This window comes from Massilia eburnea (assembly GCF_009720745.1).
In the GTDB taxonomy this organism is placed as follows: domain Bacteria; phylum Pseudomonadota; class Gammaproteobacteria; order Burkholderiales; family Burkholderiaceae_D; genus Rugamonas; species Rugamonas eburnea.
The window spans coordinates 1-57,671 of the sequence record NZ_WNKX01000023.1 but is presented as its reverse complement, the minus strand read 5'-3'; the positions used below and the strand labels follow the sequence as shown (position 1 = coordinate 57,671).

The following is a 57,671-nucleotide window of genomic DNA, read 5'->3' as shown; positions in this document are numbered from 1 at the left end:
GCAAGGACCTGACGCTGGCCAAGCGCGTGCCGCTGCCCAAGCTGCCGAGCCACGTGGCCTTTGATGCCAAGAGCACCACGGTCTTCGTCACCCAGCAGGGCAGCGACCAGGTCAGCGCGGTCGACCTGAAGACGCAGAACGTGCTGTGGACTATCCCGGTCGGCAAACTGCCGGCGGGGATCGCCATGACGCCCGACGATAAATACCTGCTGGTGGGGATCATGGGCAGCGATTACGTCGAGGTGATCGACTGGCGCACCCGCCAGACGGTCAAGCGCATCAAGGCCGGCGCCGGCACCCACAATTTCCGTGCGCTGGGCGATGGCCGCTACACCTATGTGTCGAACCGCGTGTCCAACACCATCAACATCATCGACCAGAAAACGCTCGAGAACGTCGGCACCATCGACGTGCCGGGCGGCCCCGATTGCATGGAAATCACCGCCGACAAGAAATACATGTGGGCGACGCTGCGCTGGATCAAGAAAGTGGCAGTGATCGACCTGCAGGCGCGCAAGGTGGTCCGGACCATTCCGGTCGGCCGTTCGCCGCACGGCGTGTTCTTCGCCAACTCCTCGGCGCGAATGTAATGAAAGCCGCAGCGCCTGCCCGCACCGCGCCGCTCGCTGCCCGCGTGCTGGCGCTGGCTGCACTATTGCCTTTCGCCGCAGCGCCGTTCGCCGGCGCCGCGGCCGGCGCATCCGCTCCGGCCGCCGGCCCGCAATGCCACGGCACGATCTACCTGACCTTCGACACAGGCAGCCAATCGCAGGCCGAGCTGATCGCGTCTGTGCTGGCACGGCAGAACGTCAAGGCCACCTTCTTCCTGGCCAACGAAAAGACCGTCAAGGGCGACTATTCGCTCGACCCGTCCTGGGCCGCCTACTGGCGCGCCCGCGTCGCCGAGGGCCATGCTTTTGGCACCCACACCTTCGACCACACTTATTTCGTGCACGATGCTGCAAACGGCAAGATCACGGTCAAGCCGCAATTCGGCGCCCACGCCGGCAAGGTGCAGGACTGGACGCCACAGCAGTATTGTGATGAGCTGCGCCGTGTCGACACCCGCTTCAAGGAGCTGACCGGCAAGCCGCTCGACCCGTTCTGGCGCGCGCCCGGCGGCAAGACCAGCCCGCGCACGCTGGCGGCCGGCAAGGCCTGCGGCTACCAGCATGCCGCCTGGGCCAAGCCAGCCGGCTTCTCGGGCGACGAACTGCCGGTGGAGCGCGCCTCCAATGCCGTGCTGCTGAAAGGCGCACTGGAAGGCCTGCGCGACGGCGACATCTTCATGGCCCATATGGGCATCTGGTCGCGCAAGGATCCCTGGGCGCCGGCCAACCTGGAACCACTGATTGAAGGCTTGAAGCAGAAAGGCTTCTGCTTCGCCACGTTGAGAGAACACCCGGACTACAGCAAATGATTCAGTTTTTCCTCGACCTGCTGGGCCAAGCCCAGGGCTGGCTATTTGAGAATGCCATCCAGCCGGTTATCTATTACACCGGCATGGGCGACATTACCGAAGAAGCTTTCGAAGGCACGGAATGGCTGCTGATCGGCATCGCCGAGCTGCTGCTGATCTTCCTGGTGCTGCGACCGCTGGAAGCGGCCATCCCGGTGCACAAGTTCACCGACAAGCGCGCCCGCTGGAACGATTTCACCTATACCGTGATCCAGCGCCTGGGCTTGATCCCGCTGGCACTGTTCTTCACGCTCGACCCGGTGATGGACGCTATCGCCGGCGCCTTGCGCATGGAAGGCGTGCGGCCCTTCAACCTGGAAAACCTGGTCACCGACATGCACCCGCTGGCCAGTTTCGCCATTTACCTCATGGTGCTGGATTTTGCCGATTACTGGTTCCATCGCGCCCAGCACAAGTTCAACTGGTGGTGGGGCTTGCATAGCCTGCACCACAGCCAGCAGAACATGAACCTGTGGAGCGACGACCGCAACCACCTGCTGGACGACCTGCTGCGCGATATCGTGATGGCCGTGCTGGCGCTGGCGATCGGCGTGCCGCCGGGGCAGTACGTCCTGCTGGTATCGCTGTCGCGCATCCTGCAAAGCCTGCAGCACGCCAATGTCCGTGTCCACTTCGGCCCCATTGGCGAGCGACTGCTCGTGTCGCCCCGCTACCACCGCATGCACCACGCCATCGGGGTTGGCCACGAATCGAAGGGGAAGGGCACGCTGGGTGGTTGCAATTTCGCCGTACTGTTCCCAATTTGGGACATACTCTTCCGCACCGCGAACTTCACGCCGCGCTTCGAAGCGACCGGCGTGCGCGACCAGCTCGAGGGCCGCGACTATGGCCGCGGTTTCTGGGCCCAGCAATGGCTTGGCCTGAAGCGGATGTTTGAATATATGAGAAAGAAACCGAGTTAATGCGCGCAGTTATCAATGCATACGGCAGGGCCCTGCTGTCCCAGTTCCACGGCAAGATCTTATTGCTGAGTATTGTTCCTTTCATCTTGTCAGTCGCTCTGTGGGCGCTGCTGCTCGGCCTTGGTTTCCAGCCGCTGCTGGACTGGCTGCACGGCCATTTCGTCGAATTCGAAATGTACCGCGTCACCACCGACTGGCTGGTGGCGCTTGGCCTGGGCGGCTTGCGCTCCGTCGTGGTGCCGCTGTTTGCGCTGCTCCTGCTGTTGCCGCTGATGATTGTCACTGCCATGATCTTCATCGGCGTGGCCGCCATGCCCTTCATCGTGCGCCACGTCGGCGAACGCCACTTCCCGCAGCTGGAAAAGAAGAAGGGCGGCTCCATTGTCGGCAGCGTGGTGAAGGCGCTGGGCGCGTTCGGCATCTTTGTCGTGGCCTGGCTGTTCATCCTGCCGCTGTATGTCTTCCCGCCGCTGGCCGGCCTGGCAACCGTGCTGCTGTGGGGCTGGCTGACCAGCCGCGTGATGAGCTATGACGCCCTGGCCGATTATGCCAGCGCCGAAGAACTGGAGAAGCTGCAGCGCGAACACCGCTGGCAGCTGATGGCGATCGGCATCGTCTCCGGCCTGGCGGGCTCGCTGCCGGCCGTGGTGTGGACGGTCGGCGCGGTAGCCGCCATCGCCTTCTTCCCGATGCTGTTGGCGGCCTCGATCTGGGTGTATGTCGTAATATTCATCTTCACCGGTTTGTGGTTTGAGTATTATTGCCTGCAAGCGCTGGCGCAACTGCGCCATGCCCCATTCGAGGAAAGCCTATGCCAATTGGATTGATCATCATCGGCGACGAAATCCTGTCCGGCAAACGCGTCGACCAGCATTTCCCCAAAGTGGTGCAATTGCTGGCGGCGCGCGGCCTGCAACTGGGCTGGGCTGAATTCCTCGGCGATGACCGTGAACGCATCACCGCCACATTGCAGCGCACCTTTGCCAGCGGCGATATCGTGTTCTCCTGCGGCGGCATCGGCGCCACGCCGGACGACCACACCCGCCAGGCCGCCGCCGCCGCACTGGGGCTGCCGCTGCTGATGCATGAAGGCGCCAAGGAAAGCATCCAGCAGCGTGTGCGCCAGATCGCCGCGGAAAAAGGCGAGGCGCCCGACCTCACTTCTGCCGAACATCTGCAGCGCCTGCAGATGGCCGAATTCCCGCAAGGCGCGGCGCTTATTCCTAATCCGTATAACGGCGTGGCCGGATTCGCATACGGCACGCATTACTTCGTGCCCGGCTTTCCGGTGATGGCCTGGCCAATGATCGAATGGGTGCTCGACACGCACTATGCCGACCTGTTCAATCGTGAGCCGCGCGCTGAGCAATCGGTGTTAGTGTACGAAGCAGCGGAAGCCGCACTGACGCCGCTGATGCTGGCGCTGGAAGCAGCCTGGCCGCGCATCAAGGTCTTCAGCCTTCCAAGCGTGGGCGATGCCAACACCAGGCGCCACATCGAGCTTGGCGTGAAAGGCGATCCGGCCCAATGCGAAGCCGCTTTCGCCCACATGTGCCGCGAACTCGATGCATTGAATGTGGAGTACGTGAAGCCCTGAATCCACAGTGTGAAAAGGGTGTTAACTGCTCTTGCAACGGCGCTCATATTCGGTATGATGCGCCGTTGTTTTTTTGCGAAACTGCTACGCGAAGTTTAAATATTTTGCGAGTTGCCCCGTGCACTGCACGCCGTTGTGGTGCAATGGTAATCATGCAGAAATACTCTGCGTGTATTGTCCGGTTTGAACACTATGTTAAGCAACCGTCGTTTTCGCCGGCCCCGAGTTGTCGTACGTGCGGTGCGCAAAATGCGCGCCGGCGCGGCAGCGATTGGATATGGTGGCAACAGGCGGCGTTTGCGCTCGGTACCTATGCCTTCCCAACAAGATCACGACTCAAGCTCTTTCGAACCTGCCGAGCCCGCACCACCACCGCCCTCGGAACCGAAGAAGGGTTCCCGTTCGCGCAACGCACTCATTGTGCTGATCCTGGTGCTGCTGACGGTAGCCGGTTTCTGGGGCTATCACGAGATCCGCACCTCGACGATGCAGGCGCGCGTCTTCACCGACCTGGTCGGCAAGCTGACCTACAAGGTGGAGCCGGGGCCGAGCAAGGCGATCCGCTTCCCGCACGACAGCCCGTATGACGAGCGCCTCGGCTACGCCAACCTGCCCGATTACCTGGACAAGCTGAAAGCGCGCGATTACGAGGTCACGTCGCAGGCGCGCTTCTCGCCCAAGATGGTGGAGTTGAGCGATATGGGCGTGTTCGCGACCTATCGCGAAAAGACCCGCACCGGCCTGTCGATTTTCGATTGCCGCCAGGAGCCGCTGTTCACCGCCAGTTATCCGGAGCGCATCTACAACGGGTTCGAACAGACGCCGCCGGCGCTGGTACAAAGCCTGCTGTTCATCGAGAACCGCGAGCTGCTCGATACCAAATACCCGAAACGCAATCCGGCGGTGGAGTGGGACCGCCTGTCGAAAGCGATTCTGGAAAAAACCGCGAGCGCTGTCGGCGCCGGCGGCCACCGCGCAGCTGGCGGCTCCACCCTGGCGACGCAGATCGAGAAATACCGCCACTCGCCGGAAGGCCGCACCGGTTCGATGAAGGACAAGCTGCGGCAGATGATTTCCGCTTCCCTGCGCGCTTACCAGCAAGGCGAAGACACCACCAAGGTGCGCCACCAGATCGTGGTCGACTACCTCAACACCGTGCCGCTGTCGGCCAAGCCCGGCTACGGCGAAGTGAACGGCATTGGCGACGGCATGTGGGTCTGGTACGGCCGCGAATTCGACGAAGTGGCGCGCCTGCTGGGCGGCAAGATGGACAAGCCGGGCAGCGCGCTGGCCTTCAAGGAAGCGCTGTCGCTGCTGATCGCGCAGCGCCGCCCGAGCTACTACCTCGGCGAAGGCGACCAGGACCTGGAAGTGCTGGCCAACAGCCACCTGCGCCTGCTGGCCAGCGCCGGCATCATCACCCCGCAATTCCGCGACGCCGCGCTGAAGGAAAAACTGCACCCAGCCAAGGGAAACGGCCTGCAAGCGGCGCCGCCGATGACTTTCGTGACCAAGAAAGCATCCAACGCGGTGCGCGTCCACCTGGCCAACCTGCTGGGCGATAACCGCATGTATAACCTGGACCGCCTGGATTTGTCGGTCAACACGACGCTCGACGCGGAAACCCAGAAAACGGTCACCGCCATGCTGCGCGAATTGCGCGAACCGGAAACCGCTGTCAAGGCTGGCCTGACCGGCAAGGGCATGCTGGGCAACGGCGACCCGGCCAACGTTGTGTACAGCTTCACGCTGCTGGAGCGCGGCGAGCACGCCAACTACCTGCGCGTACAAACCGATAACTATGACCAGCCGCTCGACATCAACGAAGGCGCCAAGCTGGACCTGGGTTCCACCGCCAAGCTGCGCACCCTGGTCACGTATATGGACATCGTCGACCAGCTGCACAAGAAGTACGCCGACATGGAGGTGGCGGAGCTGAAGAAAGTCAGCGTCGACCAGCGCGACCGCCTGACCGTCTGGGGCATCGAATACCTGATCGCCACGCCGAAGGACAAGCGCGACCTGCCGGCCATGCTGCAGGCGGCGATGGAACGCAAGTATTCGGCCAATCCGGGCGAAGGCTTCTTCACCGGCGGCGGCCTGCATTACTTCGGCAACTTCAGCAAGGACGACGACTTCAAGATCATGACGGTGCGCGAAGCGCTGCGCCGTTCCACCAACCTGGTGTTCGTGCGCCTGATGCGCGACGTGGTCAAGTACTACTCCTTCCAGATGCCGGGTTCCTCGCAGACCCTGCTGACCGACGCCGACGACCCGCGCCGCGCGGCCTACCTGGCGCGCTTCGCCGACAAGGAAGGCAAGGAATTCCTGTATCGCTTCTACGCCAAATACAAAGGCAAGAAGGCTTCGGAACTGGACGGCATCCTGCTCGACACGATCCGCCCGACGCCGGTGCGCCTGGCGAACATCCATCGCAGCGTGTACCCGAATGCGTCGCTGGCGGAATTCAGCAAATTCGTGAACGATAACCTGAAGGTGCAGAACGACGTGCCGGAAGACCGCCTGGCCAAGATGTACGAACAGTACGCCATCGATAAATGGAGCCTGGCCGACCGTGGCTACCTGGCCGCCGTGCATCCGCTGGAACTGTGGATGGTGGCCTACCTGCACCAGAACGAAGGAGCATCGCTGTCCGATGTGGTAGCCGCTTCCGAGAAGGAGCGCCAGGAAGTCTACCAATGGCTGTTCAAGACCCACCGCAAGCATGCGCAGGACAAGCGCATCGCCGGCCTGCTGGAGATGGAGGCCTTCATGGGCATTCACCGCCAGTGGAAGAAGATGGGCTATCCGTTCGATTCGCTGGTGCCTTCGTATGCGACCACGCTCGGTGCTTCGGCAGACCGTCCCGCCGCGCTGGCAGAAATGATGGGCATTATTATCAACGGCGGCGTACGCAAGACCACGCAGCGCATCGAATCGCTGCACTTTGCCGTTGGCACCCCTTACGAAACCACGGTGGCGCGCAACAAGTCGACCACCAATGAGCAGGTGCTGACGCCGGAAGTGGCGCGCGCAGTGGCCGATGCGATCCGCGAAGTGGTGTCGGACGGTACGGCGCGGCGCGTCAAGGCGGCTTTTGTTGGCGCTGACGGCAAGATCATTCCGGTGGGCGGCAAGACCGGCACCGGCGACCAGCGCTTCGACATCTTTGCTGCTGGCGGACGCCTGATTGAATCGCGTTACGTGAATCGTTCGGCGACGTTTGTGTTCAATATCGGCGAGCGCTTCTTTGGGTCGATGACGGCGTATGTGCATGGGCCGGAATCGAAGAACTACGACTTCACCTCGGCGTTGCCGGTGCAGCTGCTGACGGTGCTGGCGCCTTCGCTGATGCCGCTGATTGAACCGAACCAGCAGAAGGCCGCGCCGGTCGTCACGGCGATGGCTGCGGGCTCGCCGAGCGGCATCCAGCCCATCACCACGGCGGCGCTGGCGGCAGCTACTGCCGCTGCTGTTCCCGCCGCCCCGCTGCGCGCCTGCGGCATGCGCTAAACCCGGTAAATCTGGGTCCGACCCTTGGGTCGTACCCAGGTTTACCGGGTTAAAATGCCGCCATGAAGCTCATCAAGTTCACCCAATTCAGCCTGCGCGACCTGCTCGTCTCCGTCGCCCCCACAGTCCTGTTAATCGCCGGCGCTTGCGCGCTCGCTTACTGGATCATCGACCCAACCCCACCGCGCACGGTCAAGCTCTCCACCGGCCAGGAAAACAGCGCCTACGAAAACATCGGCAAGCGCTACGCGCAAGTGATGGCCAAATACGGCATCAAAGTCGTCCTGCAGCAAAGCCAGGGATCGCAAGACAACCTGCAGCGCCTGAACAAAGGCGAAACCGACTTCGCCTTCGTGCAAAGCGGTTCCACCAACGAAGCCGAAGCCGAACGCACAGGCCTGGTCTCGCTGGGCAGCCTGTTCACCGAACCGGTATGGCTCTTCATGCGGGAAAAGAAAGCGGTCACCAGCCTGACCCACCTGAAGGGCAAGAAAATCAACCTCGGTCCCGAAGGCAGCGGCGTGCCGCGCCTTTTCCGCCAGGTCCTGCAAATCAACGGCGTCGAACCGAAAGACATCACAGCGAGCGACCTGGAAAACACGCCCGCCACAGTCGAACTGCTGGAAGGGCGCATCGACGCCCTGGTCTTCGCCGCCGCCCCCGACGACCCCTTGATCCAGATGCTGCTGATGACGCCCGGGATCAAGCTGTTCAACTTCACCCAGGCCGAAGCCTACACGCGCCGCCTGCCATTCCTGACCCACGTCACGCTGCCGCGCGGGATCGTCGACCTGGGCCGTGATTTGCCGTCGCGCGACTACCACCTGATCGCCCCGACCGCGACCCTGGTAGCGCGCGACGACTTGCATCCCGCCCTCATGGAATTGTTTGTGCAGGCGGCCAGCAGCATCCACAGCGGGGCAGGGTGGTTCCAGCAGCAGGGCCAATTCCCGTCGCCGCGCTACACCGAGATCCCCGTCGCGCACGAAGCGGCCAAGTTCTACAAGGATGGGCCGCCTTTCCTGGAGCGCTACATGCCGTTCTGGCTGGCCAACCTGTTCGACCGCCTGTGGGTGGTGGTGCTGGCCTCCGGCGCGCTGATCTTGCCGCTGTCGAAGGTGGTACCGCCGATCTATGTCTGGCGCATCCGTTCGCGCGTCTACCGCTGGTACGGCCAGTTGCGCGCAGTGGAGCAGGGTGTCGACGAAGGCAAGCCGCGCGACGAACTGCTGCACCGTCTGGACCAGATCGAAGAGCGCGTGAACCGCCTCACGGTCCCGCTCTCGTTCGCCGACGAGTTCTACGGCCTGCGCAACCACATCGAGTTTGTGCGCAATAAACTACGTACAAACACGTAAAAGTGTTGCGTTCGCGAGAACTGCGATTGACAGTTGCTCACAGTTACCTCAAATATAAGCCAAGGGAGTGAAACTGGTTTAATCGATAAGGGGCAACTATGGCACCAAAGAAACAGGTTCTCGCAATCGCAGTCGCATCTCTTTTCACCAATGCCGCATGGGCGCAGGAGGCGCCGGCCGGCGAAACAGCCACCGTCGTCGTGACGGGTACGCGGGTTTCGAACCGCACCGTGCTCGACACCACCGCACCGGTGGACGTCATCAGCGCAGACACCATCAAGAACAGCGGCGTGCCGGAAATCACCCAGGCATTGTCGGTGGCGCTGCCTTCCCTGAACTTCCCGCGCCCCGGCCTGGCCGACGGCACGGACACCATCCGTCCGGCCACCTTGCGCGGCCTGGCGCCCGACCAGACCCTGGTGCTGGTCAATTCCAAGCGCCGCCATTCTTCCTCGCTGGTCAACCTGAACGGCACCATCGGCCGCGGTTCGGCGGCAGTGGACATGAACACCATCCCGTCCGGCATCGTGAAGAGCATTGAAGTACTGCGCGACGGCGCCTCAGCGCAATACGGTTCCGATGCGATCGCCGGCGTGATCAACGTGCGCCTGCGCAGCGACCGCACCGGCGGCGAAGCGACCGTCAGCTATGGCCGCCGCGATACCGAATACAGTTTCAATCCGGTGCCTGGCCCGGCGGGCGCCACCTGGAACACGGCCGTCGACTCGCGTAAGCGCACGGACGGCAATACCCTGACCCTCAGCCTGTGGAAGGGCATGGAGCTGGGCGCAGACGGCTTCCTGACGCTGGCTTTGGAGCGCAAGCGCCAGGACCACACCGAACGCGGCGGCTGGGACACGCGCCAGCAGTACCCCCTGGTGAACGGCGCCTTCGACCCGCGCGAAGCGACATTCAACCGCTTCGACGCCTGGTATGGCGAGCCGGAGATGACACAGAACACCTTCTTCGCCAATGCCGGCTATAACCTGGCGGGCGGGGTCAAGCTGTACGGCTGGACCAGCTACCAGGACCGCGATGCGCGTTCTGGCGGTTTCTTCCGCCGTCCGCTGCAAGACCAGAACGTGCTGGCGATTTATCCGGATGGCTTCCTGCCGATCATTGCGCCATCGGTCTCCGATTTCAGCGGCGCCTTCGGTGCGACCTGGACTGCCGGCGATTGGGATCTCGACGCTTCTGTCAGCTACGGTGAAAACCGGATGGATTACAGCATCCAGAACACGCTGAACCGATCGCTGGGCGCGGCGTCCAAGACGGTGTTCGATGCTGGCGGTTTCATGTACGACCAGCTCACCTTTAACCTGTCGGGCGTGAAGCAGTATGAAGTCGGCCTGGCGTCGCCGTTGAACGTGGCGGTCGGCGCCGAGGCGCGCCGCGAAGGTTATTCGCTGCACGCCGGCGAGCCCGATTCCTGGCGCAATGGCGGCGTCCTGCTGCCGAGTGGAGCGCCCACCGCTTCCGGCGCCCAGGTGTTCCCCGGCTTCCGTCCGAGCGATGAATCGGATACCAGCCGCAAGGCCTATTCGGTCTATGCCGACCTGGAAGCGAACCTGAGCCAGAACTTCCTCGGATCGGTTGCCGTGCGCGGCGAGCATTATTCCGACTTCGGCAACAACTGGTCGGGCAAGCTGGCTGGCCGCTACAACTTCACGCCGAACTTTGCCCTGCGCGGATCGGTGCAGAACGGCTTCCGCGCACCGTCGCCGCAACAGCAGAACTTCACCTCGACTGCGACCAACTTCATCAACGGCGTGCCGTTCGATATCACCACGTTCAAGCCAAGCGATCCGGCGGCCATTGCACTGGGCGCCAAGCCACTCGATGCGGAGAAGTCGACCAACTTCTCTCTGGGCGCGGTGGCCAAGGCTGGCAAGGCTTCCTTTACGGTGGACGGCTTCCAGATCAAGATCCGTGACCGCATCGTGCTGTCTGAGAACCTGACCCAAGCCAATGTGCGCAACTACCTGTCGTCGCTGGGCTTCATTGGCGTGGGCGGCGGACGCTTCTTCATCAATGGCGTGAACACCACCACGCGCGGGGTGGACGCGGTGGCCAGCTATCCGTGGAATACGCCGACGCTTGGCCGCTTCGACTTCACCCTGGCGGGCAACTACACCAAGACCGAAGTGACCAAGGTGCCGGTGACGGCACAGCTGGCGGCCCTGAACCCGGCGCCGCCGCTGTTTGACCGCATCAATGTGCTGACCTTCGAGCATGGCACGCCGAAAACCAAGTTCACGGCCAGCTTGAACCATACGCTGGGCGCCTGGAGCGGCACGCTGCGCGCGACGCGTTACGGCAAGGTGCTGCAGCCTGGCACCACGGCGGCCAATGACCATTGGATGACGCCGAAGACGCTGGTGGACATTGAGGGACGCTACAAGATCACCCAGCGCTTGACGGCGGCGCTTGGAGCGGAGAACTTGTTTGACCAGTATCCCGATCCGTTCCCGGCTGCGCTCAATTCGACGGGGAATGCGCCGTTTTCCAACTATTCGCCGTTCGGGCGGAGTGGGCGGTTTGTCTATGCGCGCCTGAATTACGCGCTTTAAACCCGGTAAAGCTGGGTCAGACCCAAGGGTCTGACCCAGTACGGTCTCGCGGCCGGGGGGCGGTTGTGCGACGTTGATCTTCGTCGAAAGTCAAAAACGACACCCGCCCGGTGTCAGGCGAGCAGACTGGGTCTGACCCTTGGGTCAGACCCAGGTTTACCGGTTCAGGCACCCGCCCACGGCAGGCCGGCCTTGCACCAGCCGCCAACGTTCTTGCGATGGCCGTTGGCATCCTTATCCCCCTCAAACCCCTCCAGGATGTCATAGCACTGGGTATAACCTGCCTCGGTGGCCGCCTTGGCCGCGTGGCGCGAGCGGACACCGGAACGGCACAGGAATACGATCACTGTATCCTTGCCCGGCACCGCCGCCGCCAGCTGCCCCAGGAAATCAGGATTCGGCGTCCCGCCCGGATACACATTCCACTGCGCCGCATGGTGCTGCTCAGACGCAATCGCAACGCGCCCCACCCAATCACGCTCGGCATTCGTGCGCACGTCCACCAGCCGCACGTGCGGATCGCCTTTGAGCAGCTCAAACGCCTCTTGCGGGGTCACCGCACCGGCGTAGGGCAGGGAAGTGTCGCGTTTGCGTGCACGGTCGAGGATTTCGGCATTGTTACCCATGGTATTTCCTTTATCATCACTGCACCACGACGATGCATAGGCATGCATTGGTGCAAATATGCACCATAACGGTGCGATAATTGGTAAACGCACCCGCATGGTGCGGCTTTTATGTGTTGCTACTGGTAATTTTGCTGGCATGATATCTGCTTAATGTACCATCAGCGTTCGCCGCACCCAAGAGGTCGCGGCAGTTTTTTCACTTAGGAGATATGTAATGGCACTGACCGCCGCAGACGTTCTGAAGATGGTACAAGAGCACGAAGTCAAATTCGTGGACTTCCGTTTCGCCGATACCCGTGGTAAGGAACAGCACGTAACCGTGCCTGTGTCCCATTTCGACATCGACAAATTCGAATCTGGCCACGCCTTCGACGGTTCCTCCATCGCTGGCTGGAAAGGTATTGAAGCTTCGGACATGATCCTGCTGCCGGATCCATCGACCGCCAATATCGACCCATTCTTCGAAGAAACCACCCTGTTCATGCAGTGCGACGTGATCGAACCGTCGGACGGCAAGGGCTACGACCGCGACCCACGCTCCATCGCCAAGCGCGCTGAAGCCTACCTGAAATCCTCCGGCCTGGGCGACACCGCCTACTTCGGCCCAGAGCCAGAATTCTTCATCTTCGACTCCGTGAAGTGGAAGATCGACATGTCCGGCGCCATGGTCAAGATCGACTCCGATGAAGCTTCCTGGTCGACCGACAAGGACATCGACGGCGGCAACTCCGGCCACCGTCCAACCGTGAAGGGCGGCTACTTCCCAGTGCCTCCAGTCGACTCCTTCCAGGACATGCGTTCCGAAATGTGCCTGATCCTGGAATCGATGGGCATCCCGGTCGAAGTGCACCACCACGAAGTGGCTGGCGCTGGCCAGAACGAAATCGGCACCAAGTTCTCGACCCTGGTTGAGCGCGCCGACTGGACCCAGAACCTGAAGTACATCGTCTGGAACGTGGCTCACTCCTACGGCAAGACCGCTACCTTCATGCCTAAGCCAGTCGTTGGCGACAACGGTTCCGGCATGCACGTGCACCAGTCGATCTGGAAAGACGGCAAGAACCTGTTCGCAGGCGACGGCTATGCCGGCCTGTCCGATTTCGCCCTGTACTACATCGGCGGCATCATCAAGCACGCCAAGGCACTGAACGCGATCACCAACCCAGGCACCAACTCGTACAAGCGTCTGGTTCCAGGCTACGAAGCGCCAGTGAAACTGGCTTACTCCGCACGTAACCGTTCGGCTTCGATCCGTATTCCACACGTGGCCAATCCAAAAGGCCGCCGTATCGAAACCCGCTTCCCGGACCCGCTGGCCAACCCATACCTGTGCTTCGCTGCACTGATGATGGCCGGCCTGGACGGCGTGCAGAACAAGATCCACCCAGGCGAAGCAGCGTCCAAAGACCTGTACCACCTGCCACCAGAAGAAGATGCACTGATCCCAACCGTCTGCGCATCGCTGGAAGAAGCCCTGGATCACCTGAACAAAGACCGTGAGTTCCTGACCCGCGGCGGTGTCTTCACCGATTCCATGATCGATGCCTACATCGAACTGAAGATGACCGAAGTGACCCGCATGCGCCAGACCACTCACCCGGTCGAGTTCGACATGTACTACTCCCTGTAATCAGGGACGATTGCCGGGATTAACTGGCAGTCAACAAAAGCGCGAGGTGGGCAGTTTGCTTTCCTCGCGTTTTTTTTCGGATGTTGTATAGTCGGGGCATGAACACTCGCACTCTCGTATTTCAAGGGCTGGCGCTGCTGGCCCTGAGTGGCGCAGCGCAGGCGCAGCAAATCTTTCTCTGCGTGGATGCCGAAGGCCGCAAGGAACTGACCGATTCCCGCAAGGGGAAGAATTGCAAGCCGCTGGACCTGCCAGGCGCCTCCATTCCCGCGCCGGGTACGCACCGCGGCGGCGGTACCCCCGCAGCACCTGCGGTGGCGCCCGCCAACTTCCCGCGCGTGGACAGTTCGGAGCAGAAGGCCCGCGATGCGGACCGCCGCGCCATCCTGACCGACGAGCTCAACACCGAAAGCCGTAAGCTGGCGGATTTACGCAAGGAATTCAACAACGGCGAGCCTGAACGCCGTGCCGACGAGCGCAACGCCGCCAAGTACCAGGAGCGCGTAGCTGGCCTGAAGGACAGCATCGCGCGTACGGAATCGAACGTGGAAGCGCTGAAGCGCGAGCTTGCCAATATAAAATGAACCCAGACAGCCCTGGCAGCATCCGGCCCGCTGAACTGGCAGGGCTGGACCTGCTGGCATCGGCCGTTGTCATCGTTGATGGCGGCGGCCATATCCTGTACGTCAACGCCGCCGGCGAGAACCTGCTGGAATCGTCGCTGAAAGCGCTGGCGCGCCAGCCGCTGGGCGGCCTGTTCGCGGCGCCGCTCGAGCTGGACAACATCATCGCGCAAGCGCGCGAACATAAATTCGCCGATGTGCGGCAAGAGCTGGTGCTGGAACGCGCCGGCCGCGAGGCGCTGCACGTACACATTATCGCCAGCGCGCTGGACGAGCCTGACGGCGCGGTGATGATCGAGCTGCGCGAAATTGTGCAGCAGATGAAGCAGGACCGCGAAGAGCGCCTGATGGACCAGAGCCAGGTCAACAAGGAGCTGATCCGCAACCTGGCGCACGAGATCAAGAATCCGCTGGGCGGCATCCGCGGCGCGGCACAGCTGCTGGAAATGGAGCTGCCGCCGCTGCACCTGACGCAGCTGCGCGAGTACACCCAGGTCATCATCAAGGAAGCGGACCGCCTGCAAACGCTGGTGGATCGCCTGCTGGCGCCGCACCGGCGGCCGCATATCGTGGGCGACGTCAACATCCACGAAGTGCTGGAGCGGGTGCGCAGCCTGATCCTGGCCGAATTCCCGGTCGGGCTGACCATCCGCCGCGATTACGACGCCTCCATCCCCGAATTCCGCGGCGACAAGGAGCAGTTGATCCAGACGGTGCTGAACATCGCCCACAATGCGGCGCAAGCGCTGGCGGCACGCATCGAATGCGGCGATGCCGAGATCATTTTCCGCACCCGCGTGGCGCGCCAGACCACGCTGGCGAAGGTGCGTTATCAGCTGGCATTAGATTTGCATATCATCGATAACGGACCGGGCATCCCGCCCCAGATCCGCGACCGTATCTTCTACCCGCTGGTGTCGGGCAGGGATGGCGGCAGCGGCCTGGGACTGACGCTGGCGCAAACTTTCGTGCAGCAGCATATGGGCGTGATCGAATGCGAAAGCAGGCCTGGTCAAACGGACTTCAGAATCTTATTGCCTTTGCCTTGATCGGAATACATGAAACCAATCTGGATTGTTGACGACGACGAATCGATCCGCTGGGTGCTCGAGAAAGCCCTGGCGCGCGAGAACCTCGCAACGCGCAGCTTTGCCAATGCGCGCGATGCCGTCGCCGCGTTGGAACATGAGACGCCGCAGGTGCTGGTGTCGGACATCCGCATGCCGGGCGACTCCGGCCTCGACTTGCTGCAGCTGGTGAAGCAGCGCCATCCCGGCCTGCCGGTGATCATCATTACCGCCTTCTCCGACCTGGACTCCGCCGTCGCGGCCTTCCAGGGCGGGGCCTTTGAATACCTGGCCAAGCCCTTCGATATCGACAAGGCGGTGGAGCTGATCCGCCGCGCGCTGGACGAGAGCCTGCGCGAATCGAGTATCGAATCGGGCCCGGCCGATACGCCGGAAATCCTGGGCCAGGCGCCGGCCATGCAGGAAGTATTCCGCGCCATCGGCCGCCTGTCGCAATCGAACGTGACGGTGCTGATCACCGGCGAATCGGGCACCGGCAAGGAGCTGGTGGCGCGCGCCCTGCACAAGCACAGCCCGCGCGCCGAGCAGCCCTTCATCGCCATCAATACCGCTGCGATTCCAAAGGACTTGCTGGAATCCGAACTGTTCGGCCATGAGCGCGGCGCCTTTACCGGCGCGCAGACCACGCGCCGCGGCCGTTTCGAGCAGGCAGAAGGCGGTACCCTGTTCATGGACGAAATCGGCGATATGCCGTTTGACCTGCAAACGCGCTTGCTGCGCGTGCTGTCGGATGGCCACTTCTATCGCGTCGGCGGCCACTCGCCGCTGAAGGCGAACGTGCGCGTGATCACGGCGACGCACCAGAACCTGGAGCAGCGCGTGCGCGATGGCTTGTTCCGCGAGGACTTGTACCACCGCCTGAACGTGATCCGCCTGCGGCTGCCCAGTTTGAGGGAGCGGCGCGAGGATATCCCCATCCTGGTGCGCCACTTCCTGGTGCAGAGTGCGCGACAGCTCGGTGTGGAGGCCAAGCGCATGAGCGATTCGACGCTGGCGTTTCTGCAGCAGCTTGAGTTGCCGGGTAATGTGCGCCAGCTGGAGAACCTGTGCAATTGGATTACGGTGATGGCGCCGGGGCAGACGGTCGAGGTGAAGGACTTGCCGCTGGAGTTGACGCAGGGGCAGGACGGCGCCACGCACGCCGCTGCGCCGGCGGCTGTTGTCGAAACGGCGATGCCGCAGCATCATGGCGTGGTGCAGCCGCTGGCGCCGCCGGCACTGGCTTCGTCGCCGGAGGGGTGGCTGAGCTTGCTGGAGCTGCAGGCGGCGGGCATGCTCAGCAGCGGGCAGCAGGATGTGATGGATGTGTTGGGCCGCCAGTTTGAATCGGCCCTGATTCGCACCGCCTTGAAATATACCCACGGGCGCAAGAACGACGCCGCCATCCGCCTGGGCATCGGCCGCAACACCATCACGCGCAAGATTGCCGAGCTGGGTATCGACGGCGCGAAGGACGACTAGCAGGAAGAAAAAAGGGGACGTAACACATTTTCGGCTGCGCCGAAAATGTGTTACGTCCCCTTTTTCTTCCTGCTATGCTGCGGGCTTGGAAATAAAGGAGCCTGCATGCTGATCAACTGCGTCGCCTACCAGGATGGGCGCAAGCTGGCTGATATCCCGGTGGCGGACATCAGCGAATACGTGGCACGGAAAGACGCCTTCGTCTGGGTCGCCCTGCGCGACGCCACGCGCGACGAGCTGCAAATCATGCAGCATGAATTCGGCCTGCACGAACTGGCCGTAGAAGACGCCGGCCGCGGCCAGCAGCGCCCGAAAATCGAAGAATACGGCGACTCCATCTTCGTTGTCGTCAAAATGCTCGAGCTGCGCGAGGAAGAAATGCACGTCGGCGAAGTCGACATCTTCGTCGGCCCCAATTACGTGCTGTCCAACCGCTCCAACTCCACCCAGGACTTCCTCGGCGTACGCGCCCGTGCCGAACGCGAACCGCACCTGCTGCAGCAAGGCTCCGGCTTCGTGCTGTATGCCCTGATGGACGCCGTGGTTGACCGCTATTTCCCCATCATCGATGCGCTGGAAGTCGAGCTGGAAAAAATCGAAGAACGCATCTTTATCCGCGGCTCGCAGCAGGACAATATCGAACGCCTGTATGAATTGAAGCGCAAGGTGATGACCATGCGCCACACTGTCGCCCCCTTGCTTGACGCAATCGGCAAGCTGCATGGCGGCCGCGTACCCGCGGTCTGCAGCAACACCCAGGAATATTTCCGCGACGTCCACGACCACCTGCTGCGCATCAATAGCGCCCTCGATACCATGCGCGACACGATCGGCACTGCGATCCAGGTCAACCTGTCGATGGTGGCGCTGGTGGAGGCCGAAGTGAGCAAGCGCCTGGCTTCCTGGGCGGCTATTTTTGCCGTGCCAACCGCCCTGGCCGGGATCTGGGGCATGAATTTCAAGCATATGCCTGAGCTGGACTGGCGTTTCGGCTATCCTGCCGCGCTGTCCCTGATGGCTGTTGTTTGCTTCTCGCTCTATCGACGCTTTAAGAGGGCAGGCTGGCTTTGACGGTATATAATTTACAATAAACAACCTCCAGTGGGGCTGGGCATGGTGGATGACGCAATGTTGTTCGACGATGATGAGACGCCAGCCCCTGCTGCGCTTCTCCCGCCCTGGGAGATCCTGGTCGTTGACGATGAGCAAGCAGTTCACCAGGTCACCGAACTGGTGATGGCGGACTTTGAGTTCGACGGCCGGCGCCTGCATTTCTCCCATTGCTATTCCGGCGCCGAAGCGCGCACCTTGCTGTCGCGCCCCGGGCAGTTCGCCCTGATCCTGCTCGACGTGGTGATGGAATCCGAGCACGCCGGCCTGGAACTGGTGCGCTATATCCGCGAACAATTGGGCGACCAGAATGTGCGCATCGTGCTTCGCACCGGCCAGCCGGGCCAGGCGCCGCAAGCGATGGTGCTGAAAACCTACGACATCAACGATTACCGCGAAAAGACGGAGCTGACGCACGCCAAGCTCAGTACCGTGTTTTATTCCGGCCTGCGTGCCTACCGCGATCTGATGCGGCTGGAGCGCGCCCGCCTTGGCTTGCGCCGTTCGATCGATGCCATTACCCACGTCTGCGATTCCGACAACCTGCGCCATTTCTGCTCGGCCGTATTGGAACACGCTTCCGCCTTGCTGGGACACGAAGCGGAAGGGGTCTGCGCCAGCCGCATGAACGCTTACGCCGCCGCGCGCCAGCCCGGGCGCCTGCAAGTACTGGCGGTGACAAACGGCTATGCCGGCCTGGCGCCGGAGGAGACCCTGGATCATTTGCCGGCACCGGTGCGCGATGCCTTCGTGCGCTGCATGGCGGAACAGGCCGACCATTTCGGCCCCTTGTACTACACCTGCTATTACCGCACACGCGACGGCAACGAGAGCCTGCTTTATATGTCCTTCAACGATCCGTTGCAGGACGAGGAGCGGGAACTGCTTGGCCTGTTTGCGGCCAATGTCGCGATCACCTACGAGAACCTGCTGGCGCGTGAAGAACTCGAAGCGACGCAGGACGCGATCATCCACATCCTGGGCGAGGCGCTGGAAAGACGTTCGGCGGCATCCGGCGGCCACGTTGAACGCGTCGGTGAAATCGCCGCCATGCTGGGCGCAGCGGTGGATATGCCGGCCGGCGCCGTGCGCCAGTTGCGCCAGGCGGCGCCGCTGCACGATATCGGGCACGCCGGCATTCCGGACGACATTCTCAACTTGCCTGGCCCGCTCGATGCACAACAGCGCGCGCGCATGCAAGGCCACAGCGATATCGGCTGGCACATGCTGTCGTCTTCCACCCAGCCCGTGCTGCGACTGGCGGCGCGCATCGCCCGCGAACATCACGAGCGCTGGGACGGCACGGGCTACCCGCAAGGTTTGCAGGGCGCAGAAATCAGCCTGGCCGCGCGCATAACGTCCCTGGCCGATTTTGTCGATGCGCTGGTGAGCCCGCGCAGCTACCGCCCGGCGCATACGCTGCAGTACGCGCTGGCCGAAGTGCGCGAAGGCAGCGGCAGCCGCTTCGATCCCGCTCTGGCCGACCTGCTGCTGCAGCATACGGACGACCTGCAAGCGTTATACGGGCGCCATCCACCTCATTAGGAGTCCGCCATGGAGTTATTCGACGCCAACGATGCGCGCACTCTCGCCGAGGCGGCATTACGCGCGATCACGGATTCCACCGCACGTGCGCGCGGCGAAGCATTCTTCCGCGTACTGGTGCGCGATTTGGCGGCGGCGCTGGACGTTACATATGTCATTGCCGGCCGGGTGATCCGGATGCCGGACGGGCAGGACGGCATACGCACGCTTGCGGTATGGGGCGGCGAAGAGTTCCTTCCGAATATGGAATACAGCCTTGAGCACACGCCTTGCCATAACGTGACCGACCAGACCATGTGCTTCCACGGCTGCGGCATTCAGCAGGATTATCCGCTCGATGCCCTGCTGGTGGACATGAAGGCGGAAAGCTATGTCGGCATGCCGATGGTCGACACCGAAGGGAAGACGCTCGGCATCCTGTCAGCCATCGACACCAAGCCGATCGACGAGAACAAGCGCTTGCTGGCGCTGTCGCTGCTGTCGATCTTCACGGCGCGCGCGGCGGCCGAGCTGCAGCACCAGGAGCGCGAACACCAGCTGGAAGAAAAAGTCGTGCGCCGCACGGAAGCCTTGCGCGCAGCCCAGGCCAATCTGGTGGAACAGGAAAAGCTGGCGGCGCTGGGCTCCCTGGTGGCGGGCGTGGCGCATGAGGTGAACACGCCGGTCGGCGTGGCGCTGACGGCGGCATCGGCCATGAGCAGCTATACCGCGCAGCTGGTGAAGGCGCTGGAAGCGCCCAAAGTGAGCCGCTCCGACCTGGTCAACCTGGCCTCGCGCCTGAACGACGCGGCCGCGCTGATCGAGCAGAACCTGCACCGCGCAGCGGGCTTGATCGGCAACTTCAAGCAACTGGCGGTGGACCAGGGTAGCGAGCATGTGAGCACGCTGGCGCTGAAAGACTATGTGCAAGGCGTGGTCTCGGCGCATAGCCCGGAATTGCGCAAGGCTGGCATCAAGGTGGAAGTGGAAATGGACCACCTGTTGCGTCCCCGCCTGCCGCCCGGAAAATTTTCGCAAGTGCTGTCCAACCTGCTGATGAATGCGGCGCGCCACGCCTATCCGGACGGGCGGGGCGGCACCGTGCTGGTGCGCGCCTGCGCCGCCGACGGCTGGCTGGATATGGACTTCATCGACCATGGCGTCGGCCTGGCGCCTGGCGTGCGCGAGCGCATTTACGAACCCTTCTTCACGACCAAGCGCGGGCAGGGCGGCTCGGGCCTGGGCATGCATATCGTCTACACCATCATGCAGCAGATGGGCGGCGCAGTGGAGGTGCACAGCACGCCCGGCGAGGGCTGCCGCTTCCATCTCCACATGCCGTTCGAGGTCAAATCTTCCCCGCCCCTCGCATAGCGCGTTGTTTTGCAGCTACATGGATTACGTAAGTGTTTCGCTTATTTGGCGACAATTGTCGGCAAGTTACGTGCCGTGTATCAACAGTTCAACAATGTAACACTAATGTACATTTGCTTAATTGACCATCGGTAATGCAGCGTGGTCCCATTGACAGATTCGGCGAAGGTTGGCGCAAGTTGGCCGACGTTGGATCGAGTTGTAGGGACTATTAAAAAATGCTGTATTTCTTTATGGAATTTGCAAATGAAAAAAACTGTACTCGCGCATGCGCTGACTGTTGCGTTTAGCGCTACGTTGGCGATCGGAGGCCATGCCTACGCGGCATCGAACTCCGCCGGCTCCGTGGGTGGCCGCGCTGCGATTGGCACCGTCATCACGCTGGAGAACAAGGAAATTGGCCTGAGCCGTACCATTACCGTGGACAAGGCGGGCACGTATTCGGTTCCCCAGCTGCCGCCAGGCCACTACACGCTGAAGGTCAAGCTGCCGAATGGCCAGACCGAAGAGCGTGCAGTCGAGGTGCAAGCCGGTGAAGGCTCGATCGCGCACTTCGAGGATTCTGCCCGTGTGGTGGTGACCGGCCGCGTGACCCGCATCGATACCAAATCGCCGGAATCGAGCATGGTGCTGAGCAAAGCAGCCATCGACCGCCTGCCGATTTCGCGCGACGTGACTGCCGTGGCCCTGCTGGCGCCCGGCGCAACCAAGGGCGATACCCGTATCGGCCAGACCGCACTGCGCGCCGGTAACGTGCCATCCCTGGGCGGCGCATCGCCGGCGGAGAACGTCTACTACATCAATGGCTTTAACGTCACCAACTCCCTGAACGGCGTGGCGTTCAACCAGGTACCGTTTGAAGGCATCGCGCAGCAGCAGGTCAAGACCGGTGGCTACGGCCCGGAATACGGCCGTTCCCTGGGCGGCGTGCTGTCGGTGACCACCAAGCGCGGTACCAATGAGTGGAAGGGCGGGGCCAACGTGATCTGGTCGCCGGAATCGCTGGAAGGTTCCTCGGTCTATGCCGAGAAGAGCCCGACCACCGGCAAGTGGAACCTGGTCAAGCGTCCGGGCGGCACCGACGACCTGCAGGCCAACCTCTGGGTCGGCGGTCCGCTGGTGGAAGACAAGCTGTACTTCTTCGGCCTGGTGCAGGGCGCCGACATCAAGCGCGAGACCTATGGCGTGAGCACCCAGGACACGATGAAATCCAGCACGCCGCGCTTCCTGACCAAGTTCGACTGGAACATCACCGACAAGAACCTGCTGGAATTCACGGCCTTCAGCGACAAGACCAAGGACAAGCAGTACAACTGGGATTCGCCGGTACCGTACGGTACCACCAAGGGCACGGACAAGGGCGTCGATGAATACACTACCGGCGGCGAAAACCTGATCGGCAAGTACACGACCTGGCTGACCGACGACCTGACCGTGTCGGGTCTGTACGGCGTCGGCAAGTACAACCGCAAATCGAACGTGGCTTCCGCTGCCTGCCCATACGTGCAGGACAACCGCCCAACCACGCCGGTGCCGATGGGCTGCGCTACCGCGACTTCGATTACCGACCCGAACGCGAACGACAAGCGTACCGCATGGCGCCTGGATGCCGAATGGAACTTGGGCAATCACGGCTTGCGCTTCGGTGCAGACAACGAGAAGTATGAAGTGGTCGATGGCACCGAATATCCAGGCGTTGTGCGCTATATCGTGCGTACCCTGGCGGACGGCGGCAGGCTGTCCAACGGCTACGTCAATACCAGCGGCGCGCCGATGGATTACATCGACGCGCGCACCTTCAAGAACGGCGGCCAGTTCACCACCAAGAACTCGGCTTACTACCTGGAAGACAACTGGCAGGTGCACAAGGACGTGATGCTGTCGCTTGGCCTGCGCAGCGAATCGTTCGAAAACCTGAATGCTGAAGGCAAGACCTTCATCAAGGTGAACAACACCATCGCTCCGCGCCTTGGCGTGGCATGGGACGTGGGCGGCAAGGCGCAGACCAAGGTCTTCGCCAACGCTGGCCGCTACTATATCCCGGTGATGTCGAACACCAATGTGCGCCTGTCGGGCGCGGAGCTGGACTACCGCGACTTCTATGCCTTCAACGGCAGCTTCGGCACTGACAAGTTCGAGTTGCCGGGGCAGGGCGCGCAGCTTGGTTCGCGCGTCACCACTTCCGACGGCAAGGCCGGCGATCCGCGCTCCGTGGTTGATCCGAACATCAAGCCGATGTACCAGGATGAATTCATCATCGGCATGGAGCAGGCGCTGAGCGACCGCTGGAAAGTGGGCATCAAGTACACCAACCGCAAGCTGAAAAAGGTGATGGACGATGTCTGCAACAACGAAGGCGCTTACAACTGGGCGATCGCCAACGGCTATAGCGATGCCAAGGCGAATGTCCTGGCAGGCGCAATCGGCCACTGCTTCCTGTACAACCCTGGCGGCGACCTGACTGCCAACGTCGATTTCGGCGACGGCAACGGCCTGACTTCCGTGACCATTCCTGCCAAGGACATGGGCTTCCCCGAGAAACCAAAGCGTACCTACAACGCGCTGGAGTTCAGCTTTGAGCGTGCGTGGGATGGCAAGTGGAGCCTGGGCGGTTCCTACGTGCTGGCCTACAGCCGCGGCAACACCGAAGGCTACGTCAAGTCCGACATCGGCCAGGACGACGCCGGCATTTCGCAGGACTGGGACTACCCGGGCCTGATGGAGGGCGCCAACGGCTTCCTGCCTAACGACCGCCGCCACACCTTCAAGGCCTTTGGTTCCTACCAGGTGGCGGATGAATGGCGCGTGGGCGCAAACCTGCTGGTGCAGTCGGGCCGTCCGGTCAACTGCCTGGGCTACTACGACGGTAACCTCGATGGCGTGTCGATCGAGTACGGTTCGGCGTCGTTCTGGTGCAATGGCAAGCTGAATCCGCGCGGCACCCTGGGCCGCCTGGCATGGACCAAGGACGTGAGCGCGCAGCTGAACTACTCGCCGAAGTGGCAGAAGGGCCTGAGCTTCCAGGCTGAGGTGCTGAACATCTTCAACGAGCGCACTGTGCAGGCGATTGAAGAAGCGGGTGAAACCGGTGTAGGTTCGCCTTCGCCGTCGTACATGCAGCCTGTGGGCCTGCAGAACGCGCGCCGCTTCCGCTTCACTGCGAAGTATGAGTTTTAAGTGCCAGGAACCTAAGAGGGTGTAACTTTGACGGGTCCGGCCTCGCGGCCAGGCCCGTTTTTTTTCAGGCCTTGTCCGCGGCCTGCATGGACAGCGCAACGGCTTCCGCTACCTTGATGCCATCCACACCTGCGGACAGGATGCCGCCGGCATAACCCGCGCCCTCGCCAGCCGGGAACAGCCCGCGCGTATTCAGGCTTTGCAAATCATCGTTATTGCGCTTGATGCGGATTGGCGACGAGGTACGGGTTTCCAGGCCGGTCAATACAGCGTCGTGCTTGAAGTAGCCCTTGACCTGCTTGTCAAAGGCAGGGAAAGCTTCGCGCAGCGCCACCACTGCGTATTCCGGCAGGATGGTTGCCAGGTCGGTCCAGGTGATGCCCGGCTTAAACGAAGGTTGCACAGCGCCCACATCGCTCGACGCGCGGCCTGCCACGAAGTCGCCCATCAGCTGGCCTGGGGCGTTGTAGTTCGAGCCGCCCAGCACATACGCCTTCTCCTCCAGGCGGCGCTGCAGCTCGATACCCGCCAGCGGATGTCCAGGGTAATCGACTTCCGGGCTGATCGACACCACGATGGCGCTATTGGCATTGCGTTCGGCGCGCGAATACTGGGACATGCCGTTGGTGACCACGCGGCCTGGTTCCGACGCCGCCGCCACCACGGTGCCCCCCGGGCACATGCAGAAGCTGTACACCGCGCGGCCATTGCTTGCATGGTGCACCAGCTTGTAGTCGGCCGCACCCAGGATAGGGTGGCCGGCGTTCGGGCCAAAGCGGCACTGGTCGATCAGCGATTGCGGGTGCTCCACGCGGAAGCCAATGGAGAACGGCTTGGCTTCCACGTACACGCCACGGTCGTACAGGGTCTGGAAGGTGTCGCGCGAGCTGTGGCCGATGGCCAGCACCACATGGTTGGTTTCGATGTACTCGCCGCTGGCCAGGTGCAGGCCGCGCATCTGGCGCACGCCATTTTCCTCGCGGATGTCGAAATCGGTGACGCGCTGCTCGAAGCGGATTTCGCCGCCCAGGGCCACGATTTCCTCGCGCATGTTCTCCACCATTTTTACCAGGCGGAAAGTGCCGATGTGCGGCTTGCTCACGTAGATGATTTCTTCCGGCGCACCGGATTTCACAAACTCGGTCAGCACCTTGCGGCCGTAGTGTTTTGGATCGCTGATCTGGCTGTACAGCTTGCCATCCGAGAAGGTTCCCGCGCCGCCTTCGCCGAACTGCACGTTCGATTCCGGGTTCAGCACCCGCTTGCGCCAGAAGCCGAAAGTGTCCTTGGTCCGTTCGCGCACGGTCTTGCCGCGCTCCAGGATGATGGGTTTCAAGCCCATCTGTGCCAGGATCAGGCCGGCGAACAGGCCGCAAGGGCCCATGCCGATGACGACCGGGCGCGGCTGCTTGCCCTCGGCGTTGACGCCGTGGGCGACGAATTTGTAGGCCATGTCAGGCGCCGGCATCAGGTGCTTGTCATCCGCGCGGCGCGCCAGGATGCCGGCGTCGTCCGTGGTTTCCACGTCGATCGAGTAAATTAGGGAGATGTTGCTCTTTTTTCGCGCATCATAGCTGCGCTTATAGACGGTAAAGCCCAGCATCTGCTCTGCAGAAATCTTCAGGCGGGCCAGGATGGCCTGGGCCAGTTCCGGTTCCTCGTGGTTGAGAGGGAGCTTGATTTCGTTTAGTCGCAACATGGTGGTCTTTCTCAGCAAGATGGGGCACGCAACGGGCCCAAAGGCGACATTCTACCTGCTTTCGATGGTTGTAATCACGCAACGACGTAGTGCCAAAATACAAACGTTTACTGTACTTCGCAAGCGAACGGTGCAATAGTTGAAGTGTTGGATAGCTTGCTTAGGCGCAAGTTTCATTATCTTCAGCAATAATTTCAATTGCCCGCCGATTAATTCGCCGGGTTCCTCTGATTATCGCCGGACCCATTGGCGTTAATGTCAAAATATTAATTTACGCGCATTTTCACTTAATCGCAAAAAAGCGATTTTCTAATCGTAAATCTCTCTCTACTGCTGGCAAGTCCCGCGTTTTCAGGTCAACTTTACCTAACTACGTAGTCCTACCTGGTAATGCTTTGGCACTGTTGTTTTTTGTCATATTAGTGGCGCTTTTATTGACATAGACAACTTGATCATGGTCTCATCCTACGCTGAAATCAATTGGTTAAATTGACTTCGGTATCGCCCAAAAGGTGACCTTGTTTTTTTGGTTTAGTCGGGACAAACAAATATTTTTAGGAACCAAAATGTTGAAAAAGACGATTCTTGTTCGTTCGCTGTCCGTGGCCTTCGGCGGCGCAGCCGTTCTGGCCGCTATGCCAGCTATGGCGCAGCAGCAAGCTGGCGAAAATGTCCAGCGCGTTGTCGTGACCGGCTCCCTGATCAGCCGTACTGACACCGAAACCGCAGCTCCGGTGCAAGTGCTGACCGCCCAGGACATCCAGCGTAGTGGCAAGACTTCGGTCGCCGAACTGCTGACCGACCTGGCCGCCAACGGCGCAGGTACCCTGGGTACCGGCTTCTCCGGCGCGTTCGCCAACGGCGCAACCGGTATCTCCCTGCGCGGCCTGACCGTCGGCGCAACCCTGGTGCTGGTTGACGGCCACCGCGTCGCTCCTTACCCGCTGTCGGATGACTCCCAGCGTTCCTTCGTCGACGTTTCGTCGATCCCATTTGACGCTATCGACCACATCGACGTCCTGAAGAGCGGCGCATCGGCAACCTACGGTTCCGACGCTATCGCAGGCGTGGTGAACATCGTCCTGAAAAAGAACATGACCGGTGGCCGCGTCAATGTTGAAGGCGGCGGCACCCAGCACGGCGGCGGTCAAACCTACCGTGCGTCGATCGGCACCGGCTACGGCGACCTGGACAGCGACGGCTACAACGCCTTCATCACTGCCGAGTTCCGTCGCCAGGACGCGATCAAAACAGAGGATCGCGACAGCTACGACTGGGACAACCGCGACTGGCGCGCTCGCGGCGGTAACAACATCAACCTGGGCGCACCTGTGCAGCGCCTGGACGCAAATGGCAAGCCAGTTAGCACCGTTGGCTTCCTGACCCATGCCAGCAGCCCGTTCCTGTACAACCCGACTGGCGCTAAAGTCAACGGCTCGGCAGCCCTGAACCCAGCGAACTATCAGTTCCTGGACTCGAACTGCAACTTCAACAAGTACATGGCCGATGACTGCATCGTGCGTGATACCAAAGGCTTCATCCAGCCAAAAACCCAGAACTTCAACGTTCTGGCTGGCTTCACCAAGAAGCTCGGCAACGACTGGGAACTGGGCCTGAAAGCTTCCCTGTTCCGTCGCGACAGCCTGAACAATCGCGGCATGGGCGCGGTCTACTCCCCAGCCTCGTTCGGTGGTAACACCACCCTGGTCAATGGCGTGCTGACCCCTGGCGTCAACCGTATTGCTAGCACCCTGTTCGCAGCCGGTGCACCAGTTGGCGGTGGCGGCATTGTCAACAACCTGGGCTCCCCAGCCCGCCTGTACGGCTACATCCCTGGCGTTGACGGGACTAACACCCTGGACAACAGCTCCAAGACGACCCGTTTTGCTGCCGACATCAAAGGTACGGCTGCAGGCTGGGATATCAACGGCGGCGTGGGCATGACCGAAGTCAAGTCCGACATCAACTACAGCGGCTACATCGACCGTCCTGCACTGTACTCGGCGCTGAACAACGGTTCCTTCAATGTACTGGGCGCCAACGATCCAGCGATTCTGAACATGGTTTCGCCGCACTTCAGCAATGAATTGACCTCCAAGCTGAACTACCTCGACCTGATCGGTTCCCGCGAACTGATGCAACTGGGTGAAGGTCCTCTGGCTCTGGCGGTTGGTACCCACTGGCACAAGCGTAAGCAGAATTCGCCGCCAGCTGACCGCACCCTGACCGGTCAGGTAGCCAGCACCAGCGCCTTCGTGATTGGCGACGAGACCAACACCGCGGTCTTCGCGGAACTGCAAGCCAACCCGCTGAAGAGCCTGGAAGCTCACGTGTCGGCTCGTTATGACCACTACAGCAGCTACGGCCACTCGTTCACCCCGGCAGCCAACTTCAAGTGGACCCCGACCAAGCAGATCGGCTTCCGTGGTGGCATCGCCAAAGGCTTCCGTGCACCTAACCCGGCTGAAGTCGGTAATGCAGGTTCGTTCTTCACCTTCAACGCGATTCCTGACCCGATCCTGTGCCCGGACGGCAAGACCACGACCGCAGGTAACCAGATCAACGCTTGCGCGATCGCCCCTCCGTACGTCCAGATCACCAACAAAGACCTGGCGCCTGAGAAGTCGACCTCGTACAACCTGGGTATGATCCTGGAGCCGGTCAAGGACCTGAACGCGACCCTGGATTACTACCACATTGAAGTGAAGAACCAGATCGTGACCGCGGCCGGCAACCTGCCAGGCTTCGTACCGAACTTCGTGCGTAATGCACCAGCGCCAACCGAGTTCTCGGACGGCAATGGCGGCACCTACGTCGCTACCGCCGCAGTTGGCCTGCCAGCCTACGCACAGTCGCCGTATGTTAACACTGGTTCGACCAAGACCAGCGGCATTGAAGCTGACATCGGCTACAAGTGGCGCATGGGCGAGATGGGTACCCTGCGCGCCAACCTGAGCGCAGCGCACACCATTTCCTACAAGCAGATCGCTGCTGACGGTACCGTATGGTCGATGGCCGGCACCCAAGGCCCATCCGTGGTTGGCGGCGCGACCGGTAACCCGAAAGACCGTGCACAGTTCACCCTGGGCTATATCCGTGGTCCGCTGGATGTAAGCGCAACGATGAACTACACCAGCTCGTTCTCGACGCTGGATCCATCGGTGGGCGGCACTTCCTGCGATTCGAGCGCTGCTGACGTTGGTGGCCGTCTCTACTTCCAGGGCGTAACCCAGCCTGCGAACTACTGCCGCGTGTCGTCGTTCACCACCACCAACCTGAACGTGGTGTACAAGCTGACCAAGGATCTGTCCCTGCGTGGCGCGATCCTGAACGTGTTCGACCGTCAGCCTCCGATCGACGTTGGTACTTACGGCAATGCTAGTGCGCAGACCGCGTACAACGCTTCGTTGCACCAGGCTGGCGCTGTTGGCCGCTTCTTCTCGATGGGCCTGACCTACCAGTTCTAATAAGAACTAGTTAGCAAGCGTCCCAAAAACGGATACCTTCGGGTATCCGTTTTTTTTTGGGGTCTTGCGTGCTCGACGCGAAGGGGACTTGTCAGATTCCGCCCCAGGCGGCGGAAAGAATAGAGACCGCTGCCAGCGCGGCCGTTTCCGTGCGCAGTACGCGCGGCCCGATCGACAGGGGCAGGGCGCCCCGCTTCAAAGCTTCCGCTTCCTCCTCATCGGAGAAGCCACCCTCCGGTCCCACCATGATGCTCAAGGCCTGCGCCGGCTGGTGCCGCGCCCAATCGGCCAGCGATTCGGTGGCGCGCGGCGTCAGGATCACCCGCTTGTGCAGATCCTGCTGCGCAATCCAGTCCTTGAAATCGAGCGGCGCCGCGACCGAGGCGAGCCGGTTGCGGCCGCACTGCTCGGAAGCCGAGACCACGATGCCATTCCAGTGTTCCAGCTTTTTTTCGGCCCGTTCCGCCGACAGCCGCACCACGCAGCGCCGCGCCGCGAGCGGCTGGATTCCGGCCACGCCCAGTTCGATTGCCTTCTCGATAATCCAGTCCATCTTGGTGCCCTCAGGCAGGGCCTGGGCCAGGGTTACGGCAAAGGGCAGCTCCGCCTCGCGCGGGTCGAAGACTTTCACTTCCGCCCAGGCTTTTTTCTTTTGCACTTCCGTCAACACCGCCGTATACTCGCCGCCATCGCCGTTGAACAGGGTCAGCGCGTCGCCCGGCACCATGCGCACCACATTGATATGGTGGGCGACATCGGCGGGCAGTTCCAGTTGCTGGCCTGCGGCAAGGGCTTGGGGCACGTGAAAACGTGGCATATTGTTAATTCAGAAGGTTGAAATGCACCAATTTTAAGCGTTGCTGTCACGCTCTGGTAAAATATCGGGTTCCGAAAGCGGCGTCTGCCGCAGTGCACCAAATACTCAACCTTCCTCGATATACGATGAATACTTCGCTCCCCTTCACCAAAATGGCCAACGCAATCCGTGCGCTGGCAATGGACGCTGTGCAGAAGGCCAATTCCGGCCACCCAGGCATGCCAATGGGCATGGCTGAGATTGCCGTAGCACTGTGGAGCGGTCATCACCGCCACAACCCGACCAACCCAGCCTGGGTCAACCGCGACCGCTTCCTGCTGTCCAACGGCCATGGCTCGATGCTGCACTACGCGCTGCTGCACCTGTCGGGTTACGACTTGCCGATGGAAGAGATCAAGAATTTCCGCCAGCTGCACTCCAAGACCCCGGGCCACCCGGAAGTCGGCTACACCCCAGGCGTGGAAACCACCACCGGCCCGCTGGGCCAGGGCATCGCCAATGCAGTCGGCATGGCGCTGGCTGAGTGGCTGCTGGCTTCTGAGTTCAACAAGCCAGGCTTCGAAGTTGTTGACCATTACACCTACGCCTTCCTGGGCGACGGCTGCCTGATGGAAGGCATCTCGCATGAAGTATGCTCGCTGGCCGGCACCCTGGGCCTGAAGAAGCTGATCGCCCTGTACGACGACAACGGCATCTCCATCGACGGCAAGGTTGAAGGCTGGTTCACCGACGACACCCCTAAACGTTTCGAAGCCTACGGCTGGAACGTGATCCGCAGCGTGGACGGCCACGACGTGGCAGCACTGTCGGTCGCTATCGAACAAGCCAAGAAGTCCGACAAGCCAACCCTGATCTGCTGCAAGACCATCATCGGCAAGGGTTCGCCAAACCTGCAAGGCGGCGACAAGGTGCACGGCGCACCGCTGGGCGACAAGGAAATCGCCGCAGTGCGCGAGTACATTTCCTGGGGTGCCGAGCCGTTCGATATCCCGGCCGACGTCAAGGAAGCCTGGGACTTCAAGAAGCAGGGCGCCGCGTTCGAAGCGGAATGGAATGCGATGTTCGACAAGTACGCCGCTGCCTACCCGCGCGAAGCCGCAGAACTGACCCGCCGCATGAAGGGCGAGCTGCCAGGCAACTTCCAGGCGACCCTGGACGCCGCCATCGCCGCCTGCGTTGAAAAGAAAGAGACCATCGCTACCCGCAAGGCATCGCAGAACGCGATCCAGGCGCTGGCGCCAGTGCTGCCGGAATTCCTGGGCGGCTCGGCCGACCTGACCGGCTCCAACCTGACCAACTGGAAGGAATGCATCGCCGTTCGTTCCGGCGTACCAGGCAACCACATCAACTACGGCGTGCGCGAGTTCGGCATGTCCGCCATCATGAACGGCGTCGCCCTGCACGGCGGCTACATCCCGTTCGGCGCGACCTTCCTGACCTTCGCCGACTACAGCCGCAACGCCCTGCGCATGGCTGCGCTGATGAAGCAGCGCTCCCTGTTCGTGTTCACCCACGACTCGATCGGCCTGGGCGAAGACGGCCCGACCCACCAGTCCGTCGAGCACGTGTCCTCGCTGCGCCTGATCCCTAACCTGGATAACTGGCGTCCAGCCGACACCGTCGAATCGATGGTGGCATGGGGCGAGTCCATCAAGCGCAAGGACGGCCCGTCGACCCTGATCTTCTCGCGCCAGAACCTGCCGTTCATCGAGCGTTCGGCCGACAAGATCGCCAACATCGCCAAGGGCGGCTACGTGCTGACCAACGAAGCCGATGCCAAGGCCATCCTGATCGCCACCGGTTCCGAAGTGGAACTGGCCATGAAAGCCGCTGCTGAACTGAAGGCAGCCGGCACCCCGGTACGCGTGGTTTCCATGCCGTCGACCGACGTGTTCGACCGCCAGGATGCAGCCTACAAGGCATCCGTGCTGACCAAGGGCCTGCCACGTGTGGCGATTGAAGCAGGCGTCACCGCTTTCTGGTACAAGTATGTGGGCCTGGAAGGCGCCGTGGTCGGCATCGACACCTTCGGCGAGTCCGCACCGGCTGGCGTGCTGTTCAAGCACTTCGGCTTCACCGTCGACAATGTCGTGGCAAAAGTCAAAGCAGTCATCTAATTTCTATCATCAGGAGTAAACAGCATGACGATCAAAGTAGCAATCAACGGTTATGGCCGTATCGGCCGCAATGTCCTGCGCGCTTTCTACGAAGGCGGCAAAAAGCAGGACATCCAGATCGTGGCGATTAACGACCTGGGCAACGCCGAGTCCAACGCCCACCTGACCCGCTACGACACCGCCCACGGCAAGTTCCCAGGCACCGTGACGGTGGAAGGCGACAACATGATCGTGAACGGCGACAAGATCCGCGTGTTCGCGCAGCGCAACCCGGCTGAAATCCCATGGGGCGAGCTGGGCGTTGACGTGGTGCTGGAGTGCACCGGCTTCTTCACCACCAAGGAAAAAGCTTCGGCCCACCTGAAAGGCGGCGCCAAGAAAGTGATCATCTCCGCTCCGGGCGGCAAGGACGTTGACGCGACCGTCGTGTACGGCGTTAACCACGGCGTGCTGAAGGCTTCGGACACCGTGATCTCGAACGCATCCTGCACCACCAACTGCCTGGCCCCGCTGGTCAAGCCGCTGAACGACGCCATCGGCCTGGAAACCGGCTTGATGACCACCGTGCACGCCTACACCAACGACCAGGTGCTGACCGACGTGATGCACGAAGACCTGCGCCGCGCACGTTCCGCTACCCAGTCCATGATCCCGACCAAGACCGGCGCTGCTGCCGCTGTTGGCCTGGTGCTGCCTGAACTGAACGGCAAGCTGGACGGCTACGCCATCCGCGTTCCGACCATCAACGTGTCGATCGTTGACCTGTCCTTCATCGCCAAGCGCGACACCACCGTTGAAGAAATCAACAAGATCATGAAGGAAGCTTCGGAAGGCGCACTGAAAGGCGTGCTGACCTACCAGACCGAGCCTCTGGTCTCCGTCGACTTCAACCACAACCCGGCATCGTCGAACTTCGACGCCACCCTGACCAAGGTGTCGGGCCGCCTGGTGAAGGTATCGTCGTGGTACGACAACGAGTGGGGCTTCAGCAACCGCATGCTGGATACCACTGTGGCGCTGATGACCGCCAAGTAATCCCTGGCACTCGCCGCAAAAAGCGCCCTCCGGGGCGCTTTTTTTTCGAAGGCCGTTTGGGTTCGCAACATCCGAAGCGAAAGACATTGTTTGTTGAGTCTTTCGTAACTTGTATTTCTGTAGTTAAATCACAACGAACTAATGCAATCTTTCTATTAATATAAACAATATCTTTTACAAATATTAACAACCCGTGACAGACTCCTCCCAGCCGTTCCAAAAGGATGGCGTAACTAAACCAAAAAAGGGAGAACCTGTTGAACAAGCAATTCGTATTAAAGCGCAGCGTTATCGCCGTTGCGCTGGCCTTGACCGCACCATCGGTAGTATTTGCGCAAACTGACGCAGCTCCTCAGCAAGTCGTCCAGAAGGTGCTCGTTACCGGTTCCAACATCAAGCGTGGCATCGACGAGCAGACGGCCTCGCCAGTGCAGGTTCTGGGCCGCGATGAAATCAAAGCGATCGGCGCTTCCACCGTCAAGGATGTGGTCGATACCCTGACTTCGAACACTGGCGCGCTGACCGACCTGGGCAGCGGCAACTCCTTCGCGTCCGGCGCCACCGGCCTGGCACTGCGCAACCTGGGCAAGAACTCGACCCTGGTGCTGCTGAACTTCCGTCGCGTCTCCAACTTTGGTACCGCGGACGGTGGTCAGGAAACCTTCGTCAACATTGACTCGATCCCTGCGGACGTGATCGACCACGTAGAAATCCTGCTGGACGGCGCATCGGCCATTTACGGTTCCGATGCTGTCGCAGGCGTGGTCAACATTATTACGAAAAAAGAATTCAACGGCGTGACCCTGCGCGCGGGCGCGCGCCAGTCGCTGGCCAAGCATCAACTGAACCGCGACCAGACCGCATCCATCACCGGCGGCGTCGGCGACTTCAACGCCGACGGCTGGAATGCGTTTGCTCACCTGGAGCTGTACCACCGCAATCCATACGACGACCGCTCCATCGTGCCGCAAGTGCCGGAATGGTACACCACGTACGTGAGCCCGACCTTCGGCGTGCGTTCGACCTATTCGACCCCGGGCAACTACTTCGGCCGCTATCCGAAGAACTATGCTGACCCAACGCTGGCTGGCAAATCGTTCTCGACCCCCGCACCTGGTTGCGCACCGGAAAACCTGGAAGGCGGCCTGTGCCGCTTCGACCAGTGGGCCCGCGTTGGTATCCACGCCGCAGCTGACCGTGCCAACTTCATGACTTCCGGCCGCCTGAAGATCAACAACGACACGACTGCCTTCGCCGAAGTCACCCTGTCGGACACCAAGACCACCTTCTACAATGCGCCGGCAATCATGCAGTACACCGGGACCCCGATCACCTGGTATAACGCCGGCGCGCAGCGTCAGGAAAGCTTTACCGAGCCAATGCTTCCGGTGGGCCATCCGTACAACCCGTACAGCTTCCCGGTCCAGCTACGCTACCGCTACGCTGACGATATGGAAATGTACAAGTCGAAGGCGCACGCCAGGCAGTACCGTGTCATGGCCGGCCTGGAAGGCAACAGCATGGGTTGGGACTGGAATACTGCCATCGGCACCATGGCCAGCCGTTCCGACACCAACCAGCGCGGCAGCAAGAGCGCAGCGGGTTACCTCGATGCGGTCCTGAGCGGCGACTACAAGTTCGGCCAGAAGAATGATCCGGCCCTGCTGCTGAAGATGTTCCCGTACTTCGGTTTCCTCGGCGAATCCAAGCAGAGCTTCGTCGACTTCCGCGCCAGCCACGAGCTGATGCAATTGCCGGGCGGCGCCATGTCATTGGCAGTCGGTGGTGAGTACCGCCGAGACAGCTTCGAATCCTGGGTAACCGACAATATCGCCAAGGCGGAAATCGTCGGCTATGGCTCGATCAACGTAACCGGTTCGCGCAATATTTATGCCGCCTACGCCGAATTGGCTGCGCCAGTCATCAAGGACCTCGAACTGAGCGGTGCAGTGCGTTTTGACAAAGTCGGCAAGACCGATGCGAACTTCGTGCCGAAGTTCAGCATTCTCTACAAGGTACATCCAACCCTGATGGTGCGTGCAACCGCCTCGGAAGGTTTCCGCGCTCCGAACAATGCCGAAACTGGCAATGTGCAGCTGTCCGCCTTCCAGAATGGGATTCAGGATCCGAAGCGTTGCGCTATTGCGACCCAGCTGTATAACGAGCTGAAGAAGGGCAATGCCGTTGACGTCGCCGACGCGACCCGTGCCCGCGATGCAGGTTGCTCGGAAAGCGCTGCCGTCAACATCACTGGCAACCCGGACCTCAAGCCAGAAAAGTCGCGCACCTTCAATGCAGGCATCGTATGGCAGCCTACTCAGGATCTGTCGATGAGCCTGGACTACTACCACATCGTGCGCCGCGACGAAATCGGCAACTTGCCTGTGGATCAGATTCTGGCACTCGAAGACAAGAATCCAGGTTCGGTCGGTCGCCTCCCGGTTACCCAGGACGACCTGAACATGTCGCAGCGCGTGTTTGAACTGTCTGGCAAGAATATCGTGCAGACCACCGGCCCGATTTCTTCGATTGCACAGTCGTACATGAACCTGAACCGCACCAAAGTTGCCGGCCTGGACTTTGAATTGAACAACCGCATCAATCTCGGTTCTTACGGCAAGATCAGCAACACCCTGCGCGCCAACTATCAGCTGGACTACCGCGGCTGGGATACGGTGGAAGATACTTATAGCGAGAACCTGGCCGGCAATTATGCCAACTACCGCTATAACGTGCGCGCTTCCACTCAGTGGACCCAGGGCCCATGGCATGCTGGCGCAACCGTGACCTACCTGCCTGGCACCAAGCTGATCACCAACAAGTACGACGATAACAATTCGCCGGAAGGTTGCGAGGCACGTGAGATCCCGGCTGATTACTGCCGTCTCAAGCGCGATGTGCTGGTTAATGTCAACGGTTCTTACACCCTGTGGACGAACACCACGTTCTATGCCAACGTGGACAACCTGTTCAACCGCCAGCCGGTGGTTGACATGCGTGCCGGCAACCCGCCTCTGCGCGGCCGTACTCTGCGCGTATCGCTGGAACACAAGTTCTAAGCTGGCAGAAGCTAGCCTGATGAATCCCCGCTTTCGAGCGGGGATTTTTTTATTCAAGAAAGACTGAAATCATGTTGCAACGATTAATCACGGGCGGCCTGGCTGCGCTAGCCCTCGGCAAGCACATCGGCAAAGCCGAGTAATTCAGCTGGCCAGGCGCGCCAGCCGCTGCGCTTCCAGGCGCACGGCGGCGCGCAATTCTTCCGGGCCTTCGATGGTGAAATCGAAATTCAAAGAGGCCAGCATGCGCGCGAACCAGGTATAGCTGGTGGTGCTGGTGGCCAGGCGCACGCCGTCTTCGGCCTCGGCCAGCGGACCGATATATTTACCGACTTCGCGCTCGGCGCTGGCACGGTCGGTATGCAGCAGCACCTGCACCGGCAAGGGACGGGGCAGGGTGGCCATCGCATGCTGCAGCTGGGCCGCTGCATCAAAACTGTCGGGCTTATCGAATACCTCTCCCGTTTCCACCACATTGGCAATGCGGTCCAGGCGGAAAGAACGGATTGCCATGCGCAGGCGGCACATGCCCACCGCATACCAGCGGGTGTGGCTGAACACCAGGCCGTAAGGATCGAAGGAGCGCTGCATCGGCGTGCCATCCTGCGGCGTGTAGCGGAACAGCACGCGGTGCTGGCATTGGGCCGCAAGGGCCAGCGCAGTCAGCTCCCCGGTGAGTGAAGGGCGCGCCGCTTGCGACATGGTCCAGCGCTGGCCAGGCGTTTCCAGCGTCGCCGTTTCGCGCAGGGCCTGCGTACTCGCTTGCAGCGCCGGCGGCATCACGCGTTCCAGCTTGGCCTGGGCGCTGGCCACCGCGGGGGCGGTATCGGCCAGCTGCAGCGAGCGCACGGCAAGCAGGCCCAGTGCAACGGCCGACGCTTCCTCATTGGTAAACATCAGCGGGGGCAGCTTGAAACCGGGCACCAGCATATAGCCGCCATGGCGCCCGCGTTCGGCGGCAATTGGAATGCCCAACTCTTCCAGCATGGCGATATAGCGCCGCAAGGTGCGGCGGTCGACGCCGATGCGCTCGGCCATGTCCGCGCCGGAGATCTGGCGCTGGCTTTGCAGCATTTCGAGGATGGTCAGGGCTTTGATGGCAGGTTTTGACATCTGGACATTTTCGCACTAAAACAGGGCTAATAGTGTCCTATTTAGGCCGCACAATGCCTTCATTCTCCCAACCAATAAGAAGAGGCAAACATGGAACCCATCCTGCATCACGGCGCCCCCCAAGGCTGCGCCTTCGGTACGATCGTCGCCCTGGAATGGCTGTGCCGGCCATACCGCCTGCTGCGTCAGGAATTCACCGCCCAGTCAGGGCCGATGCTGCAAGTTGGCGGCAAATTACTGCAGGACTGCCGCGTGATCCTGCGCTACCTCGCTACCCGCCGCCGCCACTTGCTCGGCTATCGCGCCGGTACGGCCGAAGCGGAACAGCTGGAAAAGCTGCTCGACTACCTGCACGAGGAATTCCAGTCCGGCGAAGCGCGCATGGTGCTCGCTTGCGCCCGCCTCGACAAGTTGCTGGCGGAAAGCGAATGGCTGGATGGGCGCAAGCGCACGGTAGCCGACGCAAGCCTGGTGGCCATCATCCGCTGGGCCGTGGCGCAGGCAGGGCTGCAGCTCGCGCCATTCCCCCACCTCGAACGGCATGTGCGCACCCTGCAAGGCGACCCCGCCGTTTTCTTTGCCGACGCGATCGAAACGCAGCGCCCCGCCGTGAGCAGCGGCCGCTTCCGAGGCCACCTCAGCGCCGATGCACTGCCGCTAGCTGCATAAAAGGATTATTTGTAGATGCCGGAACCGACCAGCATGTCGTCCACCTTTTCGACGTAGCTGGACTTGGCTTCGATGGCCTTGGTGACCGGGTTCGGCCATTTGTAATCGACCCAGCCCTTGCCCTTGGTCTTGGCGACGTCGACCATCTGGCGGATCAGTGGCTTGCCTTCCTGGTCCTTCAGTTCGAGCAGGTTCTTGCCGACCATCTTGGGATTGTTGCCGTGCGCGAGATTGACGCCGTTCAAGTCATATACGAATACGTACAGGTCGCGGTCGTGGAAATCCTTGTTGCCGGCATCGGCGAAAGCGGCAAATGCTTTCTCCTTGCCCTCGGCCTTGATCATGGCCGCGGCTTTTTTCACCATCGCTACTGCCTCGTCGGCGCTGCCTTTGTCGGCGGCCCAGGCCGGCATGGACAGCAGGCTGAAACCCATTGCAACGCTTGCCAGGAATCCTTTCATCTCACTCTCCTTCAAAGATGGTTTGCCATAATTGTTTTACCTTGGCGGCCAGGGCGGCCACCTTGGCCGGTTCGAGGCGTGCCTGCTCCAGGCCTTGCAGGCGCAATTGGTGTTGCCATTTGCGCATATCGCGGTAGGCATCGGCCACCGCAGCGGCAAGCTCCGCGTTCACCAGGCCAAGCTTACCGGCTAAATGCAGCAAGGCAATGTTGCCGATATTGCCGGTCAGCTCAGGGTATCGCGAAGCGTGCTGGAGCACCAGATATTGCACGATGAATTCGATGTCGATCATGCCGCCTTCATCCTGCTTGAGGTCGAATAGCTCGCTGCGGTTCGGGCGTGCGTCGCGCATCTTTTGCCGCATGGCCAGCACTTCCTGCTTCAGCGCGGCCGCGTCGGGGCGTTCCTTGCGCAGCACCTGGCAGCGGATTTGTTCGAAGCGTTGGCCAATCGCGGCGTCGCCGGCGCAGAAACGGGCGCGTGTCAGCGCCTGGTGTTCCCACAGCCAGGCGGAGGTGTGCTGGTATTTTTCAAACGAGCCGACGCTGGAGACCAGCATGCCGCTGGCCCCGTCCGGCCGCAGCGCAATGTCAATGTCGAACAGGATGCCGGCCGAGGTGTGCGAGGTCATCCAGGTGATGAAACGCTGCGCCAGCTTGGCATACAGGCCGGGTGCGTCCTGGTCTTCATCGTCGAACAGGAAGATGACGTCGAGGTCGGAGACGTAGCCCAGTTCCTTGCCGCCCAGCTTGCCGTAGGCGATTACGGCAAACTTCGGTACTTCCACATGGCGCTTGGCCACGGTCTGCCAGGCAGCCTTGATGACAGCGGCGACGATCACGTCGGCCAGCGCGCTCAAATGGTCGGCCAGTTTTTCCACCGTCAGCGAACCGGCCAGGTCTTGCGCCAGCAGGTGGAACAACTGGGCGTGGTGCACTTCGCGCAGGATGTCGAGCTGGCGTTCGGTGTCGTCCGGCGCGGTGGCCAGCTGGCGTTCCAGTTCGGCTGCGGCGGCGGCCGGGTCGAACACGGCGCTGAGGATGCGGTCGTCCAGCAGTTCGTCAAGCAGGATCGGGTGCTGGGTCAGGAATTTGGCGGCCCAGCCGCTGGCGTGCATCATGGTGATCACGCGCTCCAGCGTGTGCGGGTATTCGGTCAGCAGCGACAGGTAGGAGGAGCGGCGCGAGATCGCTTCCAGAAAGTCGAGCAGGCGGCCCAGCGTGCCGAGCTTGGTGCCGGCGCTGTTGCGTTCGGCGGCGCGGGCAATCTGGGGCAGGGCGGCGTTGACCAGGGCCACCAGGCGCTGGCGGCTGGCGTCGGGCAGGCTGGCCAGCTTGGGCGCTTGCCAGGTGGCGATCAGGCGCTGGGCGGCGGCGGCCGGGTCTTCGTAACCGAGGCTGGCGAAGCGCGCTTCGATGGCTTCGCGGTTGTCGGGATCGGCGCATTCATTGCTGGTGGCGGGATCGACTTCGTCACCTCCGCCACCACTCTTGTCGGCGAAGATGGCGTCGAACTGTTCGGCGACGTATTGGCGGTGCGCATCCATGTCGGCCAGCAGGGTGGCGACGTCGGGCAGGCCCATCATGTGCGCTACGGCCAGGCGGTCTTCGTCTTTCGGCGGCAGGGTGTGGGTCTGGGCGTCGTCGATGTATTGCAGGCGGTGTTCGAGATTGCGCAGGAAGGTGTAGGCATCCATCAGGCGCGCCACCACGTCGGCGCCCAGCAGGCCTTTTTCAGGCAACAGCAGCAGGGTGCCGCGCGTGGAGCGGCCGCGCAGCTGCGGGTCGCGGCCGCCGCGGATCAGCTGGAAGACCTGGGCCAGGAATTCGATTTCGCGGATGCCGCCGCGTCCCAGCTTGACGTTGTGGCTGCGCTCGGGGTGCAGGCGTTCCTGGCGCGCCACTTCGGCGCGGATCTGGGCGTGCATGGAACGGATCGCGTCGATCACCCCGAAGTCGAGGTAGCGGCGGAAGCAGAAGGGGCGCACGATGGCGTCCAGCGCTGCGATGTCTTCGGCGCGGCCGGTGACGGCGCGCGCCTTGACCCAGGCGTAGCGTTCCCATTCGCGGCCTTGCACGATCAGGTAGTTCTCCACCATGCCCAGGCTGGCGGCCAGCGGGCCGGAAGCGCCGTTCGGGCGCAGCGCCATGTCGACGCGGAAGGTGAAGCCGTCCTCGGTAATTTCGGCAATGGCGGCAATCAGCTGCTTGCCAAGGCGTACAAAATATTCGTGGTTGGAGAGCTGGCGCTGGCCGGGACCAGCCGCCGTTTCGCCATCTTCCGGGTAGACGAAGATCAGGTCGATATCGGACGATACATTCAGCTCGCCGCCGCCGCCTTTGCCCATCGACAGCACCATCAATTGCTGCTCCACGCCCGAATCGGCGCCGATCGGCACGCCGTGCGCCAGGCGCATGGCGGCGTCCAGGTCCGCCAGGTGGGTCTGGATCACGAAATCGGCCAGCCGCGTCATCGTGGTCACCACTTCATCCAGGTCGGCCTTGCCCTCCAGGTCGCGCCGGATCAGGGTCGCCAGCACCAGGTTGCGCAGGCGGCGCATGCCGCGCGCCAGCGGGAGTTCTCCCTGTTCGCTTGCCAAAACATCAGCAAAATTGAGCGAGGCAAGCGATAATTGCGCTAGGGCATCAATTTTGGTCTGTCGGGATGGATCGGCGGCCAGCCAGCGCTGGTAGAAGCGGGATGCGGAAACGAGGGCAGAAGTGCTCATTGACAGGTGTTATAGAGTGTAAAAACCATTCAAAACCGTGCCTATTGGAACATAGTTTGAGGGGACGGTGCGGTAAAATGCTGTATTGATAAGGGCCCGGCTTGAGCGTATTGAAGGACAACCTGGTAGAGCAGATCGAGGCAGTCGAGGCCCCGCTCAAAGAGCGTTGGCATCGCCTGCAGGCGGCCTATCGCTTCTGGAACCTCGCCACCCACCACATCCTTGGCTTCACTATCAAGCTGGTGCTGCTGCTGTATTTTGCCTTCACCATCCTGTTTCTGGCCCTGCGCTGGGTGGTCCTGCCGAATATCGACCATTACAAACATGACATCGAAAGCCTGGCCACGCGCGCGGTCGGCCAGCCGGTGGCCATCGACCGTATTTACGCTTCCTGGAAGGGGCTGCGCCCGCAGCTGATCCTCGGTGACGTGGTAATGCGCGACGCGCGCGGCCAGCAGGCGCTGCATTTGCCGAACGTGTCGGCCACGCTGTCGTGGTGGAGCGTCCCGGCCGGCGGGCTGCGCTTCGAATCCCTGGAATTCAACCGGCCCGAAATCGACGTGCGGCGCGATGTGGACGGCAAGCTGTACGCCGCCGGCATCTTCATCGACCTCGAGAAAAAGGGCGATGGGAAGAGCGCCGACTGGCTGCTGTCCCAGCGCGAGGTCGTCGTGCGCGAAGGCCGTATCACGTGGACCGACCTGCAGCGCGGCAGCCCACCGCTGCAACTGGACAATGTTACGGCCCTGATGCTGAACAAGTGGCGGCGCCACCAGTTCGCCTTCAAAGCCACGCCGCCAGCCGCCCTGGCTGCGCCAATCGACGTGCGCGCCGATTTCAGCCACCAGGCTTTCAGCCGGATTTCCGACATCAAGCAATGGAAGGGCGAGGTGTACGCTGAATTGCGCCGGGCCGACCTGGCGGCGTGGAAGCCTTACCTGCCGGGCAAGATCGACGTGAAGTCGGCCAGCGGCGGCATGCGCGCCTGGCTCAGTATCGACCATGCCCAACCATCCGCCATCACGGCCGACGTGGCGCTGGCCAATGTGGTGGCGACCCTTGGCAGCGATTTGCCCCAGCTGGACGTGGCAGCCCTGCACGGGCGCGTCTCGGCGGGCGAAGAGCGCTCGGCCACGCTGGTGGCCACGCCCGGCATGCCCCCGGCCATCACCCGCACGCTGGAACTGAAGGATGTTTCGCTGCGCACGCGTGACGGCGTTGAACTGGCACCCACTACCGCGTCAGCGCGCCATGTGGCCGCCACCAACCAGCCTGCCTGGACCGAAGTCAAAGCCGCCGCGCTGGATTTGAAGATCCTGTCCGAATTGGCGACGCGGCTGCCGTTGCCGCAGGTGCAGCGCGACCTGCTGGCGGAAGCAGCGCCGCGCGGCCGCGTCAGCAATCTGGTCGCCGAGTGGCGCGGGCCCTTGTCTGCCGCCAAAGACTACAAACTGAAGGCCGACCTGGCAGGGCTGGGCATGGAAGCGCTGGCCGCGCGTCCCGCTGTGCCGCGCTCGGCCAAGGCTTTGCCGATGCCGGCCTTGCCGAACATTCCCGGCTTCGAGAACCTGAGCGGGCACGTGGAAGCGGGTGAACAGGGCGGCAGCGTGGCCATTGACGCGCCAGACTTTACCCTGTCCATGCCCGCCTGGTTCGATGACGACGAGAGAATGGCGTTCGAGCAGCTCAAGCTGAATGGCAGCTGGTCGCTGGCGGAGCCGAAATGGCTGGCGGTAAAGCTGGACCAGCTGGACCTGGTGCAGCACGGCATGCAGCTCAAGCTGGCCGGTAGCCATGTGATGCCGCGCGGCCCCGGCGCCAAAGGGTTTGGCCAGTCGGACCTGAACGGCAGTATCACCAACTTCACCATCAACCGCATCGGCAGCTACCTGCCGAAGCAGACCCCGGAGCATTTGCGCCAGTGGCTTACAGGCGCGCTGGAAGAGGGGACGCTGAACGACACCACGCTGCGCCTGCGCGGCGACCTGTCGCACTTCCCGTTCAAGGAAGGTTCGCCGGACAAGTCCAAAGGCGAGTTCCGCGTGGCGGGCCGCATCCTGGACGGCAAGCTCAATTACAGCCCGGGGAACTTCGGCAAAGATGGCAAGTCGCCTCTGTGGCCGCAGGCTGAAAAGATCCGCGGCAGCATCGTGTTCGACCGCGCGCGGATGGAGATCAAGGCCGATACCGCAAGTACGCTTGGTGTGGGCTTGAGCAATGTCAAGGCGGTGATCCCCGACCTGACCGTGCATAACAGCATGCTGGAAATCGATGGCAACGCCGCCGGCGCCATGCAGGACTTCCTCAAATACGTGGCGGTGAGCCCGGTGCTGGAGTGGATCGGCCACTTCACCGACGAAACCACGGCCACCGGCAATGCCAGGCTGGCGCTGAAGCTGCAGCTGCCGCTGGCGCAGTTGATTGAATCGAAGGTGCAGGGCAGCCTGGCCTTGCAGGGCAACGAGATCGTGCTGTGGCACGACATGCCGAACGTGTCGGGCACGACGGGCAAGATCGAGTTCAACGAAAAAGGCGTCAACCTGAACAACCTGGCCGGCACCTTGCTGGGCGGCCCGCTGTCGGTGACCGGAGGCAGCCAGAAGGATGGCAGCATCCAGGTGCGCATCGGCGGCAATATGACCGTCGACGGCCTGCGCAAGCAGTATCCCACCGCGGCCATGCAGCGGGTGGCGGCACACCTGGGCGGCGGAACAAAATATAGCGGCTTGATCACGGCGCGCGAACACAAGTTTGAGGTGGCGGTCGATTCGAGCATGCAGGGCGCCAGCTTCGACTTCCCGGCGCCGCTGAAGAAGTCCGCGTCCGAAGCGATGCCTTTGCGCTTCCAGATGAATGGCGGCAGCGCCAACGAGCAGGGCGTGGCGCGCGACGATATCCGTGTCACGCTGGGCAACAGCTATGCCGCACGCTACCACCGCCAGCGCGTGAACAAAGGCCCGTGGAAGCTGGTGAACGGCGGTATCGGCGTCAATGTGCCGGCGCCGGAACCGGACAGCGGCTTGATGATCAACGTCAACCTGAAGTCGCTCAACGTGGATGACTGGATCGACCTGGCCACCGAGATCGCGGGCAGTGACAGCAAGCCGGCGGCGCAGGGCGATGCGGAAGGCTTCGACGCCTCGCAGTTCGTGGTTCCGGAAACCATGGCCGCGCACACGGCGGAACTGATCGTCGGCGAACGCAAGCTCGATAACGTGGTGGTCGGCACCACGCACAGCAAGGGCGTATGGCAAGCCAGCATCGATTCGCAGCAGGTGGTGGGCTACGTGACATGGAATGAATCGCCAACCGGTAAAGGCGTCGGCAAGGTGACGGCGCGCCTGTCGTCGCTGGTCGTTCCTGAGTCGCAGGCTGCGGCGGTGAAGGACCTGCTGGAAAGCTCGACCAACGCGCCCACCATTCCGGCGCTGGACATCGAAGTGCAGCGCCTCGAGTGGTTCAACCGCCCGCTGGGCCAGCTGGAGCTGCATGCCTACAATGCGCTGATCACTTCGGCGCGTGAATGGCGCATCAGCAAGCTCTCGCTGATCAATGCGGACGGCGAGTTGAGCGGCACCGGCCGCTGGCAAACCAAGGATGGGCAGCACAATACTTCGCTGAACTTCAATATGGACATCAACAACGCCGGCAAGCTGCTGGAGCGCTTTGGCTTTGCCGACACGCTGCGCAACGGCAAGGGCAAGCTGAGCGGCGATATTGCCTGGAAGGGCTTACCTTACCATATGGACTTGCCGAGCCTGTCCGGCACACTGGCGCTGAATGTGGAAAAGGGCCAGTTCCTCAAGCAGGATCCGGGCGCGGCCAAGCTGCTTGGCGTGCTGAGCCTGCAAGCGCTGCCGCGCCTGCTCAAGCTCGATTTCAACGATGTGTTCTCGGAAGGCTTGCAATTTGACGGTATCACGGCCAACGCCACCATCAACCACGGCATCGTCAAGACCGACAACCTGAAAATGCATGGCGTGCAGGCCACGGTGCTGATGGATGGCACGGCCGATATCGTCAACGAATCGACCAATCTGCGCGTGGTGGTGATCCCGCAGGTCAACCTGGGTACGGCGCCGCTGGTGTATGCGCTGGCAGTCAACCCGGTGATCGGCCTCGGCAGCTACCTGGCGCAGCTCTTCCTCAGCGCGCCAGTCATGAAAGCGCTGACCTACCAGATGCAGGTGACGGGGCCATGGAAAGCGCCGGTCATCACCAAGATAGAGAATGCAAAGGAGCCGGCACCATGACGAAAGTCGCTGCAATCCAGATGGTTTCCACCCCCGTCGTGGGAGAGAATATCGCCACCGCCACGCGCCTGATCGGCGAAGCCGCCGGGCAGGGCGCCAAGCTGGTGCTGCTGCCGGAATACTGGGCCATCATGGGCATGAGCGACAGCGACAAGGTGGCCAAGGCCGAGCCGCTGGGCAAGGGACCGATCCAGGACTTCATGTCGGCCATGGCGCGTGAGCATGGCATCTGGCTGCTGGGCGGCACACTGCCGCTCGCTTCCGACGATCCTGAACGTGTCATCAATACCACGCTGGTCTACGATCCGCAAGGCAAGCATGTTGGCCGTTACGACAAGATCCACCTGTTCGGCTTTACCAAGGGCACCGAGTCCTACGATGAGGCGCGCACCATTGTGCCGGGCAAGACCGTGGGTACGGTTGAGACGGCGGTGGGCAAGGTTGGCATGTCGGTCTGCTACGACTTGCGCTTCCCTGAGCTGTACCGCGCCATGGGCCCGCTGGACCTGATCGTGGTCCCGGCAGCCTTTACCTACACTACCGGCAAGGCGCACTGGGAAATCCTGCTGCGCGCACGCGCCATTGAAAACCAGTGCTACGTGCTGGCGGCAGCGCAGGGCGGGACCCACGTCAATGGCCGCCGTACCTGGGGCCATTCCATGCTGGTCGACCCGTGGGGCGAGATCAAGGCTGTGCTGGCGGAAGGCGAGGGCGTCATCACAGGCGAGCTGGATCCGGCCTTTGTGCACGGCGTGCGTGAAAGCCTGCCAGCACTGAAGCACCGAATCCTCTAAAATCCGGCTTAAGTACCACCAAAAATAAGATTCCGATATGAAACCATTCGACCCCAATCTGTCCGCCATGGCCGCAGCGAAAGATATCCTGCTGACGCCGTTCGGCCTGGACGAAGGCAAGCTGCTGAAAGCACTGGGCAGCATGTTCACCCACAAGGTCGACTACGCCGACCTGTACTTCCAGTTCACCAAGAACGAGGGCTGGAGCCTGGAAGAAGGCATCGTCAAGACCGGTTCCTTCTCGATCGACCAGGGCGTCGGCGTACGCGCCGTGTCGGGCGACAAGACCGCCTTTTCCTATTCCGACGAGATTTCCGAAGCGGCCCTGCTGGATGCCGCCGCGGCGACGCGCACCATCGCGCGGGCGGGCGCCGGCAAGGTCAAGGTGGCCGGCAAGATGACGCCCGTCGGCGGCCGTTCGCTGTACATGCCGAACGACCCGCTGGTATCGCTGGACGCCGCTTCCAAGGTCAAGCTGCTGGAACGCGTGGAAAAGATGGCGCGCGCCAAGGATCCGCGCGTGGTGCAGGTGATGGCTGGCCTGGCCGGCGAATACGACGTGGTGCTGGTAGTGCGCAGCGACGGCGTGCTGGCGGCCGATATCCGCCCGCTGGTGCGTGTCTCCGTGACCGTGATCGTGGAGCAGAATGGCCGCCGCGAAGTCGGTTCCTCCGGTGGCGGCGGGCGCTATGAGTACGGCTACTTCACCGATGCGCTGCTGGACCAGTACGCGACCGATGCGGTCAAGTCGGCGCTGGTCAACCTCGACTCGCGCCCTGCGCCTGCAGGCCCGATGACCGTGGTGCTGGGCCCTGGCTGGCCGGGCATCCTGCTGCACGAAGCAATCGGCCACGGCCTGGAAGGCGACTTCAACCGCAAGGGTTCGTCCACCTTCTCGGGCCGCATCGGCGAGCGCGTGGCGGCCAAGGGCGTTACCGTGGTCGACGACGGTACGCTGGCCAACCGCCGCGGCTCGCTGAACATCGATGACGAGGGCAACCCGACCCAGTGCACCACCCTGATCGAAGATGGCGTGCTGAAGGGCTATATCCAGGACACCATGAATGCGCGCCTGATGAAGATGAACGTGACCGGCAATGCACGCCGCGAATCGTTTGCGCACCTGCCGATGCCGCGCATGACCAACACGTATATGCTGGGCGGCGACAAGGATCCTGAGGAGATCCTGGCGTCGGTGAAGAACGGCATTTACGCGGTCAATTTCGGCGGCGGACAGGTCGACATCACCAACGGCAAATTCGTGTTCTCGGCTTCCGAGGCGTACATGATCGAAGACGGCAAGGTGACCTATCCGGTCAAGGGCGCAACCCTGATCGGCAACGGACCGGACGTGATGAACCGCATCACCATGATCGGCAACGACATGAAGCTCGACCCTGGTGTCGGCGTGTGCGGCAAGGAAGGCCAGAGCGTGCCGGTTGGCGTCGGCCAGCCTACCCTGCGCCTCGATGGTGTAACAGTCGGCGGTACAGCTTGAGGTAGCGCCTCGCAAAGACCGGGTAAAATACCCGGTTTTTTTTCGCCTGGGATGGGCAGCACATGAGCAATTCGAACAACAAACCCTTCGTGATTGGCGTCGCAGGCGGCAGCGGCAGCGGCAAATCGACCGTGACGCGGGAGGTGCTGTCCTCCTTCGGGGCGGAGGTGGTGTCGGTGGTCCTGCAGGACGACTATTACCTGGACCAGACCCATATGGCGCCGGACGAGCGGCGCAAGGTCAATTACGACCATCCGGAAGCCTTCGACTGGCCGCTGATGATCGAACACGTGCAGAAGCTGCGCGCGGGCGAAGCGATCGAGATGCCGGTCTACGACTTTTCCATCGACAACCGCACCACGAAGACGATTACCGTCAAGCCGGCGCCGGTCATCGTGATCGAGGGCTTGTTTGCCCTGTATGACGCCGACCTGCGCAAGCAGATGTCGCTGAAGATCTTCGTCGATACGGCGGCTGACGTGCGATTTATCCGCCGTTTGCAGCGCGACATCGCGGAGCGCGGCCGCAGTACCGAGAGCGTGATCAACCAGTACCTGGAGACTGTGCGCCCGATGTACAAGCAGTTCATCGAGCCGACCAAACGCCATGCGCACGTGATCCTGCCGCACGGGGCCAACGGGCCGGCGGTGGACATCATTACCACCAAGGTGGCGAGCCTGATCAAGGGAACGGCCTAAAGCCGCTTGCATTAGTGGCTAACTGTTGTTATAGTGAATTGAAATTCACGGAACTCACCATGCACCTGCACTTTTTTACCGGCTTTTTTTACTTTAGCAATTCCAACCCAAAGGCGGTGGAGTAGCGGCCGGTTCACGTAGCAGCAAAAACGAGATCCCAGCAGATACCAAGACAAACCGCCAGAGATGGCGGTTTTTTTTTACTTAATTCTATTTAAGTCCAGGAGAAACCATCATGCAACGTACCGACGACCTGCGCATTCGTGAAATGAAGGAGCTGACGCCACCGTCGCACCTGATTCGCGAATTTCCATGCACGGAAGCAGCCTCCAACACGGCATCCGCAGCGCGCGTCGCCCTGCATCGCATCCTGCACGGCCAGGATGACCGATTGATGGTGGTGATCGGTCCATGCTCGATCCACGACCCGAAAGCGGCGATGGAATACGCGGCGCGCCTGGCGCCGGTGCGCGAGCGCTTGAAGGGTGACCTGGAAATCGTGATGCGCGTCTACTTCGAAAAGCCGCGCACCACCGTGGGCTGGAAGGGCATGATCAACGACCCTTACATGGACAACAGCTTCCGCATCAACGACGGCCTGCGCATGGCGCGCGAGCTGCTGCGCGACATCAACGAAATGGGCCTGCCGGCCGGTACCGAATTCCTGGACGTGATCAGCCCGCAGTACATCGCCGACCTGATCTCTTGGGGCGCGATCGGCGCCCGCACCACCGAATCGCAGGTGCACCGCGAGCTGGCGTCCGGCCTGTCCTGCCCGGTGGGCTTCAAGAACGGCACCGATGGCAATACCAAGATTGCGGTGGAAGCGATCAAGGCCGCTTCGCAGCCGCACCACTTCCTGTCGGTGACCAAGGGCGGCCACTCGGCCATCGTGTCGACCAACGGCAATGAGGATTGCCACATCATCCTGCGCGGCGGCAAGACGCCGAACTATGATGCGGCCAGCGTGGAGGAAGCCTGCAAGGCGATTTCCGGCTATGGCCTGGCGGCGCGCCTGATGATTGATGCTTCGCACGCCAATTCTTCGAAGAAGCCGGAGAACCAAGTACCGGTATGCGCCGACATCGCACAGCAGATAGCCGGCGGCGATACGCGCATCGTCGGCGTGATGGTGGAGTCGCACCTGGTGGGCGGCCGCCAGGACCTGGTGCCGGGCAAGGAGCTGACCTACGGCCAGTCGATCACCGACGGCTGCATCGATTGGGAGACCAGCGTGCAGGTGCTGGAAAACCTGGCCGATGCAGTACGCCAGCGCCGCCTCAAAGGCGAATAAGAAAACTGATCAAGCTGTTCCGGCCTGCGGCTTGAAGGAGGAGGGGGCTGACCCTTGGGTCAGACCCAGATTTGCCGGGTTTGGCATTTTCGTGGCCCGTGAATCGGCTACCTGAGAGATCTCTCCAAATCCAAAACAAACCCGGTCAACCAGGATCCGACCCAAGCCGGATGGCCGTCCCGTTATACCCGCCGGTTATACACGAGGTGCCAGTCCCATAAAAAAGACCCGCCGGATTGCTCCAGGCGGGTCTTTTATTTTCCTACTTCAGCAATCAGTACTTGTACTGTGCGCCGATGTAGTAGGTGCGGCCCAGGGCGCTTGCGTAGCGTGGGTCGTAGCCCAGCTGGTGGGAACCAGTGTTACGCAGGGACAGCGGTGGGTTGCGGTCGGTCAGGTTCTTCACGCCGAAGCTCAGTTCCAGGCCCTTCATGGCGCGGAACGAGGTCTGCCAATCCAGGGTGGTGTAGCTTGGCACGTCCAGCTGCACGTCCACGCAGTCACCGTTTGCGTCGTTGGTCACAACTGCGCAGTTGTCCACGTCATGGTGCTTGTCCTTGTAACCGTTGCGGTAGTTAGCCGTCAGGTTGTGGGTGAAGCGACCGATGTCGTAGGTCAGGCTTGCAGCGATCACGTTGCGGAACTGGACAGCGTTATCCGAACCGAATTCGTTCAGGCTGGTTTCCCACTGGTCGTCGGTACCCGGGGTGGTGTAACGCGAGTGGTAAATATAAGTACCTGCCAGACGGCCGGTCAGCTTGCCTTCCCATACTTTTTCACGGTATTGGAAGTCATAGTCCACGCCCTTGTTTTCCTGGCGGCCGATGTTGATCGGCAGCAGCTTGATTGCCAGGGTGTCGAGGCCGGTGGAAGCCTTGTGCTTGATGGTGTACAGGTCGATGTACTTGTTCGGGTCGTTAGCGATCAATTCTTCGCTGACGCTGGTCACCGCATCACGGATCTCAACCGACCACAGGTCAACCTTGGCGCTGAAGTTCGAGGTTGGCTCGAACACGGCTCCCAGGGTCCACTGGCGCGATTTTTCTGGCTTCAGGTCTGGGTTACCGCCCTGGAACACTTCCAGCTGGCCGCGGGTGTCGCAGTACTGTGCCAGTGGGTGGTTCTGCAGGCCGTTGGCTGCGCTCAGTGGGCAGTTGTAGGTGCCGCCGGTCACGCCGAAGTCAGCCAGTGGCTGGCCGATCTGGGTCATGGAAGCGACTTTGAAGCCGGTGCCGTAAGCGCCACGGAATACCATGGTCTTGGTTGGCTGCCAGCGGGTGCTGATCTTGAAAGTGCCAGCGGACTGGTTCTTGCCCACGTCGCCGCCGTGCAGGTCGTCGCTCAGCTTGGTCACGCGGTCGTAGCGTGCCGACGTGGTGACGGACCATTCCTTGGTGATCGGGGTTTCCAGTTCGCCGAACAGACCGCCGCTCTTGCGCGAGTAGGCGAATTCAGGCTGGTCGTCGTCGAACAGGATTTCCGAGTGCGCCACGGCCTGGTTGGCCAGCTGCGAGAACTTGGTCTTGCGAACGTCGATACCCGCACCCAGCATGGCAGGGCCAGCTGGCAGGGAGAACACTTCGCGCGAACCGTGCATGTCCCAGCCGTACACTTTGATGTCGGTGGTGTTGTAGTTGCCGGTGTACTGGGTCGAGCGCAGTACGTCCTGCATGGCTGCAGGCATTTCGCCCAGTGCGTATGGGAACGGATCCAGCTGGCCGGATGCCATGGCGGCATTGAACTTGTCGGCCAGAGGGAAGCCGCCCAGGTAGTTCTGCGGCTGCTTGTTGCGCGAGTAGGTCAGGGCGGTGTTGATATCCCAGCCTGCTACAGGGCCTTCAACGCCGGCGACGATGTTGGTTGCCTTGCTCTGGTAGTCGTAAGCGCGGCCGCCCAGGTCTTGCAGGCGGTACTTCACGGTAGCCGAGGTCATGCCGTCCAGCTGTTCCTGGGTCAGGTATGGCTGCAAGTATTTGGCGAACAGCGGGCTGGATTTCGCCAGCGAGAATTCAGCTGGGTACGGAGCGATGGTGGCGTAGATGTCCGACTTGTTGAAAGACATGTCGGAGAATGCGCGCAGACCGGTCTCGCCCAGTTTCAGGCTGCCGGAGGCCCAGAAGCCGTCGCGCTTGATTTCAGGCGAGATTTCCACCGAGCTGGTGTAGTCGAAGTAGCACTGGCCGTCGCCCAGGTCCACGTGGGCTGCAGGGCATTTGCCGTTCAGCTTCAGGTATGGGTTGACCGAAACCGACTTCTTGTCGCCGGCGGCATTCTTGTACGCGACGGTGACGTTTGGTGGAATCGAGCGGGACGAACCGTTGAAGAACTGCAGCGGAGCGCCGGTCTTAGGATCGTTGAAGTTGATGATGCCGGTCTTGGCGAATTCGCGCTGGGATGCTTTCAGGCGGTCGGAGTCCTGGTGGCTGTACGACATGAACAGGGTGTAGCCGTCCGCGTCGAAATCACCGAAGCCTTTGGAGATCGAGAAAGTCTTGTCTTTGCCGCCTGGGTGCTGCGGGTCGCTGTATTTGGCGTCGATAGTCAGAGGGGCCGAGCCCTTCTTCATGATGAAGTTCACCACGCCGGCGATCGCATCGGCGCCGTACAGTGCGGATGCACCGTCGGTCAGCACTTCGATGTGGTCAACGGCAGCCAGCGGAATGGTGCTGATGTCGATGGTGGTGCCGGAGGTCGCCGGAGCGATACGACGGCCGTTCACCAGGACCAGGGTGTAGGCTTCGCCCACGCCGTGGATGGAAGCAGTGGTCAGGCCGCCGCCGCCGCCGCCGACGGAGTCGGACGAAGCGGTGAAGCCTTGCATCACAGGCAGTTGCTGGATGAAGTCGGTGACCGAAGTCACGCCGGTACGCTGGATGTCTTTCTGGGTGAACGTCTGCACTGGCAGCGATGCTTCAGCGGCGATGCGCTTGATCGAAGAACCGGTGATTTCAACACGTTGGATTGGCTGTTGGTCAGCTGCCTGTTGCGCGATCGCGGCGTGCATGCCGAGCGCCAGGCCACCGGCGCAGATCACACGGATCGAGCGCGACAGGGTGGTTTCCTTCATCATAAGTTTAATACTCCCAAGAGGTGCAAACTGTCTTATTGCCGTTGTCGGCAATTAATTGTCGTCTGCGAAAATCAGCGCATTTGTGGTGCCCGCTTTCCGCAGCCAAGTATGTAACCACCCGGTAACGAATTGTGTCAATGGTAAGCTTGTAGAAGAATTCCAAGCATTTGGGCAGATTCGTCGGCAGGTTGGGCGATTTTGAGCGAAGTTCGCCGCGTTAAATTGCTCTTTTACTGAAAATTATATTAATGATATTGTCGAAAAGATGGCCCTCCTGTCAGCTGAGTGTGAGGTATTTGCAACGAAACTATTGAAATAAAAGAAACTTCGCCGACTGAAGCAGGCCGTGCGGGTCCCGAAGATCACAGTGTTCAAATCAAACTCAAGCATCAGGTGTTGGTACTGTCAGGCAAGGAATGGGTCTCTGGCAATAGAGTAGAAATATTAAGTCACATATTTTTACAGACTACCGAAACGGACGTAAATCAGGATATTGAACGATCGGCGTGGATTCGGCGAACTTAGCGGTGGGTACCATGATGGATGGACGATGAAGAGGAATTGCTTCGCTAATGAATGGTACGTTTGTGATATTTTGAAACTGTTGGTTTGTGTAGACAACAGCGGGTGGCCGGAATGAAAAAACGGCACCAGAGGTGCCGTTTTTCTAAGTTTCCAACTGACGAGATCAGAAGAACTTGTAGTTTGCGCCCAGCTTGAAGTAGCGGCCAATCGCGCCGGAAGCATCCATCGGGTTGAAGGAAATGCCGCCGTAGGTCAGCGGATCCAGCGGAGCAACACGGTCGAACAGGTTGGAGACCGACGCGGTCAGGGTCAGCTGCTTGCTGAAGTTCCAGCGGCCGGTCAGGTCAACCGTGGTGAAGGAAGCCAGACGGCAACCGTTCGGTGCTGGAGTGCCATCAGCCAGCTTGCTGGCGCACAGGTCGCCTTCAAACTTGATGTTCTTCATGCTCGAGCGGTAATTGACCTGGGTTGCCAGGTTGAACTGGTCGATGTCCCAGGATGCGGTCAGCGTGCCCTTGTTCTTCGGCGTACCGGCGCAGTTCGAGGTATCGCAGTTGCCGTGGGTGCCGGCGAACTGGTACTGCAGGGTGTCCGATTCCACGCGCAGCCAGGAGGCGACGTGGGTCCAGTTCAGGCCGATGGTGGCGCGGCCGTACTGGCCCAGGCGCAGGCGCTGCTTCACGTCCAGGTCCACACCGGAAACCTGGGTGTAGGACGAGTTGCGGTACGCACCCGACAGGACCAGCAGGGTGCCGGTGTTCGGGATCGGGTTGCCATTGGCATCGACCAGGTTCTGGGCGCTGTTGCGCACAGCGGTCGGGCTCAGGGCCGCTTCGGCGTAGGAAACCGGGTTGATCTCGTTGGAACGCTTGATCTTCCAGGCATCCACTGCCAGGCTCAGGTCCTGGATTGGATCCCATACCATGCCCAGGGTGTAGCCTTTCGACTTTTCTGGCTGCAGGTCCGGGTTGCCGATCTTGATCGCCTGCACGCTGATAGCGCAGTCGGTGGTGGTGGCGCCGCCGGCGGCCGGGGTGCCGTTCGGGCAACGGATCGGGTCACGCACAGGTGCCGAGCCGACTGCCTGCGACAGCGGGTTGTTTTCCGCTGCGGACGGGGCACGGAAGCCTTCCGAGTAGGTGCCGCGCAGGGCGAACGACTTCACCGGAGTCCACTTCAGGCCCAGTTTCGGGGTGGTGGAGTTGAAGTGGTCGTATTTGTCGTAACGCATTGCGCCGGTGACTTCAACGCCTTTCCACACTGGAGCCAGGGCTTCCACGTAGATCGCGGACACTTTGCTGTCGCCGAAAGCGGCGGTGTAGGAGGAGTTGATGGTGCCGTCTTCGGTGCCGCTCAGGCTTGGGTTGTCCAGCTTTTCACGACGGTGTTCGCCGCCGATGGCCAGGCCCATGGCGCCGCCAGGCAGTTCGAACAGTTCGCGCGACGCCTTGAAGTCGACGATGTCGAGCTTGGTGGTCGAGTGCGAAGTGGCGGTGGTACGAATGGCGTCGTACACGGACTGCGGGTTCTTGCTGGCTTGCGCGCCGATCAGGTAGGTACCGTTAGCCAGGGCGGCTTTCAGTGCCTTCATGTTCAGCATATTGGTCCAGTCCAGGTCCAGCGAGGATTGCGAGTGGGTGTAGCCGGTTTCCCAATCCCAGCCTGCATTGCTGCCTTTCAGGCCGACCACGAAGCGGTTGAAACGGTTTTCCGCGGTGCGGGTGCTGGCGCCCACGTCCCACAGCGAGTAGCGCATCAGCACTGGCTTGCCGTAGGGGTTTTGTGGATGGTTGGCGCCCATCACGATGTCGTTGCCGTAGTTGATGATCTGGTTAGGACCACCATTGGTGCCCGGGAAGACCACGGTGCTGGAGGTCGAGCCTGGGGTCAGGGTGAACGACGCTTTGCGCTCGGAGAAGCCCAGTTCGGTGTACGCCTGCAGGTTGTCGTTGATCTGCCAGGTGCCGCGGGTGTACAGGTTGATGCCTTCCACTTCCGGCAGCATGGAGCGGAACTTGTCCTGGTACCACAGGCAGCCGCCTTTCGGGTCGGCCGGGGTCACGTTGGAGAACTGCTCGCAGCCTGGCAGGGCAACGTATTGCTTGGTGTTCGGATCGCGCAGGGCGCCGGCCGGGCTTGGCGAAGCGGAGCTGCCCGAGATGTAGCCGTTGGCGAACTGGGTGCCCAGCGGGTAGCCCCATGGGCGCAGGTCGCCGTGGCCGATCCAGTCGCGGTCCTTGCGGGCGGAGGCGGCCAGCTTGTCGTTCTGGCTGTATTCTGCGTTGATCACCCAGTTGTACTTGTCTTCATCCAGGGAGCCGGTGCCCCAGGTCAGGGAAGCCTTGTTCTGCTTGGCGTCGTCGTAGCGCGACCAGCCGGTTTCGCCCTTGAATTCCAGGCCGGTGAAGTCCTTGCGCAGGATGATGTTGACCACGCCGGCAATCGCGTCGGCGCCGTACAGGGAGGAAGCGCCGTCCTTCAGCACTTCGATGCGCTCGACGATGTTCATCGGCACGGAAGACAGGTCGGTGAAGCTCTTCTGGCCGTCGTCAGCACGGGCGAAAGGCGCCATGCGGCGGCCATTCAGCAGCACCAGGGTCGAGGTCGCGCCCAGGCCGCGCAGCGAGATCGCGGTGGAGCCGGCGGCGAAGCCGTTGCCGAAGGTGGTTGGCAGGGAACCTGCGCCGTCGGCGGTCAGGGTCTGCAGGTATTCGGCGACGGTGGACTTGCCGGACTTGACCAGGTCGTCACGCGAGATGACCTGGATCGGGGACGCGGTTTCTGCACTGGCGCGCTTGATGCTGGAACCGGTGATTTCAACGCGCTGCAGTGGTGCATTGGCAGCTTCCTGTGCGAATGCCGGAGCCGCCAGGGTGGCAGCCATGCCGCCGGCGCAAACGATGCGCACGGAACGGGCCATGATTTTTTCGATCATGAGTACTATCTCCAAAGTGTTTGGAATAAAGAACGAGCTACAGCTTTTTGACAACTGCTTACGATGCTCCCTTTGGAGGAATCATTTCCCTATGATTCCTGCCGGCAAGGATGAGATCATTCGGGCTAATATTGCGTCAAACGAAAAATGGCCGGCGATACAATTTTTGGACAAAGCGTCTCATTTATGAAACGTTCACTAAGTGATTAACGTACAAACAGTTATTTGAAATGATTTCTTATTTGGTACGCAGGCTGTGGCAAATGCTGCCGACCATGCTGGGCGTGGTGCTGCTGGTGTTCGTCCTCTTCAATTGGGTTGGCGGCGATCCGGCATATATCCTGGCCGGCAAGATGTCCGACGCGGCCAGCATCGAGAACATCCGCCGGCAACTGGGCGTGGACCAGCCCTGGTACGTCCAGCTGGGCATTTTCCTGCAGCAGATCGCGACGTTTGACTTCGGCCAGAGCTGGGCGACGGGCGAGCCGGTGTCGGACATCATCACCAGCCGCCTGGGTCCTTCGCTGACCGTGCTGCTGCCGCTGACGGTGCTGGAAACAGGGCTGGGCATTGCGCTGGCGCTGGCGGTCGCCTTCGTGCGCGGTTCGCTGACCGACCGCGCGGTGATGGTCGCTTGCACCGTGGGCATGTCGATTTCCATCCTGGTCTACATCATCGTGTTCCAGTATTGGCTGGCGTACAAGGCGGGCTGGTTCCCGGTGCAGGGCTGGGGCACGGGCTTGCTGGAGAACCTGCGCTTTGCCGCGCTGCCCATCCTGATCGGCCTGGCGGTGTCGCTGGCGCCGACCTTGCGCCTGTTCCGCAGCTTCGTGCTGGACGAGGCGGGGCAGGATTATGTGCGCACCGCGCGCGCCAAGGGCTTGCCGGAACGCCGCATCATGTGGGTGCACGTGCTGCGCAATGCGGCCATCCCCATCATTACGTATGTGATGGCGAATTTGCCGGCGATGCTGATCGGCGCCTTCCTGCTGGAGCGCTTCTTTGGCATCCCGGGCATCGGGCGCGAGGTGATCCTGGCGGTTGAGCGTTCGGATTTCCCGGTCATCAAGGCGATTACCGTCTACGTTGCCGTCGCCACCATGGTGTTCAATTTGCTGACCGACCTGCTGTACCAGGCTGTCGATCCGCGCGTACAGCTCAAATAAGGACAGCGCATGCACGCCATTCATGATTCCGCCGGGCTGTGGACCCTGGCCTGGCGCCGGCTGCGGGCTGACCGCGTCGCCATGGCGGCGCTGGCCGTGGTGGCAGCTTTCCTGCTGCTGCTCGCCGCTTCGGCCAGCGGCCTGGTCGCCGCCGACTGGGAGGAGGAGGTTGCCGCGAACTACGCGCCGCCGACGTTCGCTGCGCCACATGCTGCACCGGGCGCCGGGCCAGCCGCC

Annotated in this window: 35 protein-coding genes and 1 pseudogene (1 of these 36 running past the window's edge); 28 read left to right on the top strand and 8 right to left on the bottom strand. The window is 61.6% G+C overall.

The window, feature by feature from the left end:
* The 8 genes from GM658_RS23190 to GM658_RS23155 all read left to right on the top strand — a co-directional run.
* A protein-coding gene (locus tag GM658_RS23190) for a YVTN family beta-propeller repeat protein (RefSeq protein ID WP_155456439.1) crosses the window boundary here: on the top strand, positions 1 to 590 show its 3' portion. It extends 379 nt beyond the left edge of the window; the window shows 590 of its 969 coding nt (coding positions 380-969); its start codon lies off the left edge, out of view; it ends in the stop codon at positions 588 to 590.
* Entirely contained in the window at positions 590 to 1,420 is an 831-nt protein-coding gene (locus tag GM658_RS23185; RefSeq protein WP_155456438.1) for a polysaccharide deacetylase family protein, read from the top strand. Before GM658_RS23190 ends, GM658_RS23185 begins: the two co-directional genes overlap by 1 nt.
* The gene (locus tag GM658_RS23180; protein ID WP_155456437.1) at positions 1,417 to 2,382 is read left to right on the top strand and encodes a sterol desaturase family protein; all 966 of its coding nucleotides are present in this window, start codon (positions 1,417 to 1,419) and stop codon (positions 2,380 to 2,382) included. The genes GM658_RS23185 and GM658_RS23180 overlap by 4 nt, the downstream gene beginning before the upstream one ends.
* Complete coding sequence (locus tag GM658_RS23175; RefSeq protein ID WP_155456436.1) at positions 2,382 to 3,209, top strand: EI24 domain-containing protein; 828 nt, start codon at positions 2,382 to 2,384, stop codon at positions 3,207 to 3,209. Before GM658_RS23180 ends, GM658_RS23175 begins: the two co-directional genes overlap by 1 nt.
* Positions 3,194 to 3,979 carry a competence/damage-inducible protein A gene (locus tag GM658_RS23170; protein WP_155456435.1) on the top strand — a complete coding sequence of 262 codons (786 nt, stop codon included), beginning with the start codon at positions 3,194 to 3,196 and terminating at the stop codon, positions 3,977 to 3,979. The genes GM658_RS23175 and GM658_RS23170 overlap by 16 nt, the downstream gene beginning before the upstream one ends.
* Positions 3,980 to 4,291: 312 nt before the next feature.
* Positions 4,292 to 7,492: a transglycosylase domain-containing protein gene (locus GM658_RS23165; protein WP_155456434.1), complete on the top strand. Its 3,201-nt coding sequence runs from the start codon at positions 4,292 to 4,294 to the stop codon at positions 7,490 to 7,492.
* Between the two features lie 62 nt (positions 7,493 to 7,554).
* Positions 7,555 to 8,850, top strand: a complete 1,296-nt coding sequence (locus GM658_RS23160; protein ID WP_155456433.1) for a TAXI family TRAP transporter solute-binding subunit — start codon at positions 7,555 to 7,557, stop codon at positions 8,848 to 8,850.
* A gap of 98 nt (positions 8,851 to 8,948) precedes the next feature.
* Complete coding sequence (locus GM658_RS23155) at positions 8,949 to 11,420, top strand: TonB-dependent receptor plug domain-containing protein (RefSeq protein WP_155456432.1); 2,472 nt, start codon at positions 8,949 to 8,951, stop codon at positions 11,418 to 11,420.
* A 164-nt stretch (positions 11,421 to 11,584) separates the two neighbouring features.
* On the opposite strand, the gene GM658_RS23150 is transcribed toward GM658_RS23155, so the two are convergent.
* Positions 11,585 to 12,046, bottom strand: coding sequence for a rhodanese-like domain-containing protein (locus GM658_RS23150; protein ID WP_155456431.1), 462 nt, complete (start codon positions 12,044 to 12,046; stop codon positions 11,585 to 11,587).
* 217 nt (positions 12,047 to 12,263) lie between these two features.
* Here GM658_RS23150 and glnA point away from each other — a divergent pair, with 217 nt between their 5' ends.
* The 8 genes from glnA to GM658_RS23110 all read left to right on the top strand — a co-directional run bounded on the left by glnA (position 12,264) and on the right by GM658_RS23110 (position 24,036).
* Positions 12,264 to 13,679: a type I glutamate--ammonia ligase gene (gene glnA, locus GM658_RS23145; protein ID WP_155456430.1), complete on the top strand. Its 1,416-nt coding sequence runs from the start codon at positions 12,264 to 12,266 to the stop codon at positions 13,677 to 13,679.
* A gap of 98 nt (positions 13,680 to 13,777) precedes the next feature.
* Positions 13,778 to 14,263 (top strand): DUF4124 domain-containing protein, encoded by a 486-nt coding sequence (locus GM658_RS23140; RefSeq protein WP_155456429.1) that lies wholly within the window; start codon positions 13,778 to 13,780, stop codon positions 14,261 to 14,263.
* On the top strand, positions 14,260 to 15,351 hold the full coding sequence (glnL, locus tag GM658_RS23135; protein WP_155456428.1) for a nitrogen regulation protein NR(II): 1,092 nt from the start codon (positions 14,260 to 14,262) through the stop codon (positions 15,349 to 15,351). Before GM658_RS23140 ends, glnL begins: the two co-directional genes overlap by 4 nt.
* A 9-nt stretch (positions 15,352 to 15,360) precedes the next feature.
* The gene (gene ntrC / locus GM658_RS23130) at positions 15,361 to 16,851 is read left to right on the top strand and encodes a nitrogen regulation protein NR(I) (RefSeq protein ID WP_155456427.1); all 1,491 of its coding nucleotides are present in this window, start codon (positions 15,361 to 15,363) and stop codon (positions 16,849 to 16,851) included.
* A 105-nt stretch (positions 16,852 to 16,956) separates the two neighbouring features.
* Positions 16,957 to 17,922, top strand: coding sequence for a magnesium/cobalt transporter CorA (gene corA / locus GM658_RS23125; RefSeq protein ID WP_155456426.1), 966 nt, complete (start codon positions 16,957 to 16,959; stop codon positions 17,920 to 17,922).
* Positions 17,923 to 17,964: 42 nt separating this feature from the next.
* Entirely contained in the window at positions 17,965 to 19,506 is a 1,542-nt protein-coding gene (locus GM658_RS23120; protein WP_155456425.1) for a DUF3369 domain-containing protein, read from the top strand.
* A 9-nt stretch (positions 19,507 to 19,515) separates the two neighbouring features.
* A complete protein-coding gene (locus GM658_RS23115; RefSeq protein ID WP_155456424.1) occupies positions 19,516 to 20,859 on the top strand; it encodes a sensor histidine kinase in 1,344 nt (447 codons plus the stop codon).
* A 246-nt stretch (positions 20,860 to 21,105) separates the two neighbouring features.
* Positions 21,106 to 24,036, top strand: coding sequence for a TonB-dependent receptor (locus tag GM658_RS23110; RefSeq protein ID WP_155456423.1), 2,931 nt, complete (start codon positions 21,106 to 21,108; stop codon positions 24,034 to 24,036).
* A 64-nt stretch (positions 24,037 to 24,100) separates the two neighbouring features.
* Here the strand turns inward: GM658_RS23110 and GM658_RS23105 are convergent, their stop codons facing one another.
* Positions 24,101 to 25,735, bottom strand: coding sequence for an NAD(P)/FAD-dependent oxidoreductase (locus GM658_RS23105; RefSeq protein ID WP_155456422.1), 1,635 nt, complete (start codon positions 25,733 to 25,735; stop codon positions 24,101 to 24,103).
* Positions 25,736 to 26,301: 566 nt separating this feature from the next.
* On the opposite strand from GM658_RS23105, the gene GM658_RS23100 reads away from it, so the two are divergent.
* Positions 26,302 to 29,202: a TonB-dependent receptor domain-containing protein gene (locus GM658_RS23100; RefSeq protein WP_155456421.1), complete on the top strand. Its 2,901-nt coding sequence runs from the start codon at positions 26,302 to 26,304 to the stop codon at positions 29,200 to 29,202.
* A gap of 91 nt (positions 29,203 to 29,293) precedes the next feature.
* On the opposite strand, the gene GM658_RS23095 is transcribed toward GM658_RS23100, so the two are convergent.
* Entirely contained in the window at positions 29,294 to 30,019 is a 726-nt protein-coding gene (locus GM658_RS23095; RefSeq protein ID WP_155456420.1) for a 16S rRNA (uracil(1498)-N(3))-methyltransferase, read from the bottom strand.
* Positions 30,020 to 30,144: 125 nt separating this feature from the next.
* Here GM658_RS23095 and tkt point away from each other — a divergent pair, with 125 nt between their 5' ends.
* The 3 genes from tkt to GM658_RS23080 all read left to right on the top strand — a co-directional run bounded on the left by tkt (position 30,145) and on the right by GM658_RS23080 (position 36,230).
* Positions 30,145 to 32,136 (top strand): transketolase, encoded by a 1,992-nt coding sequence (gene tkt, locus GM658_RS23090; protein WP_155456419.1) that lies wholly within the window; start codon positions 30,145 to 30,147, stop codon positions 32,134 to 32,136.
* Between the two features lie 24 nt (positions 32,137 to 32,160).
* Entirely contained in the window at positions 32,161 to 33,171 is a 1,011-nt protein-coding gene (gap, locus tag GM658_RS23085) for a type I glyceraldehyde-3-phosphate dehydrogenase (protein ID WP_155456418.1), read from the top strand.
* A gap of 257 nt (positions 33,172 to 33,428) precedes the next feature.
* Positions 33,429 to 36,230 (top strand): TonB-dependent receptor domain-containing protein, encoded by a 2,802-nt coding sequence (locus GM658_RS23080; RefSeq protein ID WP_155456417.1) that lies wholly within the window; start codon positions 33,429 to 33,431, stop codon positions 36,228 to 36,230.
* A gap of 144 nt (positions 36,231 to 36,374) precedes the next feature.
* On the opposite strand, the gene GM658_RS23075 is transcribed toward GM658_RS23080, so the two are convergent.
* Positions 36,375 to 37,343, bottom strand: coding sequence for a helix-turn-helix transcriptional regulator (locus GM658_RS23075; protein WP_155456416.1), 969 nt, complete (start codon positions 37,341 to 37,343; stop codon positions 36,375 to 36,377).
* Between the two features lie 90 nt (positions 37,344 to 37,433).
* Here GM658_RS23075 and GM658_RS23070 point away from each other — a divergent pair, with 90 nt between their 5' ends.
* On the top strand, positions 37,434 to 38,012 hold the full coding sequence (locus GM658_RS23070; protein WP_155456415.1) for a glutathione S-transferase family protein: 579 nt from the start codon (positions 37,434 to 37,436) through the stop codon (positions 38,010 to 38,012).
* 5 nt (positions 38,013 to 38,017) lie between these two features.
* On the opposite strand, the gene GM658_RS23065 is transcribed toward GM658_RS23070, so the two are convergent.
* Together GM658_RS23065 and glnE are read right to left on the bottom strand one after the other, a co-directional pair.
* Positions 38,018 to 38,473, bottom strand: coding sequence for a cache domain-containing protein (locus tag GM658_RS23065; protein ID WP_170298931.1), 456 nt, complete (start codon positions 38,471 to 38,473; stop codon positions 38,018 to 38,020).
* Between the two features lies 1 nt (position 38,474).
* A complete protein-coding gene (glnE, locus tag GM658_RS23060) occupies positions 38,475 to 41,201 on the bottom strand; it encodes a bifunctional [glutamate--ammonia ligase]-adenylyl-L-tyrosine phosphorylase/[glutamate--ammonia-ligase] adenylyltransferase (RefSeq protein WP_155456414.1) in 2,727 nt (908 codons plus the stop codon).
* Between the two features lie 101 nt (positions 41,202 to 41,302).
* On the opposite strand from glnE, the gene GM658_RS23055 reads away from it, so the two are divergent.
* The 5 genes from GM658_RS23055 (at position 41,303) to aroG (ending at position 49,738) form a co-directional block, all read left to right on the top strand.
* On the top strand, positions 41,303 to 45,454 hold the full coding sequence (locus tag GM658_RS23055; RefSeq protein ID WP_308613000.1) for a YhdP family protein: 4,152 nt from the start codon (positions 41,303 to 41,305) through the stop codon (positions 45,452 to 45,454).
* Complete coding sequence (locus GM658_RS23050; RefSeq protein WP_155456413.1) at positions 45,451 to 46,248, top strand: carbon-nitrogen hydrolase family protein; 798 nt, start codon at positions 45,451 to 45,453, stop codon at positions 46,246 to 46,248. The genes GM658_RS23055 and GM658_RS23050 overlap by 4 nt, the downstream gene beginning before the upstream one ends.
* A 37-nt stretch (positions 46,249 to 46,285) precedes the next feature.
* A complete protein-coding gene (tldD, locus tag GM658_RS23045; RefSeq protein ID WP_155456412.1) occupies positions 46,286 to 47,746 on the top strand; it encodes a metalloprotease TldD in 1,461 nt (486 codons plus the stop codon).
* A 62-nt stretch (positions 47,747 to 47,808) separates the two neighbouring features.
* Positions 47,809 to 48,444, top strand: a complete 636-nt coding sequence (gene udk / locus GM658_RS23040; protein ID WP_155456411.1) for a uridine kinase — start codon at positions 47,809 to 47,811, stop codon at positions 48,442 to 48,444.
* Positions 48,445 to 48,679: 235 nt separating this feature from the next.
* The gene (aroG, locus tag GM658_RS23035) at positions 48,680 to 49,738 is read left to right on the top strand and encodes a 3-deoxy-7-phosphoheptulonate synthase AroG (protein WP_155456410.1); all 1,059 of its coding nucleotides are present in this window, start codon (positions 48,680 to 48,682) and stop codon (positions 49,736 to 49,738) included.
* Positions 49,739 to 50,012: 274 nt separating this feature from the next.
* Here aroG and GM658_RS23030 read toward each other — a convergent pair whose 3' ends face one another.
* Together GM658_RS23030 and GM658_RS23025 are read right to left on the bottom strand one after the other, a co-directional pair.
* Entirely contained in the window at positions 50,013 to 52,808 is a 2,796-nt protein-coding gene (locus GM658_RS23030) for a TonB-dependent receptor plug domain-containing protein (protein WP_155456409.1), read from the bottom strand.
* Positions 52,809 to 53,496: 688 nt separating this feature from the next.
* Positions 53,497 to 56,268 (bottom strand): TonB-dependent receptor, encoded by a 2,772-nt coding sequence (locus GM658_RS23025; RefSeq protein ID WP_229417031.1) that lies wholly within the window; start codon positions 56,266 to 56,268, stop codon positions 53,497 to 53,499.
* Positions 56,269 to 56,498: 230 nt separating this feature from the next.
* Here GM658_RS23025 and GM658_RS23020 point away from each other — a divergent pair, with 230 nt between their 5' ends.
* On the top strand, positions 56,499 to 57,434 hold the full coding sequence (locus tag GM658_RS23020; protein ID WP_155456408.1) for an ABC transporter permease: 936 nt from the start codon (positions 56,499 to 56,501) through the stop codon (positions 57,432 to 57,434).
* A gap of 9 nt (positions 57,435 to 57,443) precedes the next feature.
* Positions 57,444 to 57,671, top strand: a pseudogene (locus GM658_RS23015) (ABC transporter permease); the annotation flags it as partial.

Coding starts and splice junctions, on each gene's coding strand:
- GM658_RS23120 (WP_155456425.1), top strand. CDS start 17,965: ATGGTGGATGACGCAATGTTGTTCGACGATGATGAGACGCCAGCCCCT.
- glnA (WP_155456430.1), top strand. CDS start 12,264: ATGGCACTGACCGCCGCAGACGTTCTGAAGATGGTACAAGAGCACGAA.
- GM658_RS23175 (WP_155456436.1), top strand. CDS start 2,382: ATGCGCGCAGTTATCAATGCATACGGCAGGGCCCTGCTGTCCCAGTTC.
- GM658_RS23150 (WP_155456431.1), bottom strand. CDS start 12,046: ATGGGTAACAATGCCGAAATCCTCGACCGTGCACGCAAACGCGACACT.
- GM658_RS23155 (WP_155456432.1), top strand. CDS start 8,949: ATGGCACCAAAGAAACAGGTTCTCGCAATCGCAGTCGCATCTCTTTTC.
- GM658_RS23165 (WP_155456434.1), top strand. CDS start 4,292: ATGCCTTCCCAACAAGATCACGACTCAAGCTCTTTCGAACCTGCCGAG.
- GM658_RS23110 (WP_155456423.1), top strand. CDS start 21,106: ATGAAAAAAACTGTACTCGCGCATGCGCTGACTGTTGCGTTTAGCGCT.
- glnE (WP_155456414.1), bottom strand. CDS start 41,201: ATGAGCACTTCTGCCCTCGTTTCCGCATCCCGCTTCTACCAGCGCTGG.
- GM658_RS23185 (WP_155456438.1), top strand. CDS start 590: ATGAAAGCCGCAGCGCCTGCCCGCACCGCGCCGCTCGCTGCCCGCGTG.
- GM658_RS23095 (WP_155456420.1), bottom strand. CDS start 30,019: ATGCCACGTTTTCACGTGCCCCAAGCCCTTGCCGCAGGCCAGCAACTG.
- aroG (WP_155456410.1), top strand. CDS start 48,680: ATGCAACGTACCGACGACCTGCGCATTCGTGAAATGAAGGAGCTGACG.
- GM658_RS23065 (WP_170298931.1), bottom strand. CDS start 38,473: ATGAAAGGATTCCTGGCAAGCGTTGCAATGGGTTTCAGCCTGCTGTCC.
- GM658_RS23025 (WP_229417031.1), bottom strand. CDS start 56,268: ATGATCGAAAAAATCATGGCCCGTTCCGTGCGCATCGTTTGCGCCGGC.
- GM658_RS23075 (WP_155456416.1), bottom strand. CDS start 37,343: ATGTCAAAACCTGCCATCAAAGCCCTGACCATCCTCGAAATGCTGCAA.
- GM658_RS23115 (WP_155456424.1), top strand. CDS start 19,516: ATGGAGTTATTCGACGCCAACGATGCGCGCACTCTCGCCGAGGCGGCA.
- corA (WP_155456426.1), top strand. CDS start 16,957: ATGCTGATCAACTGCGTCGCCTACCAGGATGGGCGCAAGCTGGCTGAT.
- gap (WP_155456418.1), top strand. CDS start 32,161: ATGACGATCAAAGTAGCAATCAACGGTTATGGCCGTATCGGCCGCAAT.
- glnL (WP_155456428.1), top strand. CDS start 14,260: ATGAACCCAGACAGCCCTGGCAGCATCCGGCCCGCTGAACTGGCAGGG.
- GM658_RS23160 (WP_155456433.1), top strand. CDS start 7,555: ATGAAGCTCATCAAGTTCACCCAATTCAGCCTGCGCGACCTGCTCGTC.
- GM658_RS23050 (WP_155456413.1), top strand. CDS start 45,451: ATGACGAAAGTCGCTGCAATCCAGATGGTTTCCACCCCCGTCGTGGGA.
- GM658_RS23020 (WP_155456408.1), top strand. CDS start 56,499: ATGATTTCTTATTTGGTACGCAGGCTGTGGCAAATGCTGCCGACCATG.
- GM658_RS23105 (WP_155456422.1), bottom strand. CDS start 25,735: ATGTTGCGACTAAACGAAATCAAGCTCCCTCTCAACCACGAGGAACCG.
- udk (WP_155456411.1), top strand. CDS start 47,809: ATGAGCAATTCGAACAACAAACCCTTCGTGATTGGCGTCGCAGGCGGC.
- tldD (WP_155456412.1), top strand. CDS start 46,286: ATGAAACCATTCGACCCCAATCTGTCCGCCATGGCCGCAGCGAAAGAT.
- tkt (WP_155456419.1), top strand. CDS start 30,145: ATGAATACTTCGCTCCCCTTCACCAAAATGGCCAACGCAATCCGTGCG.
- GM658_RS23180 (WP_155456437.1), top strand. CDS start 1,417: ATGATTCAGTTTTTCCTCGACCTGCTGGGCCAAGCCCAGGGCTGGCTA.
- ntrC (WP_155456427.1), top strand. CDS start 15,361: ATGAAACCAATCTGGATTGTTGACGACGACGAATCGATCCGCTGGGTG.
- GM658_RS23100 (WP_155456421.1), top strand. CDS start 26,302: ATGTTGAAAAAGACGATTCTTGTTCGTTCGCTGTCCGTGGCCTTCGGC.
- GM658_RS23070 (WP_155456415.1), top strand. CDS start 37,434: ATGGAACCCATCCTGCATCACGGCGCCCCCCAAGGCTGCGCCTTCGGT.
- GM658_RS23030 (WP_155456409.1), bottom strand. CDS start 52,808: ATGATGAAGGAAACCACCCTGTCGCGCTCGATCCGTGTGATCTGCGCC.
- GM658_RS23140 (WP_155456429.1), top strand. CDS start 13,778: ATGAACACTCGCACTCTCGTATTTCAAGGGCTGGCGCTGCTGGCCCTG.
- GM658_RS23170 (WP_155456435.1), top strand. CDS start 3,194: ATGCCAATTGGATTGATCATCATCGGCGACGAAATCCTGTCCGGCAAA.